The organism is Streptomyces sp. NPDC046985 (assembly GCF_040644415.1).
In the GTDB taxonomy this organism is placed as follows: domain Bacteria; phylum Actinomycetota; class Actinomycetes; order Streptomycetales; family Streptomycetaceae; genus Streptomyces.
Genome location: NZ_JBEYWK010000011.1, coordinates 1 through 57,671 on the forward strand (window position 1 = coordinate 1; position 57,671 = coordinate 57,671).

Annotated in this window: 46 protein-coding genes (1 of these 46 running past the window's edge); 25 read left to right on the top strand and 21 right to left on the bottom strand. The window is 71.5% G+C overall.

The features are described from left to right. Nucleotides 1–1,048 precede the first annotated feature (1,048 nt). The 7 genes from ABZ861_RS16045 to ABZ861_RS16075 all read right to left on the bottom strand — a co-directional run bounded on the left by ABZ861_RS16045 (nt 1,049) and on the right by ABZ861_RS16075 (nt 8,580). The gene (locus ABZ861_RS16045; RefSeq protein ID WP_361629971.1) at nt 1,049–2,767 is read right to left on the bottom strand and encodes an FAD-dependent monooxygenase; all 1,719 of its coding nucleotides are present in this window, start codon (nt 2,765–2,767) and stop codon (nt 1,049–1,051) included. 224 nt (nt 2,768–2,991) lie between these two features. Continuing rightward, on the bottom strand, nt 2,992–4,137 hold the full coding sequence (locus ABZ861_RS16050) for an alpha/beta fold hydrolase (RefSeq protein WP_361629974.1): 1,146 nt from the start codon (nt 4,135–4,137) through the stop codon (nt 2,992–2,994). Between the two features lie 166 nt (nt 4,138–4,303). Then, nucleotides 4,304–5,122, bottom strand: a complete 819-nt coding sequence (locus tag ABZ861_RS16055; protein WP_361629977.1) for an alpha/beta hydrolase — start codon at nt 5,120–5,122, stop codon at nt 4,304–4,306. Between the two features lie 42 nt (nt 5,123–5,164). Then, nucleotides 5,165–6,163, bottom strand: a complete 999-nt coding sequence (locus ABZ861_RS16060) for an MBL fold metallo-hydrolase (RefSeq protein ID WP_361629980.1) — start codon at nt 6,161–6,163, stop codon at nt 5,165–5,167. 38 nt (nt 6,164–6,201) lie between these two features. Next, complete coding sequence (locus ABZ861_RS16065; RefSeq protein ID WP_361629983.1) at nt 6,202–6,819, bottom strand: carboxymuconolactone decarboxylase family protein; 618 nt, start codon at nt 6,817–6,819, stop codon at nt 6,202–6,204. A 34-nt stretch (nt 6,820–6,853) separates the two neighbouring features. Continuing rightward, nucleotides 6,854–7,423, bottom strand: coding sequence for a carboxymuconolactone decarboxylase (locus tag ABZ861_RS16070; protein ID WP_361629986.1), 570 nt, complete (start codon nt 7,421–7,423; stop codon nt 6,854–6,856). 230 nt (nt 7,424–7,653) lie between these two features. After that, nucleotides 7,654–8,580, bottom strand: a complete 927-nt coding sequence (locus ABZ861_RS16075) for an amidohydrolase family protein (protein WP_361629989.1) — start codon at nt 8,578–8,580, stop codon at nt 7,654–7,656. A 349-nt stretch (nt 8,581–8,929) separates the two neighbouring features. Here ABZ861_RS16075 and ABZ861_RS16080 point away from each other — a divergent pair, with 349 nt between their 5' ends. After that, nucleotides 8,930–9,934 (top strand): helix-turn-helix transcriptional regulator, encoded by a 1,005-nt coding sequence (locus ABZ861_RS16080; protein ID WP_361629992.1) that lies wholly within the window; start codon nt 8,930–8,932, stop codon nt 9,932–9,934. A 223-nt stretch (nt 9,935–10,157) separates the two neighbouring features. Then, nucleotides 10,158–10,745 carry an AAA family ATPase gene (locus tag ABZ861_RS16085; protein WP_361629995.1) on the top strand — a complete coding sequence of 196 codons (588 nt, stop codon included), beginning with the start codon at nt 10,158–10,160 and terminating at the stop codon, nt 10,743–10,745. A gap of 67 nt (nt 10,746–10,812) precedes the next feature. Here ABZ861_RS16085 and ABZ861_RS16090 read toward each other — a convergent pair whose 3' ends face one another. Next, entirely contained in the window at nt 10,813–11,580 is a 768-nt protein-coding gene (locus ABZ861_RS16090) for a class I SAM-dependent methyltransferase (protein ID WP_361629998.1), read from the bottom strand. 82 nt (nt 11,581–11,662) lie between these two features. Then, entirely contained in the window at nt 11,663–12,436 is a 774-nt protein-coding gene (locus ABZ861_RS16095) for a helix-turn-helix domain-containing protein (protein WP_361630001.1), read from the bottom strand. A 221-nt stretch (nt 12,437–12,657) separates the two neighbouring features. On the opposite strand from ABZ861_RS16095, the gene ABZ861_RS16100 reads away from it, so the two are divergent. The 3 genes from ABZ861_RS16100 to ABZ861_RS16110 all read left to right on the top strand — a co-directional run bounded on the left by ABZ861_RS16100 (nt 12,658) and on the right by ABZ861_RS16110 (nt 15,139). Then, the gene (locus ABZ861_RS16100; RefSeq protein WP_361630004.1) at nt 12,658–13,323 is read left to right on the top strand and encodes a DUF4097 family beta strand repeat-containing protein; all 666 of its coding nucleotides are present in this window, start codon (nt 12,658–12,660) and stop codon (nt 13,321–13,323) included. Between the two features lie 360 nt (nt 13,324–13,683). After that, nucleotides 13,684–14,526, top strand: a complete 843-nt coding sequence (locus tag ABZ861_RS16105; protein ID WP_361630007.1) for an AfsR/SARP family transcriptional regulator — start codon at nt 13,684–13,686, stop codon at nt 14,524–14,526. Between the two features lie 115 nt (nt 14,527–14,641). After that, entirely contained in the window at nt 14,642–15,139 is a 498-nt protein-coding gene (locus tag ABZ861_RS16110) for an acyl carrier protein (protein ID WP_361630010.1), read from the top strand. A 266-nt stretch (nt 15,140–15,405) separates the two neighbouring features. Here ABZ861_RS16110 and ABZ861_RS16115 read toward each other — a convergent pair whose 3' ends face one another. The 3 genes from ABZ861_RS16115 to ABZ861_RS16125 are packed head-to-tail and all read right to left on the bottom strand — an operon-like array spanning nt 15,406 to nt 17,352. Continuing rightward, nucleotides 15,406–16,197 carry an ABC transporter permease gene (locus ABZ861_RS16115; protein ID WP_361630013.1) on the bottom strand — a complete coding sequence of 264 codons (792 nt, stop codon included), beginning with the start codon at nt 16,195–16,197 and terminating at the stop codon, nt 15,406–15,408. Next, nucleotides 16,194–17,159 (bottom strand): ATP-binding cassette domain-containing protein, encoded by a 966-nt coding sequence (locus ABZ861_RS16120; RefSeq protein ID WP_361630016.1) that lies wholly within the window; start codon nt 17,157–17,159, stop codon nt 16,194–16,196. Before ABZ861_RS16120 ends, ABZ861_RS16115 begins: the two co-directional genes overlap by 4 nt. A gap of 28 nt (nt 17,160–17,187) precedes the next feature. Next, nucleotides 17,188–17,352 (bottom strand): hypothetical protein, encoded by a 165-nt coding sequence (locus ABZ861_RS16125; RefSeq protein WP_361630466.1) that lies wholly within the window; start codon nt 17,350–17,352, stop codon nt 17,188–17,190. A 352-nt stretch (nt 17,353–17,704) separates the two neighbouring features. Here ABZ861_RS16125 and ABZ861_RS16130 point away from each other — a divergent pair, with 352 nt between their 5' ends. Further along, on the top strand, nt 17,705–18,001 hold the full coding sequence (locus ABZ861_RS16130) for a hypothetical protein (RefSeq protein ID WP_361630019.1): 297 nt from the start codon (nt 17,705–17,707) through the stop codon (nt 17,999–18,001). Between the two features lie 255 nt (nt 18,002–18,256). Here ABZ861_RS16130 and ABZ861_RS16135 read toward each other — a convergent pair whose 3' ends face one another. Further along, nucleotides 18,257–18,907 carry a ScbR family autoregulator-binding transcription factor gene (locus ABZ861_RS16135; RefSeq protein WP_361630022.1) on the bottom strand — a complete coding sequence of 217 codons (651 nt, stop codon included), beginning with the start codon at nt 18,905–18,907 and terminating at the stop codon, nt 18,257–18,259. Between the two features lie 750 nt (nt 18,908–19,657). Here ABZ861_RS16135 and ABZ861_RS16140 point away from each other — a divergent pair. After that, complete coding sequence (locus ABZ861_RS16140; protein ID WP_361630025.1) at nt 19,658–20,050, top strand: hypothetical protein; 393 nt, start codon at nt 19,658–19,660, stop codon at nt 20,048–20,050. Between the two features lie 455 nt (nt 20,051–20,505). On the opposite strand, the gene ABZ861_RS16145 is transcribed toward ABZ861_RS16140, so the two are convergent. Beyond that, entirely contained in the window at nt 20,506–20,763 is a 258-nt protein-coding gene (locus ABZ861_RS16145; RefSeq protein ID WP_361630028.1) for a hypothetical protein, read from the bottom strand. 173 nt (nt 20,764–20,936) lie between these two features. On the opposite strand from ABZ861_RS16145, the gene ABZ861_RS16150 reads away from it, so the two are divergent. The 3 genes from ABZ861_RS16150 to ABZ861_RS16160 all read left to right on the top strand — a co-directional run bounded on the left by ABZ861_RS16150 (nt 20,937) and on the right by ABZ861_RS16160 (nt 23,401). After that, the gene (locus tag ABZ861_RS16150; protein ID WP_361630031.1) at nt 20,937–21,422 is read left to right on the top strand and encodes a DUF5990 family protein; all 486 of its coding nucleotides are present in this window, start codon (nt 20,937–20,939) and stop codon (nt 21,420–21,422) included. Between the two features lie 222 nt (nt 21,423–21,644). After that, nucleotides 21,645–22,277, top strand: a complete 633-nt coding sequence (pnuC, locus tag ABZ861_RS16155; protein WP_361630034.1) for a nicotinamide riboside transporter PnuC — start codon at nt 21,645–21,647, stop codon at nt 22,275–22,277. Next, nucleotides 22,274–23,401 (top strand): AAA family ATPase, encoded by a 1,128-nt coding sequence (locus tag ABZ861_RS16160; protein WP_361630037.1) that lies wholly within the window; start codon nt 22,274–22,276, stop codon nt 23,399–23,401. The genes pnuC and ABZ861_RS16160 overlap by 4 nt, the downstream gene beginning before the upstream one ends. 21 nt (nt 23,402–23,422) lie before the next feature. Here ABZ861_RS16160 and ABZ861_RS16165 read toward each other — a convergent pair whose 3' ends face one another. Further along, on the bottom strand, nt 23,423–23,650 hold the full coding sequence (locus ABZ861_RS16165) for a hypothetical protein (RefSeq protein WP_361630040.1): 228 nt from the start codon (nt 23,648–23,650) through the stop codon (nt 23,423–23,425). Between the two features lie 251 nt (nt 23,651–23,901). Here ABZ861_RS16165 and ABZ861_RS16170 point away from each other — a divergent pair, with 251 nt between their 5' ends. The 5 genes from ABZ861_RS16170 (at nt 23,902) to ABZ861_RS16190 (ending at nt 27,494) form a co-directional block, all read left to right on the top strand. Next, nucleotides 23,902–24,153, top strand: a complete 252-nt coding sequence (locus ABZ861_RS16170) for a hypothetical protein (protein ID WP_361630043.1) — start codon at nt 23,902–23,904, stop codon at nt 24,151–24,153. A 74-nt stretch (nt 24,154–24,227) separates the two neighbouring features. Continuing rightward, nucleotides 24,228–25,115, top strand: a complete 888-nt coding sequence (locus ABZ861_RS16175; RefSeq protein WP_361630046.1) for a helix-turn-helix transcriptional regulator — start codon at nt 24,228–24,230, stop codon at nt 25,113–25,115. 215 nt (nt 25,116–25,330) lie between these two features. Beyond that, nucleotides 25,331–25,750 carry a hypothetical protein gene (locus tag ABZ861_RS16180; RefSeq protein WP_361630049.1) on the top strand — a complete coding sequence of 140 codons (420 nt, stop codon included), beginning with the start codon at nt 25,331–25,333 and terminating at the stop codon, nt 25,748–25,750. A gap of 232 nt (nt 25,751–25,982) precedes the next feature. Then, nucleotides 25,983–26,579, top strand: coding sequence for a hypothetical protein (locus tag ABZ861_RS16185; RefSeq protein ID WP_361630052.1), 597 nt, complete (start codon nt 25,983–25,985; stop codon nt 26,577–26,579). 69 nt (nt 26,580–26,648) lie between these two features. Next, the gene (locus ABZ861_RS16190; RefSeq protein WP_361630055.1) at nt 26,649–27,494 is read left to right on the top strand and encodes a class I SAM-dependent methyltransferase; all 846 of its coding nucleotides are present in this window, start codon (nt 26,649–26,651) and stop codon (nt 27,492–27,494) included. A gap of 200 nt (nt 27,495–27,694) precedes the next feature. Here the strand turns inward: ABZ861_RS16190 and ABZ861_RS16195 are convergent, their stop codons facing one another. Then, complete coding sequence (locus tag ABZ861_RS16195; RefSeq protein WP_361630058.1) at nt 27,695–28,171, bottom strand: hypothetical protein; 477 nt, start codon at nt 28,169–28,171, stop codon at nt 27,695–27,697. 119 nt (nt 28,172–28,290) lie between these two features. Here ABZ861_RS16195 and ABZ861_RS16200 point away from each other — a divergent pair, with 119 nt between their 5' ends. The 6 genes from ABZ861_RS16200 (at nt 28,291) to ABZ861_RS16225 (ending at nt 50,771) form a co-directional block, all read left to right on the top strand. After that, nucleotides 28,291–33,540 (top strand): CHAT domain-containing protein, encoded by a 5,250-nt coding sequence (locus ABZ861_RS16200; RefSeq protein ID WP_361630061.1) that lies wholly within the window; start codon nt 28,291–28,293, stop codon nt 33,538–33,540. 649 nt (nt 33,541–34,189) lie between these two features. Continuing rightward, on the top strand, nt 34,190–38,365 hold the full coding sequence (locus ABZ861_RS16205) for an amino acid adenylation domain-containing protein (RefSeq protein ID WP_361630064.1): 4,176 nt from the start codon (nt 34,190–34,192) through the stop codon (nt 38,363–38,365). Beyond that, the gene (locus ABZ861_RS16210; RefSeq protein WP_361630067.1) at nt 38,365–48,033 is read left to right on the top strand and encodes an SDR family NAD(P)-dependent oxidoreductase; all 9,669 of its coding nucleotides are present in this window, start codon (nt 38,365–38,367) and stop codon (nt 48,031–48,033) included. The genes ABZ861_RS16205 and ABZ861_RS16210 overlap by 1 nt, the downstream gene beginning before the upstream one ends. 99 nt (nt 48,034–48,132) lie before the next feature. Then, nucleotides 48,133–49,011 (top strand): TauD/TfdA family dioxygenase, encoded by an 879-nt coding sequence (locus ABZ861_RS16215; protein WP_361630070.1) that lies wholly within the window; start codon nt 48,133–48,135, stop codon nt 49,009–49,011. Nucleotides 49,012–49,311: 300 nt separating this feature from the next. Beyond that, complete coding sequence (locus ABZ861_RS16220; RefSeq protein WP_361630073.1) at nt 49,312–50,133, top strand: hypothetical protein; 822 nt, start codon at nt 49,312–49,314, stop codon at nt 50,131–50,133. 80 nt (nt 50,134–50,213) lie between these two features. After that, a complete protein-coding gene (locus ABZ861_RS16225) occupies nt 50,214–50,771 on the top strand; it encodes a hypothetical protein (protein WP_361630076.1) in 558 nt (185 codons plus the stop codon). Between the two features lie 66 nt (nt 50,772–50,837). On the opposite strand, the gene ABZ861_RS16230 is transcribed toward ABZ861_RS16225, so the two are convergent. Beyond that, nucleotides 50,838–51,536: an SDR family NAD(P)-dependent oxidoreductase gene (locus ABZ861_RS16230; RefSeq protein ID WP_361630079.1), complete on the bottom strand. Its 699-nt coding sequence runs from the start codon at nt 51,534–51,536 to the stop codon at nt 50,838–50,840. Nucleotides 51,537–51,650: 114 nt separating this feature from the next. On the opposite strand from ABZ861_RS16230, the gene ABZ861_RS16235 reads away from it, so the two are divergent. Further along, complete coding sequence (locus tag ABZ861_RS16235; RefSeq protein WP_361630082.1) at nt 51,651–52,517, top strand: helix-turn-helix transcriptional regulator; 867 nt, start codon at nt 51,651–51,653, stop codon at nt 52,515–52,517. Nucleotides 52,518–52,855: 338 nt separating this feature from the next. On the opposite strand, the gene ABZ861_RS16240 is transcribed toward ABZ861_RS16235, so the two are convergent. Continuing rightward, a complete protein-coding gene (locus ABZ861_RS16240; protein ID WP_361630085.1) occupies nt 52,856–53,941 on the bottom strand; it encodes a Gfo/Idh/MocA family oxidoreductase in 1,086 nt (361 codons plus the stop codon). A gap of 309 nt (nt 53,942–54,250) precedes the next feature. Here ABZ861_RS16240 and ABZ861_RS16245 point away from each other — a divergent pair, with 309 nt between their 5' ends. Further along, complete coding sequence (locus ABZ861_RS16245; protein ID WP_361630088.1) at nt 54,251–55,093, top strand: helix-turn-helix transcriptional regulator; 843 nt, start codon at nt 54,251–54,253, stop codon at nt 55,091–55,093. A gap of 135 nt (nt 55,094–55,228) precedes the next feature. Here ABZ861_RS16245 and ABZ861_RS16250 read toward each other — a convergent pair whose 3' ends face one another. Further along, on the bottom strand, nt 55,229–55,795 hold the full coding sequence (locus tag ABZ861_RS16250) for a TetR/AcrR family transcriptional regulator (protein WP_361630091.1): 567 nt from the start codon (nt 55,793–55,795) through the stop codon (nt 55,229–55,231). A gap of 100 nt (nt 55,796–55,895) precedes the next feature. On the opposite strand from ABZ861_RS16250, the gene ABZ861_RS16255 reads away from it, so the two are divergent. Continuing rightward, complete coding sequence (locus tag ABZ861_RS16255) at nt 55,896–56,282, top strand: nuclear transport factor 2 family protein (RefSeq protein ID WP_361630094.1); 387 nt, start codon at nt 55,896–55,898, stop codon at nt 56,280–56,282. 84 nt (nt 56,283–56,366) lie between these two features. Continuing rightward, entirely contained in the window at nt 56,367–56,660 is a 294-nt protein-coding gene (locus ABZ861_RS16260; protein WP_361630097.1) for a hypothetical protein, read from the top strand. A 54-nt stretch (nt 56,661–56,714) separates the two neighbouring features. Here ABZ861_RS16260 and ABZ861_RS16265 read toward each other — a convergent pair whose 3' ends face one another. Further along, the gene (locus ABZ861_RS16265; RefSeq protein WP_361630100.1) at nt 56,715–57,401 is read right to left on the bottom strand and encodes a class I SAM-dependent methyltransferase; all 687 of its coding nucleotides are present in this window, start codon (nt 57,399–57,401) and stop codon (nt 56,715–56,717) included. Between the two features lie 191 nt (nt 57,402–57,592). Beyond that, nucleotides 57,593–57,671, bottom strand: partial view of a LysR family transcriptional regulator gene (locus ABZ861_RS16270; RefSeq protein ID WP_361630103.1) — the final stretch only. It continues 857 nt past the right edge of the window; 79 of the gene's 936 nt are visible here — the last part of the coding sequence; the start codon falls outside the window, past its right edge; its stop codon occupies nt 57,593–57,595.

Consider the following 57,671-nt stretch of genomic DNA (forward strand, 5'->3'; position numbering starts at 1 on the left):
ACCGAGACCACCCAAGCCCCCACCACCGAAACCCCCACCCCCACCCCCACCCACACCACCCGCCACCCCGCACCCACCACCTAAACCCCCACCCAACAACCACAAACCCCCACCGCGGGCCCACACCGCACGGAGCCCCCCACAGCACGGCCCCCCACCCCGCGCGGAACCGGGCCGCCGGACGGAGCCGGGCGCGGGCACCCCCGCACGGAGCCGCCCCGCAAGGCCGCCGGACACGCAGGCGAAGCCGGACAGGCACGCAAGGGCCAGACGGCGAGAGCCAAGCGACAGGACCGAACGGGCGCACAGGACCAAACGGGCGGACGCGCGGAGCCGGGCCGGGCGCGGCGAAGCCGCCGCGACGCACCGCGAGAGGCCGGGCAGGCAGGGCGGGGCGGAGCCGCGAGACCCGGGCGGCGGAGCCGTCCCGCGCGGGCCGAGCGAGCACGCGAGGCAGGACGAGCCGCGAAAAGCCGGCCAGAACCCGACGGCGGGGACCGGGCAGGACAGCGCCGCCGGGGACCGCGCGCCGGGCGGGACCGGGGCGGGACAAGCTGCGGACGGGCCACCCAACCATCGCCGCCGACACGCCACGGCCCCGCCACCCGACCGCCCGCCCCCGCACGGCACGGGGGTCAGGTGCGCGGCCCCCGGAACGAGGGGCGGCCTCGGGGAACAAGGGCCAGGAGAGCGCGGCCCCGAAAACAGCCCCCGGAACTGAGGTCAAAGACCCCGCCCCGAAAGCGACGCCCACGGCCGCGGGCAGGGGCACAGCCCCGCGAAGCGGACCCCGGAACGGGGGTGAGAGACGCGGACCCCGGAAAAGGCCCGGAACAAGGGTCACCTCGAAGGTCAGGGACGCGGCCACGCAAACACCCCCCGGAACGGGGGGTCAGGGACGCAGCCCCGAAAGCGACGCCCACGGTCGCGGGCAGGGGCACAGCCCCGGGAAGCGGCCCCCGGGACAGGGGTCAGAGACGCGGACCCGGAAACGACGCCCGGAACGAGGTCAGGAGCACAGCCCCGAAAGCGGACCCCGGAACAGGGGTCAGGGACGCGCCCCCGGAAGCGGCGTGCGCGACCGCGGCCCGAGGTCCGGGGAAGGCGCCGGCGGGCACGGAACCCGCCGACAGACCCCCCGCCCGACCCCGCCGCACGGACACGGCCCCCGCCCCGCCCCGCACCCCGCCCCGAAAAACGCCCCCAACGCGTCCCTCAACCCCCCGCCGCTCCCAGCGGCCCCCGCGGCCCCGGCACCCTCGGCCCACCCGACATACCCGTCCGGCCGCACCAACACCGCCCCGCACACCCCCACCCCCGCCGCGGCCCCCACCCGCACCACTCGCACCACCCCGCCCCACGGCCGCACCAACTCCTCGTACACCCCGGGAACAGAGCCCTCCGGCACCAGCAGCACCGGTCCGCCCGCCCGCAGCACCCCGATCACATCCGTCCACACGCGGCCCCCACGCCCCCCGACCCGCAACCGCACGTTCCCCAGGAAACTCCCCTCCCCCACGCCCGCCGCGTCCTCCGCACCCGTCGAGCCCGCCGCGCCCGCCCAGCGCTCGTACACCGTGTCCTGCCCGCTCACCATCCCCGCCAGCACCCCGTCCCCGCCCCCCGCCAACACTGCCCCCAACACTCGCGCCACCTCCTCCCCCTCCAGACCCGGCCGCATCAACCCCAACTGCGCCCGCGCACACTCCACCACCCGCCCCGCAGCCGTCCGCCGCTCCCGCTCATACGACTCCAGCAGCCCTGCCCCCGCCTCACCCCGCACCGCCAACGCCAACTTCCAGCCCAGATTGACCGCGTCGAGCACACCCGCGCTCAACCCCTGCCCGCCGATCGGAAAATGGACATGCGCCGCGTCCCCCGCCAGCAACACCCGCCCCGCACGAAACCGCCGCGCCAGCCGCGTGAAGTCGCTGAACCGGCTCAGCCAGCGTGGCTCGGCCAGCCGGATATCGCGCCCGGCGATCCGGGACACCTCCCGCTCCAGCTCCTGCGGCGTCGGCGCCGCCCCCCGCTCGCCGTGCGCGCCCGCACAGTCCAGGGTGCGCAGGTGCAGCGACCCGTCGGCGTCCGGCCTGGCGACGATCCAGCCGCGCGGCGTGCGGTGCCAGCCCGGCGACAGCGCGCCAGGGTCGACCAGCCGCACCTGGCCCGCCAGCGCGGACACCGTCGCCGGCCACACGTCCGAGGCGATGCCCGCCAGCTCCCGCACCACGCTCCGCGCGCCGTCCGCGCCCACCACGTACCGCGCGGTGCAGGACACCGGCCCCGCCGGCCCCTCGGCCGCGACGACGACCGCATCAGGCCCCTCCACGAGCCTCGTCACCGCGTGGCCGCGCAGCACCCGCGCACCCGCAGCCCTCGCCTGCCGCTCGAAGAGCCGCTCCAGCTCCGCCTGAGGGCACTTCAGAATCGGCGCGGGCTCACCCTCGGGCGCCGTGATGACCAGCCCCGGCACCCCGGCGAAATGAAACTCCGCCGTAGACGGACCACCGGTGAAGGACCCCCCGCCGGACCCGTCAGAGGCGCCGCCGGACGAACCTCCTAACCCCCCCGACTCCTCTTCCGGCAACCGCCCCCGCCGTGCCAGGCACTGCACCGCCCGCGCGTGCAGCGTCGTCGCCCTCGGCTGCTCCCAGACGACGTCGCGCGCCTCCAGCACCACCACGTCGACCCCGAACGCCGCCAGCTCCGCCGCCACCAGCAGACCGACCGGACCTCCGCCGACGACCGCCACCTCTGCCCGCATCGCGCTCCCCCCGGCACACGCCGCCCACCCCGGGCCGCCCCGCGGCCGCAGACAATACACCGACCACCCCCAATTCCTTCACAACTCTGCACCACCCCCCTCCAGTCCCTCCATGCCTCTCTCAAGCCCCCTCCAGCCCCCGGAACCGCGCGCACCTCCCCGTCCGCACCCGCGACGGCGAAGCGGACCACGCCCCACCGGCACGACGCCGCCCGCGCTCACCGCTACACAGTGCGAGCGAGCCAATCGAAGGCTTGCTGGTGCCAGAGCGCCAGGGCGCCTTCGTGACAGTGCTCGCCGCCGCCCTCGTTCGCAGGAAAGGAAATGATGTCCTTCGGGCAGGACAAGGCCTCGTAGATTTTTTCTGGCTGCCCTCTGAAGAACATGTCGTTTTCGGCTTCCAGAACGAGGGTCGGGCAGTCGATCTGTTGGGCGATGTTCTCCATTGTGTAGGGTTCGGATGCCTCGATCAGTTCCCGCACGCTTTCCACGCCGAAGGTCCACTGGCCGTTGTCGATGACCCAGCGCGTCTTGGCGTCTACGTCATCAGCACCGCCTGACGCGGCTACGGGAAGCTTTGCGAACACGCTGTGCGCCTCGTAGACGCCGTCATGCAGGATGCATGCCGCGAGTCGGGGCTCGAACGCGGCAGCGCGAGCGGCGAAATAGCCTCCCAGGCTGGTGCCGACGAGGACCATCTGAGTCGCGTCGATCTCCGGGCAGGTGGTCGCGAAATCGACCACGGGCGTGACGACGGCCTCCCAGTCCGGCCTGAAGTGGAGGCCCTGGTCGCGAAGAGCCGTCCCCTGGCCGGGACCGTCGAACGTGAGCACGTGGTAACCGCGCCGCAAGGCGCCGACGGCCAGTCCGAAGTAGTTCTCTTCGAGCGTCGAGTCGAATCCGCCGTGGTAGATGACGGTCGGCCGGACGTCACCGGAGTCGTCGGCCAGGAAGAGATAGCCGGGCAACGTCGTTCCCTCGTAAGGGATGCGCACCGGCCGGGCCGGGACGTCGAGCAGTGCTGCGGCTTGAGCGAAGGTCCCCTGAGAGGCCGATGCCAGGCGTGCCGACTCCGCGTCGTGAGCAGGGTCTTCGCGGCGGTAGAAGTCGGCGGTGCGGTAGTAGTTCGAAGCACGCAGCAGCGCCTCGCGCGCGCTCACCTTGTGTCCGGCGTTCAACGCGGCTTTCCCGATGCCCTCGACGCGTTCAGCGGTTTTGGCCCACTGGGCCGACCATGCGCTCTCGTCGCCCTCCGGGATCCGCAGGCACGTCTCGATGACCTCACCGAGTTCCGCTCCGGCGTATGTGGCATAGCCGGCGGCGCGAAGCGCTTCGAAGGAGAACGACTCGTCGTCGAAAAGGAATTTCATGCGTCTGCTCCATTCCGTGCTCGGATGTCACAACGGTTCCGCTGAAGGCCCTCCGTGCCCGCTCACCGGTTCTCGCTCTCGTACCGTCTGGCGCGGGATCGACATGCGTCCTCAGTCCTCACCGGTAAGGCCCGTGCTCGACGGGATCGCGAGCGCATCAGCCAGATCAGTCATACCGGCGGAGAGGGCTGGCGTGGCACAGACGTCTCAGGACCGGCAGCAGGGCGTCCAAGACGCCGGTCGGCTCTTCGGGGAAGAGCGCGTGGCCGGCGCCCGCGACGATCCTCGTGGTGACCCGTCCGCCGTTCTCTTCGCGCAGTTCCAGCCACTGATCGCGGGGCTTGAAGGGGTCGAACTCCGGTATCACTTCAACGAGCCGCGCCGTCCCCGCGTTCCAGAAGGCGTTCTTCCGCAGGTCGCCCCGGGGCGCCGCGGCGACTTCCATGGCCAGCACGTCGGGATACCAGCCCGCGAGCCAAGGGTGGGGGTCGTGGCCGGGGGCGAAGAAGCCGCGGCGCAGCGCGTCCAGACGGACCGCCTCCGGCGCGGTGACGTCGCCGGCGATGGCGGGCGTCTCTGCGATGTCGGGCGGCGGACGTGAGCCGGACGCGGCGAGCAGCCCCACGGCATGCACCGACTCCGGCCAGGTCGTGGCGACGACGCGTGCGACGATGTTGCCGAAGGCGTGGCCCAGGAGCACGGCCGGCGCGTGGGCCGTCGCTCGCAGCGCGGAGGCGACGTCGGCGCCGAGGTCGGTGAGGGAGACGTCGCTCGTCACACCGGTCGAGCCGGCCGCTCCTCGCGGCTGAGGCCGGATGACGGTGTACCCGTCCGCGGCGACGTGGCCGGCGAAGTCGTCGAAGTCCGCGGTGCCGTCCCGCCCGTAGGAGGGCAGAAGGGCGACGGGCGGCCCCGCTCCCTCGACGAGCACCTCGATCCGTGACTGCTCGTTGGTGACGATCTCGCTGCGTCTGCGGTGGGACATGACGCTTCCTCAGTGTGTCGGGCCGCCGGCCTAGCCGCCTGATCAGGGCAGCTCCGCGGGATCTACGGGGTTCTGGAGCGTGACGCCGTCGGTCTTGACGCGGGGAAGGCGCCCCAGATCGGCGAACGCGTTCTGATCGTGGGCGGGGACGACCACCAGCTCTGGCATCGCTGCCACGACCTGCGCCATCTTGATGATGTGGGTGCGGGTGCCGTTGGCGTCGAAGTCGGCCCATATCTGTGAGACGAGCGGCCGTTCCTCGCGCCTGATCAGCCCTTCCCGCTGCCATACGAGATCTCCGACGAAGGCGTACTTCAGGCCGGTCGCCGTCGTCACGAAGATGACGATGCTGCCCGGTGTGTGACCGGGCGACGGCACGCACACGACGGAGCCGTCGCCGTACACGTCGAGACTGCGGGGAAACCCCAGGTACGGGCCGCCGTCGAAGTCGAAGGGGTCCCACTCGAAGTGGGTCTCGCTGAAAGGAGGACCGAATCTCCCGTGCATGTGGGGGTTCATGTAGCTTTCGAGGTCTCGGCGGGTCACCATGACACGCACGCCGGGAAAGTCGGGAAGCCCGCTCATGTGATCCCAGTGCGCGTGCGTGAGGAGGATCGCGCCCAGCCGGGACATGTCGTAGCCAGCGGCGGCCAGTTGGTCCACCGCCGACCGCCACACGGTGTACTTCGTCAGCTTCTGGAACAGCCTGGGCATCGTGGAGAACTGCTGGTCGATGCCGCGGCCGAACCCGGTGTCCAGGAGAAGATCCCCTTGTGGGTGCTTGACCAGGGCGGCGCCGATGTAGAAGTCACGGTGGTCGAAGCAGGACCCGCCGCGGTACGCGTACAGCGCGTTGCGGTGGTTGACCCCGGTCGGTACGGCGATGACGTCCATGCCGTCGGGAGGATCGGCCTCGGGCAGGGGGAACGCGTCGGGCTGAAGCGACGGAATCGGCACCGGCTTCGGCGCGAATCCCGACCGGACAGCCCTGGCAGCCAGTCCAGCGCCGACGAGCGCGGCTGTGGCGAGTCGTGAAGGCATGGCTTCTCCCTGGAGAGCGGACACACCCCAGCCCCGGCTCACCCGGGGACGGGCACCTCGACGGCGTTGAGGATTCCGCACACGGTCTGGTAGGCGCCGATGAGGAACAGCGCGTCGACGACGCCCTCGGGTCCCATCAGGCTGTGGGCGCGTGTCCAGCACTCGTCGGAAATTCTGCGGTCGCTCGTCAGTTGCCGGGTGAAGTCGAAGGCCGCGTGCTCGGTGTCGCTCAGCCCCTCGGGCGCGCGGCCGTGCGTCAGATCGTCGATCTCCCGCTCCGACAGGCCACTTCTGCGGCCCACGGCGGAATGCGCGTACATCTCGTAGGCGGCCTGCCATGCGGAGCCGACGGTCAGTATCACGATCTGGCGTATGCGGTCGTCGAGGGAGGTGTGCGCGTCCTCACTGCTCTGGAAGGCGAGGAAGCTCTGTGCGAGGTCCGGACTGTAGAGGACGGGGTTGAAGGGGCCTACCGGATGTCCTTCCGCGTCCTTCGCCACGAAGCCCGAGCGTTCGGCCCACACGAGTTCCTTCTGGCTGAGAGCGGAGAACACGCTCCGCTGGGCGGCCGTCATCTTCTCCTCCGAGAGGAGGGGCAGTCGGCCCCCGAGCCCGTAGGGAGCGTCGGCTTCGCCGTGTCGGTGGTCGCCGGTCATCAGATGTCTCCTCCTACCCGGGTGACGTGCTCAGCTACTGGTCGAGTCCTGTCGCGTCCGAGGGGACGTCGTAGGCGGCCAGGGTCATGGAGACGGCGGTGAACCAGCCGACGAGGACCGTGACGTCGACGATGCCGGCGTCGCCGATGAGACCTTTGGCGCGCTTGTAGAGGCCCACAGGGACGATCCTGGGGGCGATCAGGGTGGTGGCGAGTTCGTAGACGAGCTGCTGGCGGTCGTCGTCGAAGGACGTGGGCAGGCCGCCGATGAGCGCTTCCACCTTGCGGCTGTCGAGCCCGCCGGCGTCTTCCCCGATGATCTCGTGCTCGTAAGTGGAGTACGCGGCGTGCCACTTGGCGTTGACGAGGTTGGTGACGATCTCGATCTCCGCCTTGGTGAGCGTCGACTCCGTCTGGTAATACGCCCCGGTGGGGACGATCGTCTTCGACAGGGCGGGGTTGGAGAGCCAGATCTTGTGCGGGCCGGGCACGAGTCCGCGCAGACCCAGTGTGAAGTCGTAGGCGTCCTTCATGTCGTCCGGCATCTGGGCCACCGGCGTCTCGACGTAGCGGCCGAAGGTGCCGAAGTCATCGGGTCCGCTCATCATCGCTCCCCGCGTGAACAGCCGCGCCATCGCTCCTCGCGTGGACGGCCGCGCCCACACCGCGCTAGCGTAAGGCGCGACCGGGGCGGCCGAGTCGACGCACGTATTTTGCTTCCATTCAGCCACGACACGGCAGCCGCCACCACCTCGGAACGCGCAAACCGGTTTCTCCGTATGCGAAAGTCCAAACGTTCCCGCGTACAGATCGGCCGCCGCGGCGGCGAGGTCACTCACGCGCTCTGGAGCCGGGGCAGGATGCGCTCCGCGTTCCCCCTTCGGACGGCGGCCCGTTGGTCTGTGTCGAGGGGATAGGCGTCCAGCATGTCGGCGAACTCCTGCGACGGCGCGAACGGGAAGTCGCTGCCGTAGACGAGATGCGTGGGGTCCGCATAGCTGAGCAGGGACGGCATGGACGTCGGGGACGACGACAAGGCGAGATCGAGGTAGAACCTCTTCATGCCGGTCCGCATGTCCTCCTCGGTGACGTCAGGGCTGAAGCGCCCTGCGATGGCGAAGCGCTCGGACGCGAAGGGAATGAATCCTCCCGCGTGAGCGAGGATGACCGTGACGTTCGTGTACCGCTTCATCACACCGTGGGTGACCATGTGCACGGCTGTGCGCGTGGTTTCGAAGGGAAAGTCGAGCAGCGGACTGGGAAGTTCTTTCAGCATGGGCATCGGAGGCGCTTCCGGGTGTATGAAGACCACCGCGCCACGCCTGTCCAGTTCCTGCCACAGCGGCTCGAACTCCGGGTCTCCGAGATAGCGTCCGTCGATATTGGACAGAATCCCCACGCCATCGGCGCCCAGCTCGTCCAGGGCGAAGGCCACCTCGGCGAGGGCGCCGTCCATGTCCGGCAGGGGCAGCACCGCGAAGAGCCCATAGCGGTCGGGCTTGTCCTTGACCATCTCGGCGGCGTACTCGTTGACCCGCCGGGCCATGGAGCGCGCTTCCGCCCTGTCTCCGAAATTGACGCCGGGAGCGCTCGCGGACAGCAGAGCCGTCTCGATCGCCAGCTCGTCCATGAGCGCGAGGCTGGACGCCCGGCTCCAGTCGGGCGTGGGCCACCCGCCCGCACTCTTGCCGTGCCGCTCGAACGCCTCTCGGTACCAGGAAGGAATGAGGTGATGGTGGATGTCGATGCGTCCAGACGGCATGACTTCCTCTTTTCACGTCCCCTTGCTGCCACCCCGGTAGCGGAACCCATTGCATGACTCGCTACTTGAGCGCAACGTCGAGTAGATCCTCGTTTCAGTGCAACATAGATCTTGTTTCGTCGCTCACGCAGCGGTTCCGGCGCCGAGACGGGGCGACTGCCTTCGGTCGGGCGGCCACCCCGCTGCACATGATCCAGTCACCGCCGGCCAAGGCGATCAAGAAACTGGAGGTTCCCTCCGGCTCGCTCGTCCGGATCGTCGGCTTGCCGCTGTCCTGCCGTTGACGAGATCGACTAATGAGATCGACGAGACAGTCTGTAATCGCAGCGTTAATCTGTGAATACGCCGCATGAGCGGCGCACAGCTCATAAAATGCTTTATCTCTGCACTGAAAGCACGGCGCGCGATGAAGGAACTGCACCTCAAGTCGGAGAACCGGGACGAAGCCCTCGAATATGTACAGAAATTGTTCGACACGCGATTCTCTCCCGTCAGCACGGAGGGTGAGTTTCACTTCGATCACTCGCGTATGGACTGCGAAGGCTGGACTTTGGACGATCTTCAGTTCGAGGGAGGGGGCTTCGCCTCGGAGCCGTACGGCACCGTCACGGTGTGCCGCGTCCGCACCGGCGGCATCGAGATCGCGAGCAGGCAGGTCGAGCGTCAGTACTCCGCCGGCGCCGTGTTCGTCATGGCTGACGCCCATGAGGCGCACACCACCCGCTGGTTCGACTCTTCCTGCACTCTCGTCCGCATCCCGGTCACCCACCTGGAGAAGGTGGCCGAGCGTTGCCACCTCGAAGAACGTGACTTCGCTCTTCTGAGCAGGGAGCCAGTCAGTACGACAGCGGCGCGAAAGTGGCTTGACGTGGTGCGGTTCTCGCAGCGTCTCCATATGGACTACGCGGGATCGGACGTCACGCGCATGGCTTTCGGTGACCTGATCGCGGCTTTGACGCTCGAGACCTTCCCTAATACCGCCGTGCCGGAGTCAGCGGACGTACGCGTCCGGGACGACGCTCCACGCGTCCTGACCCGAGCGCTTGAATTCATGTACCTGAACGCCGACACCCCGATCCACGTGGGCGACGTGGCTCGTTTCTCCTGCGTCTCCCGGCGCACGCTGGAAATGATGTTCCGGGACAACATGAACAGCACACCCGCCGGATATCTGCGGGAATGCCGATTGCGGCGCATTCGTCAGGAGCTTGCCGAGGCTCAACCAGGGGACGGTACGACGGTGACGCGCGTCGCCGGGCGGTACGGATTCAGCAGCATGTCCCGACTGGCAGGCTACTACCACGACACATTCGGCGAACTGCCGCGGGAGACGCTCCGCCGCCAGGAAAGCTGAGTTCGGTCTCCCCCATACCGCCGCACCGACGCGTCACCCCATATTTTACGCGTCGTCATACGCCGCGCCGCCGCGCCACCACGCGCCCAGCGTCATGCCCATTCCGCCCAGCAGGTGGTCGTCTCAGCGCTTTCCCGGTGGCGCCACGACTGCGGAGCACGGAAGTCGATCCGAGGAAGGACCTCTCTTGACCTGAAGGTCGCCGGATGGGGATCATCGGGGGATGAACCGGGTCTTGGTCGTGGGAAGTACAGGCGCGGGCAAGACCACCCTTGCCCGCGCGATCGCCGAGCGTCTTGCGATCCCCTTCCACGAGATGGACGGGCTGGCCATCATCGCTCCCCGATGGCAGGAGAACCCGCGGCTGCTCAAGGACGTGTCGCAGATCAGCTCCGGTTCCTCCTGGATCTTCGACTCCTTCGGTCACCCGCAGGTCCGAGAACTGCTGTGGACCCGGGCCGACACGATCGTCTGGATCGACTACTCCCGGTCGGTGGTCATGCGCCGCGTGCTGCGCCGGTCCCTGGCTCGCACCCTGTTCCGTCGCCGGATCTTCGGCGGCAACAGGGAGACCGTAGGCGCCTGGTTCGGGCCCGACCACCCTGTCTGGTGGGCCTGGTCGCAGTACAGGCGCCGCAGGGCCGACATCGCCAGCCGCTGCGCGAACCCCCGATTCGCCCCGCTCAACGTGATGCGCTTCCACAGCCCCAGAGCGGCAAGGGCCTGGCTCGACACAGTCGTCCGGAGCGGTGACAGTGCGGACGCCGATTCCGCGGCAGTCGTCACCTTCCAGAGTCGAAGCGCTGGCTGAAGCGCCGGAACTCGACGCCGCCCGAACCAGCCTGGGGCCAGCGGGCTGACATGGCGAGGCGTCGTGATCAATCCTCGGAGCGCCGACGCGCGAGATGGACGGTGATGTCGGCGGCCATCTCGACTCTGTCCGGCAGTACCTGCATGACCTGGCTGCGTACCTGCTCTCGCTCCGCGGTCGGCAAGACGAGATAGGCCGAGACGGTGGAGAGATGACCAACGCAGTCACGAGCGCTCATCGTCACGCGCCGTTCGATCACGGACTGCTGAACGCCGGTGAACCACTCAGACCGTTGCAGCTCCGTGCCCGGCCACTGCATCTCGTGATCCGGAGGCGTCCCGTCAGGCGACGGAATCTCGTCACTCTCCAAGATCGGCGCTAGCGCCGCGCGGACAGCCTCCTCCACCGCCGGGTCAGCCAGTCGAAATGGCCCGCCGAACGAGGCGAACACGCCACCCGGTTCCAGCAGCGCCGCCATGCGCGACCACCGGCCCTCCGGGTGCGTCCAATGCAGCGCTGCTGCCGCATAGACCAGGTCGTACCGCTCGCCCGGTCGCAAGTCCTCGAACGCGGCTTGCACCGTTGCGACGCTCGTCGGCACGTGTTTGCGCAGTTCGGCGAGCATGGACCCATCAGGATCGGTCGCGGTGACCATGACCCCTCGTTGAGCGAACAGGCGGGTTGCCTTGCCTGTTCCAGCGCCGATCTCGAGGGCGGTCCGAACCGGGTGGCCCGCGTACGCCCTCACCATGTCGAACAGCTCCACGGGATACCCCGGCCGGAACCGTTCGTACGCTTCCGCCACCGCCCCGAAACTCAGCGCGCGACCAGGCATGCCCAGCATCCTGACACGAGCGGCCCCTGCGGTGCTCCATCTTTTCTGGGCCCGGACATCAGCAGATGTCTCATGAGACGCGTCAAAGTCCGCTGCTCTCTGGTTCCTCCATCGGTGCGGCCGTCTCCTCCGTGGGCGTCCCGGGCACGGTGGAGAGGACCTCGCGGGCCTGTTCCGCGGCGCGGGCGAGGCTTTCGGCGACGAAGTCGAGGAAGCGGGCGACGTTCTCCAGGCGGACGGCGGCCGGGGTGCCGGGGCCGAGGACGCCGACGCCCTCCCGTGCGACCTGCACCTGCTGGACGAGGGCTTGGACGCTGGCGGTCATCGACTGGTACCAGAGGTCGCCGTCGACGGCGTAGCGCTCGCGGCGGCGTTCGTCGCGCTCGCGGCGCACGAGGGTCTGGCTCTCCAGGAATGCGATCGACTTCGAGACGGTGGCGGGGCTGACCTGAAGGCGCTGGGCGAGTTCGGCGGCGGTCAGGCTGCCGGCGTCGGTCATCAGCAGGGCGACCATCACCCGCGACATCATCTTGGGCAGGCCCGACTGCATCATGACGGTGGTGAACTGCTCCTCGTACGCACGCACCGCCTCGGGGTCGCGCCCGTGCGCCTGCGCCTGCGGGTCCGTCCGCGAGAGGCGGGGCGCGGGGGACCTGCGCCGGTGGGCGCGCTGCTCTGTGGCGCGGTGGGCCAGGTCCGCGCGGTACCCGGCGGCCCCGCCGTTGCGCATCACCTCGCGGGTGACCGTCGAGGTCGGCCGGTCCAGTCCCCGGGCGATCTCCGCGTAGGCGAGGCCGTCGGCTAGCCCTAGCGCGATCTGTTGACGGTCCTTATGGGTGAGCCTGCCTCCCGGCATCGCGGTCTCCTTCGCGGTCGACGCACCGCCAGCATAGCGTTCATCCGCAATTCATTGCAACGGAGGCGAGGTGCTAGTTGTGTTGAGTCTTTAGATCAACGCAACGACTTGACGTCTCTCACTGGGTCAATATCGCCTATTCGCAACGACTGTGTCACCGTGAGCCAGAACGCAACGTAGCATTTCCACTGAGAGAAACAGCGAGCCGTAAGGAGAGTCCGATGCAGAAGTTCGACACTCCTGCGCCGATCACCGCCATCGTCAGCCTCCCCGCGGGGCGCGTGCAGATGATCGCCGCCGACCGGGTCGACACCATGGTCGAGATCCTGCCCGCGAACGCGCTGAAAGGCCGTGACGTGAAGGCGGCGGAGCAGGTCAAGGCGGCCTACGCCGACGGGGTGCTGCGGATCGACGGCCCGACGACGAGGAACCGGCTCATCGGCTCCAGCGGCGCCGTCGAGGTGACCGTCCGGCTGCCCGCCGGCTCCTGCGTCGAGTCGAAGGCGGGCGCCGCCGCGTTCCGGGGCGTCGGACGGCTCGGTGACGTGGTCGTCGAGGGCGGTTACCGCTCGGTCAAGCTCGACGAGACCGCCAGTGCCCGCCTCAGCGCCCACGACGGCGACATCGAGGTCGGCCGCCTGGGCGGTCCCGCGGAGATCACCACCCAGCGGGGTCACATCCGCATCTCCGAGGCCACGGGCGGCACGGTCACCCTGAGCACCCAGCGCGGCGACATCTCCGTCGGCGCCGCCCGCGGCGTCTCAGCATCCCTGGACGCCGGCACCTCGTACGGCCGCGTCCACAACGAGCTGAGGAACGACGGCGTCACCGCCCTCGCCGTTCACGCCACCACCTCCTACGGCGACATCACCGCCCGCAGTCTCTGACACCGCGGATCGCCCTCTCTCCTAGAAACCGCACGAGCGGTTTGTTAGAGTGACCCCGGGCGTATCTGCGTCGCACTCGCCGGTCGCCCCTCGTCGACTGTTCCGTAGCGGAGGGGCTTGTTCGCCGCGCGGCCCACTCGCCGAGTCCTTCCCCGCCCAGGCCGTCCCGAGGGGCTTAAGCGATCCGGCGACCAGGTGAAATCTCCCTCGTTCTCTTCAGGAAACCCCAGTTCAACAGCGGTTTCTGAGGGAACATCAGATACCCTCTTGGTTTTAAACGGCGCGGTCGGTTTTCTATTGACAAACCGCAGGCCCTGTTTTTAACTGAAGCAGGTCTCATCCACGGACAGGGGAGTACGCGTGGACATCCAAGTACTGGGCGCACTGGCGGTGCGGGAGCGCGGAGTCTCCGTCACGCCGACGGCCCCCAAGCCACGACAGGTGTTGGCGCTGCTGGCGCTCCATGCCGATCAGGTCGTCCCGGTGTCGGCGCTGACAGAGGAACTGTGGGGGGACGCGCCGCCGCGCAGCGCCCGGACCACCTTGCAGACCTACGTGCTCCAGCTCCGGTCCCTCATCGCGACCGCCCTGGAACGGGGCGCGACCGATGGAGAGGAGGCCCCGGCCGGACGGCGCAGCGCCAAGGACGTGCTCGTGACGCTGCCGGGCGGCTACCTGCTCGACAGCGGCGGCGGCGCCAGCGACATCCGCGAGTTCGACCGGCTCGCGGGCGTGGGGTACCGGGCGATGGACTCGGGGGACTTCCCGGGCGCGGCCCGGCTGCTGCGCGAAGCGCTCTCCCTGTGGACCGGACCGGCCTTCGCGGACGTGCACGGCGGCATCCAACTGGACATGGAGACCCGGCGGCTGGACGAGACCCGGCTGTGCGCGCTCGACCAGCGCATCGAGGCCGACCTGCGGATCGGGAGACACCGCGAACTGCTCGCCGAACTGACGGTGCTGGCCAGCCGGTACCGCACTCATGAGGCCCTGCACGGCCAGTTCATGCTGGCGCTGCACCGCTCGGGCCGTCGCAGCGAGGCCCTCGACGTCTACCAGCGCCTGCGCACCACCCTCGTGCGCGAACTCGGGCTCGAACCGTCGGCCGCCCTGCGCCGCCTTCAGCGCTCGATCCTGATGGCCGCCCCCGAGACCGCGGCGCCCGCGGAGACGAACAGCGAGCGACTCGTACGCGTGGGCTGAGACGGCCGTGCGCCGAACCGCGGCACCGTGCACCAGGCGACCGCCCAAGGCCCGACCGGTGTTCTCGCACAGCACCGCGTGACCGTGTGCCATCGACTGCTTGGAGGACCCCGCGATGACGAACGACTACCCCGCCGACGTACTGACGGACCTCGTCGCCATGCTCGGCGACGCCCTGCGGATCGGTCCCGAGAAGATCGACCCCGGGCAGACCTTCCGGTCCACGGGTCTCGACTCCCTGCTGTTCGTGGAGTTCGTGGCCGCCGTCAACGCCCGGTACGGGCTGCACGTGCCGGCGACCGACCTGCATGACTTCCCGACGCCGGAGTCCTTCGCCCGGGAGGTCGCGCGGGCGACGAGCGGCGCGGCCACCGCGCCCGTCCCCGCTCCGGCGCCCGTCCCCGCTCCGGCGCCCATACCGGCTCCTGGGCCCATACCGGCGTACACGCCCGCCCCGACGCCGGTCGCCGTCCTTCCCGCACCCGGAGCGGCCGGGGTCGCCCCCGCCGTATGGCAGCTCCCGGACGACGATCTCGACGTCCTGCTGGACGCGGTCCGCGACGACCGGCTCACCGTGCACGAGGCGCTGCTGCTGCTCGCCGGACGCGGCTGAAGCCGCCCCCGCCCCGGGACGTAGCGCGTCCCGATGGACGACACCGGCGGCGCCGAGGCCGGCGGCTGCGCGTTGCTCGCGGCCCGGACGTGGCGGAGCGGGCGGCCCTCCCGATGCCCGTGGCGGCCAGTCCGCCTCGCGGCCGGCCCGGTGAGCCGGGCACGACTTCCTCCCGTACGCGGACGGGGCGGCGTACGCCGACGGGGTGTCGGGTACGCCGCCCTGCGCCGGACGGGCCGCGGAGGCGGTTCACGGCGCCGTGGCGGTCACTTCGGGTCGCTGTCGAACTTCGAGGTGGCCCAGAAGTAGCCGAGCACGGTGAGGCCGAGGCACCAGGCGACGGCGAGCCATCCGTTGTGGCCGATCTCGGTGCCGAGGAGGAGTCCGCGCAGGGTCTCGATCGCGGGGGTGAAGGGCTGGTATTCCGCGATGGGCCGGAACCAGCCCGGCATGGAGTCGGTGGGGGTGAAGGCGCTGGAGATGAGCGGCAGGAGGATCAGCGGGGTGGCGTTGTTGCTGGCGGCCTCGGCGTTCGGGCTGACCAGGCCGATGCCGACCGCGATCCAGGTGAGCGCCAGGGCGAAGAGGACGAGGAGCCCGAATGCGGCCAGCCAGTCCAGGGCGGTGGCGCCGGTGGAGCGGAAGCCGATGGCGAGGGCGACGACGCCGACGAGGACGACGCTGGCGACCGACTGCAGGACGCTGCCGATGACGTGTCCGACGATCACGGAGCCGCGGTGGATCGCCATCGTGCGGAAGCGGGCGATGATGCCTTCGCTCATGTCGTTGGAGACGGACACCGCCGTCCCGATCACGGTGCTGCCGATGGTCATCAGAAGCAGGCCGGGGACCAGGTAGGCGAGGTACGCGGAGCGGTCGGGGACGCCGCCGTTGACGCCCGCGCTCATGGCGTCGCCGAAGATGTAGACGAAGAGCAGGAGCAGCATGATCGGGGTGAGCAGCAGGTTCAGGGTGAGCGAGGGGTAGCGCCGGGCGTGCAGGAGGTTGCGGCGCAGCATGGTGGTCGAGTCGCGCACGGCGAGGGACAGGGAGCTCATCGGACGGCCTCCTCGGCCTGGTCGTTCTTCTGGGCGGGGACGCCTGTGCCGGTGAGGGCGAAGAAGACGTCGTCGAGGTCGGGGGTGTGCGCGGTCAGCTCGTCGGCGTGGACGCCGGCCGAGTCGAGGCGGTCGAGGACGGCGCGCAGGTCGCGCTGGGCGCCGTCGCTGGGGATCTGCAGGGCCAGCGCCTCGTCGTCGCGAGTGACCTCGCCCAGAACGGAGGCCGCGAAGCGGTAGGCGGCCGGGTCGGTGAAGCGGAGGCGGACGTGGCCGCCGGGGATCAGCCGCTTCAGCTCCTCGGGGGCGCCCTCGGCGGCGATCTTCCCGTCGTTCAGGACGGCGATGCGGTGGGCGAGTTGGTCGGCCTCCTCCAGGTACTGAGTAGTGAGGAAGACGGTGACGCCGCCGGTGACGAGTCGGCGGATGATCTGCCACATGGTGTGCCGGGAGCGGGGGTCGAGGCCGGTGGTGGGCTCGTCGAGGAAGATGATCCGGGGGGCGCCGACCAGGGTCATGGCGATGTCCAGGCGGCGCTTCATCCCGCCGGAGTAGGTGGAGGCCGGCTTCTTCGCCGCCTCCAACAGGTCGAAGCGCTCCAGGAGTTCGGCCGTCACGCGCCGTCCCTCGGCCTTGGGCAGGTGGTGCAGGTCGGCCATCAGGAGCATGTTCTCCTCACCGGTGATCAGCCCGTCCACGGCGGAGAACTGACCGGTGACGCCGATCGCGGCGCGCACCGCCTGCGGGTCGGCGGCCAGGTCGTGACCGGCGACGCGGATCTGCCCGGCGTCGGCGGTGATCAGGGTGGAGAGGATCTTCACAGCGGTGGTCTTGCCGGCGCCGTTCGGCCCGAGCAGCGCGAACACGGTGCCGGTGGGGACGGTCAGGTCGACGCCGTCGAGGACGGTCTTGTCGCCGTAGGACTTGCGCAACCCGTGCGCGGCGATCGCCAGGTCGGTCATGAGGGGTGCTCCTTCGGGTGCGGCGGGGTCAGAGGCTGCGGACCCCGCGGGCGGCGCCGATCGACAGCGCGCCGGCCTCGGTGCGCAGGACGACCGTGCCGTGCGTGGCCTCGGTGATGCGGATGTCGCCCTTCTGGGTGCTCTCGTTTTCGGCGTTGTTTCTGATATCGCAAACGCTACGTTGCCTTTTCATATCTAGCAACGCACATGTTGCCCAAGTTCGATGTATTGCCTGCTCAGAGCCTAAAAATGTTGCAACGAACTAGAATCTAACGCAACGTTAGTCGATTTTTTCGTTGCAACGATTTGAGAGTGAACGCTATGTCTCGAACCGGGCGGTCCGCACTCCCGCGGAACACGTCGGCCGACGCCGATCCGGTCGGCGGCGAGGGCGTCCGGTGGGGCAAGGGCACCCCGTCATGCGCACACCCGAGTGGTTCCGGACGTGTTCCCGCGCGGGACCCGAGGCGGACTTGAGCGCGGCGGCCGAACATAGAGCGTGCGGCACCGGCCGTTGCCGGTGCTTCCGTGTCGAAAGGGCCCGCATGAGCACTGTCGAGGAACGCCCGCTGCCGACCGATCCCACCCCCGCCTCCCCCTCCCCCGCCATACGCGTCGCTCCCTCCGTCCGCGTCGACCCCGCACGGGAGCGTCCCGCGCAGCCGGCGGGCCGTCAGACCCCGCTGGCACCGGTCGCCGCTGCGACCTCGACGGCCCTGTCGATGGCCTCGGTCCGGATCTCCAGGGGTGAGCCCACGGCGAGGGAGGTGGCCGCATTGGCCCTGCTCCTGACGGCCCGGCTGCGCCCGCCGTTCCGCGCCTCGGACACCCGGGCTTCGTAACGACCTGGGCGGACCTCCAGGGGAGGTGCACGCCCCTGCACCGCACACCCGTGTCCGCGGACGTCTCTGCTCGCCTGCGCGGGCCAGCAGCGACGGGAGCCGACGTACGTATGTCCGTCGTGTCCCAGGGACGGGACGCAACGTCTTCGCGTGCGCTCACGACTTCCGCGTCTTCGGCGGGGCACCGGGCGAGGCTCAGGCCGAGAAGACCCCCAAGCCGATGGACCTGACCGAGGCGGCCGGAGCCCCGCCCGCTCAGCGCGGCGGCGTCGTTCGGGATCCGCTCCGCGTGTCGCGTGCGGACAGGTCCGACCCGCCCGCCGCCGCCATGGGCACCCTCGCGGCCGTCAGCCGGGGCAGCATCAGGTTCCAGAAGCGCGTGACCGTCTCGCCTTGGAGCCACGACCTGTCGCGTCCGCCGAGCACCTCGAAGCCCACGGTCGCCGCCACGACGGCCTCGGCGGCCCCGCGCGCCGACACCCCGTCGGCGAGCAGCGACTCCTGCTCCGCCCGGTCCAGCGCGCCTTCGATCCAGCGCTGCCAGTGGCGGCGCAGATCGTTGCCGCCGTCCGGCCCGTCGTCCAGGGCGAACCCGGCTCGTAGGACGATGTCGGAGTCGAGCCGTTCCATCAGGCCGTGCGTGGCGTCGACCACGGCCTGGAGGGCGTGGGCGGCCTCCTCCGCCCCCTCGGTCACGCGCGTCACGACGGCCGCGGCTTCCTGCTGGACAGCCTCGGCCAGTGCGCTCTTGGTCGCGAAGTGGAAGTGCAGGGCCCCGTTGCTGACGCCCGCCCGCAGGCTGACCGTGGAGATCGAGGCACGAGCGAACCCCTGCTCGGCGAACACCTCGGCAGCCGCGCGAATCAGCGCCTGCCGGGTACGGGCCGCTCGCTCCTGCTTGACCATCACGTGCCTCCTGGCGCGTCGGGGCGGCGGGTCACCGACGACCACCGTCACGTCCGTCGCTCATCGCTTACTGGGGTGGGCTGCCGCGCCCACGGGAAGGCGGCCGGCGGGGTCGACGGCGGCGCGGACGCCGGTCGGCGTCCGGGGCCGGTCGGTCCCGAGAGGCCCTGGAGCAGGCGCCGTCGTCATGTCAGCCCTTCCTGATGCAATGCCGAGGAGGTCCGCCCCGGGCCGTACGGCACATATTAACAAACCGCACATGCGGTTTACAGGCGGTCTACGTCGATGCCGCTAAGCGACGCCGATCGCCGGGTGCCGTACGGGCGTGCGCCGACTTCTCGCACCGCAAGTTCCGGTGCCGTCGGCCCGACCATTCCCGCCTGGGACAACGCTCCTGGCCCTCCGGCCGGTCGATCTCCCTCTTCTTCCCGGCACCGGGAACACGCTTGGCCGAGCTGCTTGAGAATCACTGAAGGACCGCTGGAGACCGATCGCACCCGCACCCACGGCGGCCCACTGAACAGGCCCGAAACCGCGCGACGGAAACCGGATTCGGCCATGGGGGCGTTCGCGCGCTCACGGAGACGGAGCCGCTCATTCTGCAAAAATCAAACCTGATGGTATGTAGCTGCATAGCCCGAGGGAAAAGTCGTCCACGTTCAGCACACGGCTACCGCCGCCGAGGCCATGCGCGAGGACGCAGGGGAACGTCATCTAACGCGTCAGCGTCGTGGTAGTCATGCTCACCGATTGGAGCGCACGGACGACGACTACTTTACCGGGGCCGCCCAGTGGCCGCGCGGGCACAGCTTCCTCACCGCGTGGAGAATGGAGATGGAGTTCGAGGTGCGGCCCGCGCACCTACGCGTCGAGAGCACGCTCGCCTCGCTCAGCATCGAGGTCGCCTGCGACGACATCAAGCGGCGCGGCGCCAACCTGGCAGGGTTGCGGTTTTCTCTCGCAGGCAGTGACGGCGCGACGGGCCAGCAGCCGGTCGGCCATGCCGAGGACGCCGTGGAAGGCTTCGTTGTCGAGCTGGCCGGGATGCGGGCGGGTAGTTCGAGCAGTGCCCATCCGGTTCGGGCGGGGTCCGGTGAACCGGGCAGTTCGCAGATGAGGGTGGTGTCGGGCGAATCGCTATAGCCTGGACCGCTTCCGTCAGCCGCCCAGTGTCAAGACACCTGCTGTCGCGGCTGACGCGTTCCTTCTCCGTGGTCGCAACATGGCCGAGTGGCGAGCCTCAGCGTCTCCCCAGTGCTGAAATCCGCCATTCGCCCCGACTGGCTTATGCCTCCGCTGCATGAGGAAGCGTCACACGGTTTTCACAAAATGGGGGCCGCTGAGGCGCGATCCCGTTGCAAGTCCCCTGCACAGGGCGCGTCTGCCAGGCCGACTGCAATAGGGCGAGGCCCCCATCCGTGCACGCATCCAAGCAAGTCAGAGGCCGTCTTGCCGTGCCGATCCGCACGGCGATGACACGAGCTTTTGTCACTCATGACACAGGAAGTCGACAGAGAACGCCAGCGCCTTCTTCCACTTCAGGCCGGGTCTCCCGCTGACACCTCAGTGACGATCGGCGACTGACGATCTCATGCAGCCTACTGTTGGGGGTGACCGCCGTCGCCTTCGACCACAAGCCGGTCGGCCCCGGGCTCTCCGGCCCGCTCGGCGATGGTCACGTCGATCTGGCCGTCACCGGTGGTGTCGAACTGGTAGAGGTCGGCCTTCCCGTCGCCCGTGGTGTCGGTCATCCAGACATCGGGCTTGCCGTCGCCGTTGGTGTCAGCGCTGAGGACGACGTGGTGCTCGTCCCCTTGGGTTCCGATCACTTCTTCGGTGCTCTCGCTTGTCTCCATGGCAGCCGGATGCCCTCGGCGGATGAGTCGAAACGAGCCTCCCGACGGTCGTCCAGTGTCTCAGTGCCTGTCTGGAGGGGGCGCCCGGCTGACGAGAGTGAGGCGGAACTCTTCAGGCAGGGCCCGCCCCGGCAATGACTGCGGGCAGGCGCCGTTCCCTGGATGATGGGCGCATGCTGATTCGAGTCGAGGGATCGAATCTGCCCGGACGGGAGTGCGGGCAGGCGGCGGGGGCGTCCGGACATCACAACGTCCATGTCGCGGTGCAGCGGCGCGGCCGGCCGGCCGAGTTGCTGGGTCTGTATCCGGGGAACGCGTCATCGACGCGGTGGGAGCTAGAGGTCACTTCCACCCCGTATGAGGGGGGTTGGGATGTACGCGGCCCGTACGTGCAGGGGCGGCCAGGCGCACGGTTCGTCTACCTGTCGTGGGGGACGGTTGACGATCGCGAGACGTTCGCGATGTTCCGACGGGCGAAGCTGATGTTCGACGGCATCGGCCCCGAGGTTCTCATGGCGGCCGTGAAGAACGGCCTGCTCGTAGGGAGGCTGGGGCTGACGGACACACGTGGACATGCGTTGTGCGGGGCTGTCCGGCCGCCGCTGATCGAGTGGTCGCCTGGCGGACGCATGCCCGACCACCGCGCCCCGCGCGTCTGAGACGCGGGCAGCCAGAAGTACAGCGCTTGGCTGCCCCCTGCAACAACCGCCCATAGTTCGTGTCATGCTGACGGAGCGTGAGCGCACTCGCCCGTTCGGCGTTCCGCTCAGCATCGAAGCTCACCACCCTGCGAGGGCGTTCATGGACGCCAAGCGCCCTTCCCGACTTTACGTCTCCCCGACGATTAGTGATCGTCGGGGAGACGAAAATTGGGAGGGGTCATGAACCCAGTGCAGGCATTGCAGCAGCCGCTGTTCACCGTATTGCAGACACCCGTCAGTTGGACGGAGGTGCTCGGCTTCGGGAGCGGGGCGCTGTGCGTGTGGCTCGTGGCCCGGCAGCATCTGGCCAACTGGCCCATCGGCATCGCGAACAACGTTCTCTTCATCGTGCTCTTCGTGGACGCCGGCCTGTACGCCGACGCCGGCCTGCAAGTCGTCTTCATCGCCCTGGCCTGCTTCGGCTGGTGGACCTGGGTACGAGGCGGCGGCGCCCGGCGCGACAGCCTCCCGGTACGGCGCACCACCCGTACCGAATGGAGCTGGCTCCTCGCCTCCGGCGCCGTCGGCTTCGCCGCACTGGCCCTGCTGCTCAGCCGTGTCACCGACTCCACCGTCCCCGGCTGGGACGCGCTCACCACCGTCCTGTCGCTGACAGCGACCTACGGGCAGTGCCGGAAGCTGGTCGAGTCGTGGTGGATCTGGATCGCCGCCGACCTGGTCTACGTCCCCCTCTACGCGTACAAGGAGCTGTACCTGACCTCCCTGCTGTACGTCGGCTTCCTCGCTCTGTGCGTGGCCGGCCTGCGCAGTTGGCTCGGGGCGGCGGCGCCGCGGGTGGTGACGGCCGCGTGAGCAGGTACCGGCACGGGCTGGTGCTCGGCAAGTTCTATCCGCCGCACGCCGGCCACCACCACCTCGTCCGGACCGCCGCCGCGGCCTGCGAGCGGCTCACGGTCCTGGTCTGCGCCTCATCGGTGGAGTCCGTCCCGCTGGCGGACCGCGTCGCCTGGATGCGGGCCGAGCACCCGGAGGCGGAGGTGGAGGTGGTCGGCGCGGTGGACGACGTCCCCGTCGACCTGACCGACCCGGAGGTGTGGGAGGCGCACATCGCGATCTTCCGAGCCGCCGTACCGGACCCGGTCGACGCGGTGTTCAGCTCGGAGGCGTACGGGGAGGAGCTAGGCCGCCGGATGGGCGCCGCCGCGGTGTGCGTGGACCCGGACCGCACCGCCTTCCCCGTCTCCGGCACGGCGGTGCGCAAGGACCCGGTCGGCTGCTGGCCGTACCTCGCCCCCGCGGTACGGGGCGCACTGGCGCGCCGCGTCGTGGTGTTGGGCGCCGAGTCGACGGGCACCACCACCCTCGCGCGGGCACTGACGGAGCATTACCGGCAGCGCGGCGGGATCTGGGCGCAGACGCAGTGCGTGGCGGAGTACGGCAGGGAATTCAGCGAACGGAAGCTGGCGGCGCTGGGTCCGGGAGCGCACTGGTCCCAAGTTTCCTTTGCCTCCGAGGAGTTCCCGGTGATCGCCGCAGAGCAGCAGACGCGGGAGGACCGGGCGGCGCAGAAGGGCTCTCCGGTGCTGTTCTGCGACACGGACGCCTTCGCCACGACCGTCTGGCACGAGCGTTACCTCGGCGCCGCAAGTCCTGCGGTGGCGCAAATCGCTGCCCGCGGTCTCCGGCATCTGTGGCTGCTGACGGACCACCGGGACGTGCCCTTCGAGGATGACGGCCTGCGTGACGGTGAGGAACTCCGCCCCTGGATGACGGACCGCTTCGCCGCCGAACTGACCCGCACGGGCCGCCGCTTCCTGACCCTGCACGGCTCGCCGCACGAACGCCTCGCGAAGGCGGTCACGGCGGTGGACGAGCTACTGGAGGAGGGCTGGAACCTGGCGGACCCGCTGCCGGAGCGGCGCACCCGCACCACGGTCGCCCCTTCCCGGCCCGGATCACTGGCCCGGATCAACTGAGACTCCCAGCGACCAGACCTCTCAACTGATCTGGTCGTCGCAGGTCACAGCGCCGCCGCGAGGCCATATCGCGGCGTCGGCGTCCATCCCCATCGCCCAGCGCCGGACGACACGGCGGCCGTTGCGGGCGCGGCGGGTCTCGCCGCCCGGTCCACACGCCGTGACCTTGCCGGCGGCGGCCGTGTCCAGCGCGCGGTCGTAGTCGGCGAACCACGGCGAGCCAAGCGCATCGAGTGAGTCGAGCCGCATCGGGAACGACGACGCCGAACGCGTCAGCCGCAGCGACTGGCCGGGCCGCGCTCATGTCCGGGCCGGTGTCCGGATCGGCGGCGCCGGATTCTGCGGCGCGCGTATGACGTGCCCAGTTCAGGTCGCAAATTTTCGCACAGCACGCTCAGGCGGCGTTTCGCATCCGCAAGTATCCGCAAGTCGCTATGCACTACCGTCCGCGATCACTCACCCTCAAAGGGTCAACTAATCCCCCCGCGTGGAGGTAATCCGTGGCGCTGCGCCTGCTGTGCAAGGACCCTGAGAGCCCGAACAATGGGTCGCCTACACTCTATTACGATGACGAATCGGACACCTATCTCCTACAGTCCTGGAAGGTGGCCGATCCGTCCCGGCTGACGTCGATCAAGGTTCCGGAGCACGAGACGGTGGTGGAGGTCCCCGCCCGGCTGCTGATGCTGTTCCCGCCGCGAGACAGCATGCCGCACGTATCCGCAAACCCGAGCGAGCGCACATCCCCGTAAAACATCGCACTTAAGGGTGATTCACGCATTCGTGCGGTTAGAGGTTGCCTGCCCGAACCCTGCACACTGTCCGCATGCCAACCTCTTCCAGCATCCGCGAAGCGCGCCGCGGTCTCGGCTCGCAATTACGCGCCCTCCGACTCCAGCATGGACTGACTGCCCGTGAACTGGCGCGCCGGTGCGGCTGGCACGAGTCGAAATGCAGCCGTATCGAGAACGGACATGCGGCGGCTTCCCCGACGGACATCGTGGCCTGGGCGCGCGCCTGCGGAGACGAGAGCGCCGCGGAGGAGCTGGTTCTCACCGCCCGCGGCATCGACGCCATGTACATCGAGTGGCGGGTCATGGAGAAGGCCGGCCTGCGCCACGCCCAGGAAAGCGTGCTCCCTCTGTGGGAGAAGACCCGGGTGTTCAGGGCCTACGCGCAGAACCTGATCCCCGGCCCGTTGCAGACCCGCGCTTACACCACGGCCGTGCTGACCGGCATCCGCGAGCGCCGGGGCCTCGCCGACGACGTGCAGGCCGCGGTCGTCACCCGCATGGACAAGCAGAGAGTCCTGACCGAAAGGGGCAAGCGCTTCGCCATCGTGTTGGAGGAGTCCGTGCTCTACCGGCGGATCGGACCGCACGAGGTCATGGTCGAACAGCTCAGCCGCCTGCTGGAGGCCAGCGTCCTGGACTCGGTGGAGCTGGGCATCATCCCGACCAACGCCGACCGCCGCACCATGCCCCCGGTCGAGGACTTCTGGATGTTCGACGACCGGCAGGTCAACGTCGAGCTGGTCTCCGCGTTCCTCACGGTGACACAGGCCGGCGAAGTCCGCCGGTACTCCGAGGACTTCACCCGCCTGACGGCGCTCGCCCACCGCGGCGGACCGGCGCTCACCCTCATCGCCGCCGCCGTCGCCACCTACGCCCGGTCCTCCGGCGTTTCGGAGAGAGCGGGACCCCACACCGACTGACGCATCGGAGAACAGGATTGCCTACCCGCTGGACACCGCCGCGCTGCTCCCGACCCGCCTTCCCGGAACAGCGGGAACGGATGTACGACAAAGAGCGCCCGGCCGCCACCATAGCCGTCCTGGGCATGGCAGCCCTGTGCGCCATCGGCTTAGCCGCCGCCGGAACGTACTCCGGTCCTCCCCGTCGGCCGCATCACGCTTCCGGCGCTGACGACATGTCCCGCTTTCTCGCCACGCTGAAGCGCTACCGGCCCACGACCGAAACCGCGATACGCACCGGAGCTTCCCAGACAGGCATACCCGCCACGATCCGCCTCGACCCGCCCGACCCGGGCGAGCAGTACCGCGTGGCCTTCCAATGCCTCGGCGCTGGACAGGCCACCACCCTCGCCGTCGAGACCGACGGCAGCCGGCGCCGCTACCCCCTGCACTCCTGCGGCACGAGAGCCGGCATCGCCTCCGTCGCCGCGGGCAGCGCCACCGTCATCGTGATCGAACCCACCGACTCACGCAGCCGGATACTGTGGGCGCTCACCCAGTCCCGGCAACCGCCCTCGCCGGCGCCCCACACCCCAGAACCGCAACAGAGCGGGCGCAGTGGTGCGTTGGCGGTGCGCGGCCAGGGTGCAGCGTAGGCAGGGCGCCGTCAGCCGTCGCCCCCAGGGGCAGCTCTGCCCGAAGTCGAACAGGGCCCGCTCATCGCGCCATATTTGCCGCATCGTTGGCCTTGCCGCGCGTGACCAGGTCTGCGGTGGCTGGTGGGTTCCCCTTTACGGAGGTCATCTACGCGAAGCGCTGCGCGCGTTCGAGCGGCCTGGCAGCATGCGGTCACTACTAGCCTGTCGGCGGCCGAGAGGAAAATGCCGGATGACCTGGACGACGCCCGAGTTCGGTCCCTCCCACGCAGGCTATGTGGGCGCCGTGCTGGCCGACGGAAGCGAGCCGGAGACCGCCTGCATCGACCTCGGCAGCGGCTCGAACTTCCAGACGACCAACGAGTGGTGGGCCTACACCGGTCGGCTGAACCGACCGAAGGCGGCGGCGGTCCGGGCCGCCTGCGCCTGCGGCTGGCGCGGCGCCGCGGTCCCCCTCGACTGGGACCGTCTTGAGGGCGGCTACCTCGACGACGATCCGTTCCATGACGAGTGGTCCCTCCACATCGAGGCCGTCGCCGGACAGACCGTGCCGCTTCCGCGTGACCTGGACGAGCTGCTGATCCTGCTGGAGGAGCAACTCGACCGCCTCGCCCTGGACGCACCGCCGGCCGCCATCAAGGCGGCGGACGTCCTCGACCGTCTCGGCCGCCGGATCGGACAGCGCGCCGCACGCACGCTGGACGACGACCTCGTGCAGAGGGAAGCACTCGGGACCGCCCTGGGGATCAGCCCGGAGGCGGCCCGGTCACGCATCGCCCACTACCGCCTCAGCCCCTACGCGAGGGATGCGGATCAGCTCGACTGGTAGACCTGTGGATCAGCGTGCAGGCGCCGTCCAGCAAGGGTGATGCGCTGCATGGTCCTCTAGGCTGGCGCAGTGACTGATGAGCGGGCACGGCCGTCAGGAGTGTGGGCCACGGCGGTGGGAGTCGCCAGGGTGCGGGCGCTGGAGACCCAGCGGGAGAACGCGCTGTTCCGCGACCCACTGGCACACGCCTTCGCCGCCGCAGGGGGCCTGTGGCCCTCCTCGTCGCCGCTGCCCGATGACGAGGGCGCGCGCCGCCGCCTGCTGGGCGTGTCGTTCTCCATCGTCATCAGGACGAAGTTCCTCGACGACCTGTTGCAGCAGGCGTCCGCGTCCGGGGTCCGGCAGGTCGTGCTGCTCGGCGCAGGCATGGACAGCCGGGCCTTCCGGATGGAATGGCCCGAGGGCGACCGGCTGTTCGAGGTCGACACCGCCGCGCCACTGGACTTCAAGGCATCGGTGCTGCGCCAGGAGCGGGCCGTCGCGCGCTGCGAGCGGATCACCGTCGCGGTGGATCTGCGGGAGGACTGGCCAGGCGCGCTGGCCGCCGCAGGGCACGACCCGGCGTCGCCGACCGTGTGGATCGCCGAAGGACTGCTGATCTATCTGCCCGAGGACGCGGTGGAACTCCTGTTGGCCCGGATAAGCGCGCAGTCGGCGCCAGGCAGTCGGATGGGGCTGACGTTGGGCTCGCGCGGCGTGATCGAGCGCTTCGGCGCGGACGCCGTGCCGGGATCGGCGGCGTCCCTGTGGGTCTCGGAGATGCCCGACGACCCGGTGGGCTGGCTGGCCGGACACGGCTGGGAGGCCGAAAGCCACACCCTGCGCGAACGCGCCGCCGCCTACGGCCGCCCGATCAGCACCCCGCCGCAGCGTGAGGAGCGGCCCGGCGGACTGATCTCGGCGGTCCGCCGGTAGCGCGCCTCCCGGTTCCCGGCCTGGACGCTCATGTCACCCCGCTGAAATGCGCATCGGCGTACGGCAGTCGGGCCCTGGCACAGCACGTCAACAGATGCTGGCCCTCTGCGGGCAGGGTGCACGAGTCACAGGGGCGACCTCGCAGAACGCCGCCGTAAGTGCCGTGCACCCGGAGGGAAGAGCAGCAGCGGCCAGTCCGCTCAGGGCTCCACGCGCTGTACGTCTGCGACGGAGCCCACCGGGTCGAGGGTGACCCGCACGCGCCGCCCGTCGGGCAGATCCACCGTCACGGACCAGCCGTCGGGCTCACGCGTAACGGCCTCCACGTCAGCCCGGTCCCCGGTGGGGTAGCCGGCGGAATCGGCGGCCCGCAGCGCACGTGTGGTGGCGGCCTCGGCGGACGGAAGCGGTTCGCCGCGGTGGGACGCCCGCCACCGGTCGATGAACCGACGCGTCGCCAGCAGGCCCTCCCAGGCGGCCGCGCCGAGGACGCCGTCCGCCATCGCGTGAGCCAGGTTCAGCAGGTCGTGTACGGCCTCTGGCGCTCCCAAGTCGGCCGCACCGGCCCGCTCGTAGGCCGTCATGCGCAGCTCGTCGACGACGTCCGAGTCCGGCAGCTCTTCGCTGTTCCGGGCGAACAGCACTACTGCGTTGTCACCGGGGATCATTTCGATCACGTGGGCCAAAGGCGCCGTCCCCGGCGTCTCGCATACCGTTTTTTCCGCCATTTCCCGATGTCCCCTCCGTGAGAGGGCTTTGAGCGTACCGTGATGCTTTGCGTGCCGGGGGGATGTCCATGAAGTCGCAGGTGAAGGCGTTGCTGAGGCCGCGACGGGACGCGCGGACCGTCTTCGTCGAACCGTGGCCGTACTGGGGTGTGAACGCCGTACGTCACTGGGGACTCGACGTGGGCGTGCTGGCCCTCGCCGCGGCGGCCGGCGTGTGGTGGTCCCGGGGGCCGGGCGGCGTCGATCTGCGCCTGACCGACAACGACTCGGCCGACAGCTTCCAGCGCACGCTCCTCGCCCACGATGTGTCGCGCTACTACCCGACGCTGGTAGGGCTGATCCTGTGCCTGATCCTGCTGCGTACGGGACGTGGCGACCGTGGCTCGAAGAACTCCCGTCTGACCGGGGCGATTTACCGGTCCCTCACCGTCGGCACGTTGATGCTGGAGGCTCTGTTCCCGCTGATCGACGCGTACTTCGTGCCGGGAAGTCTCGTCCAGCGGTTCGCGCCCTGTGCCGCGGGCGCGGCACTGGCCTGCGTCGCGCGGTGGGTCGTCTACGGGAGCATCGGCGGTCAGGCCGCGACCGAGGGCGGGTTCCGGCCGCCGCGCTCGACCTGGTGGCGGCCGAGGACCCGGCGCCTGGTGCGGCGCACTGTGTACGTCGACCTCGGTACGCAGGACGCCGCCGAGCGGGCCGCGGCCGCCTTCGCCGCCGCGGCCGCGGAGTTCGGGAGGCGGGGCAGCCGCGCCGGAGTGGCCTGGTGCGTCGCCGCCGAGGTCGACTACCACCTGCACATCAGCGCCCTGGACCGGGCCGAGGAACTTTTGGAGCAGGTGAGCGGCGGCGCCGTGGCGGCGGCGGCCGGCCGTGATGGGCGGCTGGCCGCAGAACCTGCTGTAGCGGCGGCTCACGCCTTCTTCCTCCAGGCTGTCGGTGACGTCGTCGGGGCGCGTCAGCGTCTCGACGAGGCCGTCGACGCCTTACGTGCGAAGGGGCGGCGGGTACCTGCCCGTCTCGCCGCCCAGCGTGCCGCCGCGCACGCCCTCGGACCGGGCGGGACGGGCGTCGATGAGACGGGCTGGGCACAGTTGGCCCGCCTGGTGTGGTTCCGGCAGCCCTCGCTCGTGCTGCGGCATGTCCTGGTCCGCGCCCGTCGGCTGTCCGACCGGGACCCGGACGACGCGCTGGTGCTGGCCACGCGGATGATCTGGCTGGCCGAGGTGCTGCCCGAGCGCGCCTTCTTCTCGGATCTCAGCAGCCATGAAGCCTCCCTCCTGCTGCGGACCCGGGCCGAGTTCTGCGAACTCGCCGGTGAGCTGAACGCCAGGCTGCACAGGACCGGAGACGCCGCCCACTGGTACCTGGTCGCCGCCCGCCTGTACCAGTCCCGGCGCTATCGCGCACCCGAAGCAGTGGCGCTGGTCCGCGCCGCCCTCGCCGCCCTGGCCGGCGCTGACCCGGCCGACGGCCGTGAGTCCGATCATCTCGACCTGCTCCTTCGCGGACTGCGCATGCTGGAGTACGACCGGGGTCTGCTGAGGGAGCGGCGCAATCGCTCCACCATCGCGGGGGACCGGGACCGCCTCTACGCCGACGTCTTCGCTTCTCTGGCCCGCGAGGTACGCCGCGAACGCCGGCGAGCCGCGGAGATCGCGCTGTGGTTGATGGAGTCGCTGCACCGCAGCGCGACCGCGGCCACCGTCCGCCGCGGCCTGGACGCCGCGACCAATCCGGCGCTTCAGGATCTGCGACGGCGCTACGAAGAGGCGGAGCTGGCGGCCGCCCAGGCTCTCGCGCCGACGGGCTCGGAACAGAACGACCGGCCCACCGACGAGGAGGCCGCCGCCCAGGATCGGTGGGCACGCCTGCGCGCCGACGTCAGCGCCGAGTTCTCCCGGCAACTGGCAGAGGCGCTGGCGCCCGACCCGGTGAACCTGGGGGACATCGGCGAGCGCCTGGGAGGGCGCCTCGCTCTGTACTACCGCTGCGAGCGCACCGCCGATGCCTGGTGCGTCACCTGCGTCGCACTGCTGCCCGACGGCCCACACCTCACGCGCCGTGTACTGCCCTTGCCCGCGGTCGACGACCCCTCCGCCTCCTTCCGCCTGCACCCCGCGCTGCTGCTGGACACGCTGCACCGCGGCGGTCACGACGCCGTGGCGCGAGTCCACCGCACAGCCGTCCTCAGCGCGCGGGTCTGGCAGGAACTCTCCGAGGCACTTCTGCCGGGCGCCCTCCAGCGGGAACTGGAGCGGTCGGCCGATGCGGCGGACCCGCCGGTCGTCGTGATCGTGCCGGACGGTCCCCTGTCGGCCGTCCCGTTCGCCGGGCTGCCGCTCGCGGCTGGCGTGCCGCTCATCGAACGGGCGGTGCCCGTGTGGACGCCCAGCCTCGACATGCTCGCCGACGAGGCAACGCCCTCCGGTGAAGTAGACGAGGCAAAGCCCTCCGGTGAAGTGAGGGAACCCGCGCGGATCCTCGCCAACATCGGACAGCCGGGTTTCGCCGACGCCTTCGCCCGCGCGCTGGACTCCCTGCCCGGCCGCCCGTACGTCCGACACACCGCGGGCCGCGAGGATTTCGTCGACGGCCTGCCCATGCTCTCCCGCGACGACGTGGCCGTCGTGTTCCATCACGGCCTCCCGGCCGGCAGCAGCCTCGGCCAGCACGTCCGGATGAACGACGAGCGGATCCTCTCGGCGACCACGGCGTGGAGCCTTCGCTGGCCGCGCCATGTCATCCTCGGCTCGTGCTGGTCGAGCAGCGTGACCGTGGCGACCGGCGAGGAACCGCTTGCCATGGCCACGGCCTGCCTTCTGGGCGGGGCGGGCGACGTGCTGGGAGCACAGGCGCCGGCGTACACGCGGGAAGCCGGGCGGCTGCTGGCGGAGACCACCGTCGTCACCGCCCACGGCATGCACCCGGCGGTCGCGCTGCGTTCGGCCGTGCGGGCGCTGCGCGCGGCCGGCCAGGCGTGGCCGCCCCCGGCGAACTGGGCGAACCTGGCGGTCTGGACGACGCAGCCGCCCCCCGCTCCGAGCGGTGCGCGGGCGAACCCGCGAGCCTGGCGTACGGCGTGGAATCTCGCGCAGAGCCGTGCCGGCGGCCTTTTCTCCCTTCACAGGACGCCCTCGGTCGAGGATCTGCTGAGCCCGATACCCGACTACGACCCGAACCGGGAGGGGACGTTCAAGACCTCGACGTCGATGCGGCGCGTGCTGAGGCAGGCCAGGGACGCCTACGGCGATGTGCCTTTCACCACGACGGAGTTCCTCACCGCGATGCTGGCCGCCGACGCCGAAGGCTGGGCGGCCTTCCTCGCCGGCGCCGGCCTGGTCGGCCGACCACCGCACGACACCGGGGAGTCGACGATCCGCGGCAACACCGTGACGTGGCGCGACGGGGAGAGCTTCGCGTTCAACGAGCCGCTGAGCGTGGCCTGGGATCTCGCCAAGCGGCTCGCGGACTACCGTGGCGACTCTGAGATTCAGCCCGCTCACGTGGTCTACGGCCTCATCGCCGACCAGGAGAGCGCCGCCGCCCGCTGGCTGGCGAGCGGACGGACCGGATCCGCGGCAGGATTGCGGGACTTGCTCGCTCGGTTGATCATGCCGTCCTTTCTTCCCGACCCGGCGACGCTCCCGCCCCGGCCACAGCGGCGTCCCGCCTCGCCGACGCCCGTGCCGGTCGGGCTGCTGCGCGGCCACGACCGGCTCGTCGTGGACGAGAGCCTCCTCGCCGTCGTAGAAGCAGCTTCGGCCGAACGCGACGGCGCGGTGGTGACCACCACCGCGTTCCTGCGCGCGGCCGTCCGCGACGACCCCGACGTACAGGCCCACTTCGGCATCGCGGTCGGAGCCCCCGGTCAGGAGAAGGGCAGTCGGACGCCCGCCCGGCGCGGAGGACGCGGCCTGGCACTCACCCCGGACCGCGTCGTGACCGTCAGCCCCCGGATGGCCCTCGCCTACGAAACGGCTCAGAGCCTGTGCTTCCGACTCGGCCACAAGCGCGTCACCACCGCCCATGTCGCCGCCGCCGTCCTGGCCGTCGAGGGCAGCGGCGGGGCGCAATGGGCGCGCACCCGGTCGGCCGCCCCGGCCACCGCCTCGTTCACCGCCGCCGTGTCCGCCCTGTTCTTCGGCGCCGAGGTCGAGTACCCCCTGCGAAAGACACGCGAGGAAGACGTCGTGTTCGGGCCCGTACGCGACGCGGTGCTGCTCGCGGGGATGGTCGCGGCGGCCGTCCTGGGCTGGTGCGCGAAACGCGGCGGGCGGCTGGTGCTCGGCTTCGCCCTGCTGGCCGCGATAGCCGTCACCGCCTCCCTGCACTCGGCGTACACGGCCCCGCCCAATGACCGCACCCTCATGGTCGCCGCCGACACCGTCACCGCCGAGCTGTGGACGTCCGACAGCGCCAGATACCCCGCGGTGCTGCTCAGCCCCCTGTCCGCTCTGTACTCCACGCCGGCCGTCCTGGGCAAGGCCAACATGCTCAAGGCCACGCTGTGGCCGAAGACGCCTCACGCGCTCGACGACTGGTATGCCTTCGCCGTGCCCGTTCCGGAACACGGCCCGCGCGACGGCGCCGCCCGGTTGACCTACAAAGGCCGTTCCGTACCGGCGCTCGTCCACTGCGCAGGAGCGATGGGGAACGTCTTCTGCGTCGCCGAAGCACGCCTCACCGGCCATGCGGCGCCGGGTGGGTTCCGCTGGTTCTTCACCAGCCTCTCTTTCCACGGCGCCGACCCGGCCTCGGTGCTGCTTCTGACACGGACCGGCGAAGCCGTCCGGGTCGACGCCGGCTCTCTCCGCCCGGTGCGCATGCACCGCGGCGACGTATCCGCCGACGTGCTGGTCGTCCGCAACGACGCGGGCCGCCCCTTGGACGGGCTGACCCCAGTGGTCAACGTCGGACACAGCCACCAGCTTCCGTTCCTCGGCCTCGCCGAGCCGGCAGGAGCGGGGCAGCCGACCAAGGTCATCTCACCGGATCTGCTCAACCTCTACGCGGGCGGCGTCGCGGACACCCGTGCGGGCTCCGTGCCCGGCGCCGTGGCCTCCGCCGGGCTGAACTTCCCCGGCGCCGACGGAAGCGACCCTCTCGCCGTCCTGCCGGTCCCCGGAGGGCCGGCCGACCTCGCTGGAATCCGCCTCGGAGACAGTGTCGTCGACGTCGCCGGCACGTCGGTCGGCAGCGTCCGGAGCGTCCAGGCCGCGGTCCGCGCCCACCGTCCCGGCGACCGCGTGCGGATCACGGTACGCAGGGCGGACCGCCTGCTGACGATGACGGTGGCACTCGGTTATCTGCACGCGTGAACGAACTCCCGACAGTGCTTTTCACGCCTCGAATAATCACCCCGGAGAAGTTCCTTTCGCGCGCCGAATCGCCGTGCCGGAAGCAGTAATGCGTGATTCCCTGGAACGACTCGATCGGCACCCCACGCGGTGCCTTCGTAGGCGCGTCGTTCCGTGGTCGCCTCACCTCCAAGTCGCATCCCGCCTGACCTCAACTGCCGTCAGAAGTAATAGAAGTAACACTGCATCAGGTTTGGGTTTCGGATCGTCAGCGTTGACCCGATTTACTACGACGCCTGCACGGTTGAACCGTCTCACACGTGTTGTGTGCATTACTCGTAAGTAACCGGAAATCCGCCATTGACATGCTCGGGGCGTTCGCAGAAGATCGCTTATCGACGGCAGCGAGTCCAGGCGACGCACCGTGATCCACCCCACAACTCCGAAGGCTCGACGAAAACGCTTTTCTCCCCGATTTCTTTTCTTGCGCGCGGCCTCCCGGCGGACTGGAATCGACCGGTGCGGGCGGCGCATTTCCCTGGACTCCTGTACGACGGGCCTCCGCCCCGCGCGCCGGGCGGAACGCCCCGGCGCTCTCCCTTCGCTCCCGGCGACGGATCCTCGTCCCCCCCTCTTGTGCACAGGCGCTCGAAAGGTCAGGTACCACGCGGTGCAGCACCACTCCCCCACCGTTCCCGCCGCCCCTGTCCCACCGGTCCCGGACCGGCACGCCGATGACACCGGGCGGGCTGTACAGGTGCATCCGGCCTCCTTCGCGCAGCAGCGGCTGTGGTTCCTCTCGCAACTGCCCGGCGGGTCGTCCGCGTACAACGAGACGGTCTGCCACTTGCTCAGCGGCCCGCTCCGGACCGACATCCTCGCCGAGGCGTTAACCGCGATGACAGCTCGTCATGAGGCGTTGCGTACAAGGCTGGTGGAGACCGACGGGGCGGTGTGGCAACACGTCGACCCGCCGGGTTCCGGGTACGCGCTGTCCGTCGAGGACCTCACCGGCGCGGACGACCCCGACGCACGCCTGGCGGCCGTACAGGTCGAGGAGGCGGAAGCGCCGTTCGACCTGGCGGCCGGTCCGCTGGCCCGTGGCCGCCTCGTCCTGCTGGGTCCGGACCGGCACGCACTGCTGCTGACGTTCCACCACGCCGTCTACGACGGACGGTCCATGGACGTCATGATGCGCGAACTCGGTGCCATATACGAGGCGTTGCTGCACGGCGACGACCCCGGTCTGCCGCTGGTGACCGGGCAGTACACGGACTATGTGCGCAAGCAGCGCGAGGCCGCGCTGGACGGCGGCCTCGCGGAGCAGGAGGCGTACTGGCAGCAGGCGCTCGACGGCGCTCCCCCGGTGCTCGACCTCCCCACGGACCGCCCCCGTCCGCCCGAGCAGAGCTTCGCGGGCGGACGCGTCGGCTTCGCCCTGGACACCGGGACCACCGCCGCTCTGCGCGCGCTGGCCCGCAAGCACGGCGCGACCCTCTTCGTGACCCTGCTGACCGGTTGGGCCGTGCTGTTGTCGCGCCTCAGCGGCAGCTCTGACATCGTCATCGGCGGCCCGGTGGCCAACCGGCGCGGACCGGCCGGCGCGGGTCTCATCGGCTTCCTCGTCAACTCGCTGCCGCTGCGCGTCGACCTGTCCGGCTCGCCCACGGCGGCGGAGGCCCTGGTCCGCACGAAGGCGGTGGTCCGCTCGGGTCTCGCCCACCAGGACCTGCCGTTCGAGCGCATCGTGGAACTGGTCAACCCGCCCCGTACGGCGGCCTGTTCGCCTCTCTTCCAGACGATGCTGGCGTGGTCGCCGGAGCGCGGCGGTCTGCTCCGGCTGCCCGGTGTCCGGGCCGAACCGCTGCCGATCGACCACTCCCCCGCCAAGTTCGACCTCGCCCTGTCGCTCGCGGACACGGACCAGGGACTCGTCGGGCACCTCGACTACGCGACGGCGCTGTTCGACGACGTCACCGCCCGCCGCTGGGCGGACCATCTGGCCCGACTGCTCGCCGACATGGCACGCCACCCCGAGCGCGACGTCGCCGCGCTGGAGCTGATGGGGGAGGCGGAGCAGCGCGAGCTGGTCGCGGACTGGGACGCGGCGACCGTACGCCGCCGGCCGGACTCCGCGCCCCGGCCCTCCACCGGCACCGGAAGCGACACCGATACCGACACCGACACGGGAAGCGGCACCGGCGCCCACCCCGGCAGCGGCATCGACCCCGGCACCGACGACACCGCCACCGCCGTCACGGACCCCGCGTCCGCCCCCGTGCCCTTCCGGACGGCGTCCGGGATCGCGGAGCTGTTCGAGGCGCAGGTCCGGGCGCGGCCCGCGCAGCGGGCGGTGGTCTGCGGGGACCGGTCGCTGGACTACGCGTCGCTGGACCGGCGTGCCAACCGTCTCGCCCACGCCCTCGCCGCACGCTCCGTTCGCCCCGGTGACGTCGTCGGACTGCATCTGGGCCGGAGCGTCGATCTGGCCGTCGGCGTCCTCGGCGTGCTCAAGGCGGGCGCCGCCTACCTGCCGTTGGACCCGGCGCTGCCCGTGGAGCGGCTGGCCGGCATGGCCGAGGACGCGGACTGTCCGCTGGTGCTCAGTGACCAGGATCTCGCCGGGCGCCCGGACCGGTGGCGGGAGCTGGGCGCGGTGGAGGCCGAGGGCGGCGCCGGCGAGCGGGCGCCGGTCACCGACCGCTCGCCGGACTCCCTCGCCTATGTGATCTTCACGTCCGGGTCCACGGGACGGCCCAAGGGCGTGGCCGTCGAGCACGGCAGCGTGCTGAACCTGTTCGACGTCTGGCAGTCCCGCATGGGGGCGCCCGCGGGGGAGGTCGGCTCGGCATGGTCCAGCATCGGCTTCGACGCCTCGGTGCACGAGCTGCTGCTGCCGCTGACCACGGGCGGCGAGCTGCACATCGTCCCGGAGGAGCTGCGCGGGGACCCGGCGGAGGTGCTGGACTTCCTGCGCGAGCACGCCGTCGAGCAGGTCTTCCTGCCGCCGGCGTACGTGCGGTGGATCGACGAGGCTCCCGCCGAGCGGCTGCGCGGGCTGCGGGTGCGGACGCTGCTGACCGGCGTGGAGTCGCTGACCGAGGCGGCGCTGTACCGGATGACCCGACTGCTGCCGGGGCTGCGGATCTGCTTCGGCTACGGCCCGACCGAGGCCACCCTGTACAGCACGGCGTACTACGACCCGCGGCCCGTGGACCGTCCGTGCCCCATCGGGCGCCCGCTGCCCGGCACCCGGCTGTATGTGCTGGACGCCCGGATGCGGCCGGTGCCGCCCGGCGTGGTCGGGGAGGTGTACTTGGGCGGCGCGGGGCTCGCGCGGGGTTATCTGGGCCGCCCCGAGCTGACCGAGGAGCGTTTCCCGCCGGACCCGTTCGTCGCGGGTGAGCGGGTCTACCGCACCGGCGACCTGGCCCGCAGGCTGCCCGACGGGCAGGCCCACTACGTGGGGCGCGGCGACGACCAGGTCAAGCTGCGCGGGTTCCGGATCGAGCCGGGCGAGGTGGAGGCGGCGCTCGTCGCGCTGCCCGAGGTCCGGGAGGCGGTCGTCCTGGCCGACCGGGACGCCGCCGGACAGCAGCGGCTGGTGGCCGGCATCGGGCGGGGCGACGCCCCGGCACGGGACGCCCACGGCTGGCGGACGGCGCTGGCCCGGCGGCTGCCGGACTACATGATCCCGGCCGTCTTCGTGGAGCTGCCCGAACTCCCGCTCAACCGCAGCGGCAAGCCCGACCGGGCCGAACTGCTGCGCCTGGCGCGGGAACTGGGCTCCGACCAGGTCAACACGGCCACGCCGAGGGACCACGTGGAGCACGCGCTGTACCGGATATGGCGGGAGATCCTTCCGCATCCGGCGATCGGCGTCACTGACAATTTCTTCGACGTCGGGGGCACGTCGCTGTCAGCGATCAAGGTTGCGCACGCCGTCGCCGAGACGTTCGGGCGGCGGGTCCCGGTGGCCGAGATCATGCTGCGTCCCACGATCGAGGCCCTGGGCGGGCTGCTGCGGGAGGGCGGCGCCGACCGGGCGCCCGGCAGCGTGGTGGAGTTCCGCGCCGGACCGGGCGCGCGGGTGGTGTGCGTGCATCCGGCGGGCGGTACCGCGTTCTGCTACCTGCCGCTGGCCGCGCACCTGCCGGAGACGGCCGGGGTGTACGGCGTGCAGTCGCCGGGCGTGAACCCCGGTGAGGAGCTGCTGCCCACGGTCACCGCCATGGCCGAGGAGTACCTGCGGCTGCTGGGCCCCCTGGACGGCGGCCCGGTGGTCCTGACCGGCCTGTCGTACGGCGGTCTGGTCGCCCACGAGATGGGGCGGCTGCTGGCTGAGGCGGGGCGGACGGACGTGAGCGTCGTGCTGCTCGACACCCAGGCCACCGACGACGAGGCCGCCCGCGCGGGGATCACCGCCGTGGACATGGCCGAGTTCCGAGACAAACTCGTGAGGTTCAACGGGATGTATCCCGGCATCGACGACGCTCAGGTGGAGCGGTACTTCCGCATCTACAACCACAACCGTCTCACCGCCCGTGCGCACGTGCCCGCGGCCTCCGCGGTCCGGGTCGTGCTGGCGGAGGCCGTGCCGGGAGGCACGGACACCGAACTCAACGCGGAGGCGCGGGCCTTCTGGGCGTCCCGCGCGCGGGGCGACTTCCGGGTGGAGACGCTGGAGTGCGACCACTGGGAGGTCCTGGAGATCGCGGGCGCCGTCCGGGTGGCGGACATCCTCGCGGCCGAACTGGCCCATCACGAAGGCCCGTCGGGCACAGCGGACGCGGTTGCGCCGCGTCCGGCGTCCGCCGCCGTCACGCTTCCGGCGGAGGCGCTGTGATGGCGGACGCGACTCCCCCGGTCCCGGCCGGGAAAGCGGCGCACGCCTCGCTGGCGGGGGCCGTGCTCGCCCAGGCGCGCCGGACGCCCGAGGCGCCGGCCGTCGAGGACGGGGACACGGTCCTCGACTACGCCGGGCTCGTCCGGAGCGCGTCGCGGGTAGCGGAGCGGTTGCGCGCGCGGGGCGTGGGTCCCGGCGCGTCGGTCGCCGTCCGCCTGCCGCGTTCCTGGCAGTTGGTGAGCGTGATGCTCGGCGTCCGGCTGGCCGGCGCGGTCGTCGTGCCGCTGGACCGGCTGAGTCCGGCCGAGCGGCAGCGGCACATCCTCAAGGACTCCGGGGCGCTCGCCGTCGTGCACGACGGCCCGGACCTGCCGCCCTCGCCGGACCACGTGACGACACTGGCCGTGGAACGACTCGTCTCCGATGAAGGTGAGTTCGCCGAGCCTCTCGAAGCCCCCGCACCGGGACGCAACGGCTTCGTGTTCTACACCTCCGGCAGCACCGGGCAGCCCAAGGGCGTCGAGGTGACCGACGCCGGGGTGCTGCGGCTGGCCGCACCGGGGTACATCCGGCTGGCGCCGGGCCGCCGCTTCGGCTGCCTGTCCAACCCCGCGTTCGACGCGCTCAGTTTCGAGGTGTGGACGCCTCTGCTGACCGGCGGCACGTGCGTCGTCCTCGGCGAACGCGCGGCGGGCGACCCGGCCCTGCTCGCCGCCGAGTTGCGCGCACGCCGCGTCGACACGCTGTTCGTGACGGTGGCGTTGTTCAACGCCGTGGTGGACGCGGTGCCCGACTGCTTCTCGGCCGCCGATCAGGTGCTCGTCGGCGGCGAACAGCTCGACGCGCGCACGATCCGCCGCTGGTACGCGGACAACTCCGGCTCGCGCACCGTCCTGCACAACGTCTACGGCCCCACCGAGGCGACCACGTTCGCGCTGATCCATCCGGTCCCCCGGGCCTTCGACGGCGACGTCGTGCCCGTCGGCGCCCCTCTGCCCGGTACCGGGGTGCGGCTGCGCACCGAGGACGGCGACCGTCCGGCGCGGCCCGGCGAGGTGGCCGAACTCCACCTGTCCGGGCCCGCGTTGGCACTCGGCTACCGCAACCTCCCGGAGGAGACCGGACGGCGGTTCATCAGTGCGGAGCCGGGGACACGCGACGGCGACGAGGGCGCCGTGCGCTGGTACCGGACCGGCGACCTGGTCCGGCAGGACGCCGACGGCCTGATCGCCTACGTCGGCCGGGCCGACCGGCAGGTCAAGGTGCGGGGCTTCCGCATCGAGTGCGGCGAGGTGGAGCGCCGTGCGGCGGCTCATCCGGCGGTGCGCCGGGCGTTCGTGTGCACCCGGCGCACCGAGGCGGCCGGCAACGAACTGCTGGCCTTCCTCGTGCTGGGCGACCCGCTCGGCCACGACGCCTGGGAACGCCACCTGTCGGCCGCCCTGCCCGCCTACATGCGCCCGCACCACACGTTCCTCGTGGACCGGCTGCCGCTGAACGCCAACGGCAAGGTGGACCGGGACGCACTGCTGGCCGGCGCCCACACGCCCTGGCGCGGCGACCAGGGCGACGACCGGGACGGCGCCGACGGCCTCGCCGCGGACGCGACGGTGCGGCGCGTGCTGGAGCTGGCCGAGGAAGTGCTCGGCGCCGAGGGGCTGCGGCCCCGTGACCGCTGGATCTCCAGCGGCGGCGACTCGCTGAAGGGGCTGCGGCTCCGCTTCGAGCTGATGCGCCGCTTCGGCGCGGATCTGCCGCAGGAACTGCTGCTTCAAGCCGACTTCGCCGCACTCGCCGACGCGCTGCGCGCTCCGGAGGCGACGGCGGGCGGCCATCCGCCGGTCCCCGGTGCGGCCGGGCCGAGCGCACCGGCCACCAGCGAGCAGGAGCGCCTGTGGCTGCTGGCCCGGAAGGACCCGAACGACCGTTCCTACGATGTCCCGCTCGCCTTCCGGATCGAGGGCGCCGTCGACCGGGCGGCCCTGCGCGGGGCGTTGCGCCGTCTGGTGGAGCGGCACCCTGCGCTGCGGACCCGGTTCACGCCGACCCCGCAGGGCCTGACCCAGACGGTGGCCGAGCCGTACGACCCGTGGGCGCCGGCCGGTCTGGAGGACGGCGAGAGTCCCGAGGCGGCGGCCGAACGGTTCTGCGCGCCCGCGTTCGATCTGGACGGCGGCCGGCTGTTGCGGGCGGGCTGGCTGCCGCTCGCGGACGGCGGCCTGCTCGTGCTGCACCTGCACCACATCGCCGTCGACGGCTGGTCGCTCGGCGTCCTGTTCCGCGACCTCACCGAGGACTACGCCGCCCTGCTGGCGGGGCGGCCCACGGCGGAGCCGCCGCACCGGCCGGGCATGACGGAGTTCGCGCACTGGCAGCGGGCGTGGCACGGCGAGCCCGCGTACGCGAGCCGCCGGGAGCGGCTGCTCGCCCGTTACCGGGCGGCCGGGGAGGCGTCGCCGCCGCTGGAGGCGGCCGACGGCCCCGCGCCGCGCACGGCACGGCTCGCGCGCACCTCGCTGGACCGGGCGCGAAGCCGCGCGGTGGACCGGCTCGCGGCCCGGCTCGGGCTGACCCGGTTCCAGGTGCTGGTGTCCGCGTTCGCCTGGGCCGTGTACGGCGTGACGGGGCAGACCCGGCCGCTGATCGCCACCCCGGTGGCCAACCGGTCCCGGCCGGAGTTCGACGCGACGGTCGGCATGTTCGCCAACACCGTGCTGCTGCCCCTCGCGCTGGACGGCCAGGAGCCGTTGCGGGTGCTGCTGGAGCGGCACGCGGGTCTCGCCCGGTCGGTGCTGAACGAGCAGGAGGTGGCGCTGAACCATGTGCTGACCGACCGGGGCCTGCCGGACCGCACCCCCTTGTTCGACTTCCTGTTCGTGCTGGAGAACACCGACTTCTCGGCGCTGCGGCTGCCCGGCTGCACGGTCACCGCCGAGCACCTCGCGCCGCTCGGCGCCAAATGCGCCCTGACCCTGTCGGTGGTGGAGCACGACGGCGGTCTCGACTGCCTGTGGGAGCACCGCGACGACTTCGGCGCCGACCGGGCCGAAGCGGCGGGCCGCCTGTTCCGCGAGGCGCTCGACCATCTGACCGAGGAGTCCGGGGCCGCGCTGCGCGCGCTGGTGGAACCGTACCGGCGGACGCTGCCTGATCCGGGCCGCGGAGCGCCGCGCACACCCGGTCCCGCCACGGTCGCCGACGGCTTCGCCCGGCAGGTGCGCCGTACCCCGGACGCTCCGGCCGTCGCGTCCGGGCCGGTGACGCTCACCTACGCGGAGCTGGACGCACGGGCGGCGGCCCTCGCCGGGGAGCTGCGCGGGCACCTGCCCGCCGACCCGGCGACGCCCGCCGCCGCGGCCCTGTACCTGGCGCCGTCGGTGGAGCACGTGGTGGCCGTGCTGGCGGCCGCGCGGCTCAACCTGACCGTCGTCCCGCTGGACCCGTCGTACCCGGCGCCGCTGCTCCGGCACGTCCTGGACCAGGCCGATCCGGTCTGCGTGCTGCTGACGCCCGACCGCGCCGACGCGCTGGACGCGCTCGCGCCGCCCGGTCTGCCGCGGCGCCTCGTCGTGGCGGACGCGGTCCCGGACCCGGCCGCGCCCCCGGCGCCCGCCGAGGCCCCGCACCAGGGGCTGCGCCCGCTGTACACCCTGTTCACGTCCGGCTCGACGGGGACGCCGAAGGGCGTGCGGGTGTCCGACCGGACGCTGTGCGACCTGCTGGCGTGGCAGGGCGCGGACGGCGGCCTGGGCGGGGCGGCGGTCACGCAGCAGTTCTCCATGCTGTCGTTCGACGTCTCCTTCCAGGAGATCTTCTCCACCCTGTGCTCGGGCGGCCTGCTGCGGCTGGTGCGGCCGGAGTGGCGGCAGGACATGCCCGCGCTGCTGCGGGAGTTGGAGGCCGGGGGCGCGGAGCGGATCTTCCTGCCGTACGTGGCGCTCCAGTTGCTCGCGGAGCACGGCGTGCGCACCGGGATCTTTCCGTCGCGGCTGCGCGAAGTGGTCACGGCGGGCGAGCAGTTGGTGTGCACCGACGCGATCCGCCGCTGGTTCGCGGGGCTGGACGGCGCCCGGCTGTTCAACCACTACGGTCCGACGGAGACCCACGTCGTCTCGGCGCTGTGCCTGGAGGGCGACCCGTACGACTGGCCCCTGCGGCCCGCCATCGGGCGCCCGGTGGCGGGTGCGCTGCTGCGGGTCGTCGACGACGGCGGGCTGCCGGTTCCGCCCGGTGTGACGGGGCGGCTGCTGATCGGCGGTTCGATGGCCACGCGCTGCTACCTGGGCGACGCGGAACTCAACCGGACCCGGTTCGTGGACGATCCGGAGCTGGGCCTGTTCTACCGCAGCGGGGACCTGGCCCGCTTCGACGCGGACGGCCTGCTGCACTACGCGGGGCGCGAGGACGGCCAGATCAAACTGAGCGGGCGGCGGCTGGAGCTGGGCCAGGTGGAGGCCGCCCTGCTGGAGTTCCCCGGCGTGTCGAACGCGGTGGTCGCCGCGTCGGACGGCGGCCTGGTGGCATGCCTCCAGACACAGGACGGCGCCGATCCCGACCCGGCGGAGCTGGACCGTCATCTGGCCGGGCTGCTCCCGTCGTTCGTCCGGATCTCCCGGTTCCGGCGGCTGGCCGCACTGCCCCGGACGCCCAGCGGCAAGCTGGACCGCCGCGCGGCGCCGACCGCTCCCGGCCACGACCTGCGCGCGGCGTCCGCCGCGTGGACCGGGTCGGCTCTGGAGCGGCGGCTGGCCGCGCTGTTCGAGGAGGCGACCGGCCGGAAAGTGGGCGTCGACCAGCGGTTCTTCGACGCGGGCGCCACCAGCCTCGACCTGATGCGCTTCCATCTGCGCTGCGTCGGGGAGGGGGATCTGCCGTTCGGCGTCCCGGACCTGTTCGAGCGGGTCACGGTCCGCGCCCTCGCCCGGCTCGTGGCGGACCGCGCACCGGACGGACACGACGACACGCCCGCCGGGGCCGAGGCGACCAGCGGGACTCAGAGGCCCGCCGGGACTGGGCGATCCACCGGAACTGAGCAATCCGTCAGGACCGGGCCGTCCGTGGGAACTGAGCCATCCATCAGGACCGGCCCGTCCGTGGGAACTGAGCGATCCGTCAGGACCGGCCCGTCCGTGGGAACTGAGCCATCCGTCAGGACTGGGCCGTCCGTGGGAACTGAGCGGCCCGTCGGGACCGGCAGGGCGCCCGCGCCGGGCGGGGCCGTCGTCCCGGTCGGCACGACCGCCGCCGACGAGCCGATCGCCGTGGTGGGCATGGCGGTCCGGCTGCCCGGCGCCGCCGATCTGGCCGCCTTCTGGGAGCTGGTCGTCTCCGGCGGCCGGGGCATCGAGCACTTCGCGGCGGACGACGGCCGGGTGGGCGCCCGCAGCCAGCTCGCGGGGATGCTCGCCTTCGACGCGGGCCGGTTCACGATCAGCCCGCAGGAAGCACGGCTGATGGACCCCCAGCAGCGTCACCTGCTCATGGCGTCGGCGGAGGCGCTGGCGCACGCCGGCATCGGCGATCCGGGTGCGGGCCGCGTCGGGATCGTGGCCGCCTGCGGCGAGAACACCTACGGCCGGGCCATGCTGCGCGACGCGGACCCGGCGGCGCTGCCGGACGCGTTCCGGATGGCCCTGCACCAGGAGAAGGACTTCCTCGCCACCAAGGCCGCCTACCACCTCGGGCTCACCGGCCCGGCGTTCTCCGTGCAGTCGGCGTGCTCCAGCTCCCTGGTCGGCGTGCACGTCGCGGCCGGGCTGCTGCGCCAAGGCGACGCCGACGTGATGCTCGCGGGCGGCGTCCTCGTCGACCCGGACCTGACCGGCGGCTACACCTACCGTCCGCAGCACATCTTCTCCCCGGACGGACACTGCCGGCCGTTCAGCGCGGACGCGGGCGGCACGGTCGGCGCGAGCGGGGCGGGCGTCGTCGTGCTGAAGACGCTCGCCGCCGCCCGCCGCGACGGGGACGCCGTCTACGCCGTCGTCACCGGCACGGGCCTGAACAACGACGGCGCGGACAAGCTGGGGTACAGCGCGCCGTCGCTGGCCGGGCAGCGGGCCGCGCTGCGCACCGCGCTGGCCCGCAGCGGACGGCGCGCGGCCGAGGTCGGGTACGTGGAGGCGCACGGCACCGGCACCCGGCTGGGCGACCCGGTGGAGGCCGCCGCGCTGCGGCAGGCGTACGAGGCGCCCGCCGGGACGCGGCTCGCCCTGTCGTCCGTCAAGAGCCAGCTCGGGCATCTCGGCGCGGCGGCGGGCGTCGTCGGCCTGGTGCGCGCGGTGCTCGCCGTGCACCACGGGACGGTCCCGCCGACGGTGGACTTCGACCGGCTGAACCCCCAGATCGAGGAGGGCGCGTTCCGCGTCCCCACCGCGGCCGAGCCGTGGCCGCACGCGGGGCCGCGGGTGGCGGCGGTGAGCAGCTTCGGCATCGGCGGCACCAACGCGCATCTGGTCCTGGAGGGCCCGGACGACGCCCCGGCGCCCGCCGCCGTTCCGGAGCCCGGCGCGGCGGACGGCGCGTCCGGCGCCGTGGGGTGCCTGGTGCTGTCGGCCGCGTCACCGGCCGCGCTGCGGGCGGACGCGGCCCGCATCGCGGGGTATCTCGAAGCCCGCCCGGACGGGTTCGCGCGGGTGGTGCGCCATCTCCAGGCGGGCCGCCCGGCGCTGGCCCACCGGGCGGCGGAGGTCTGCCCCGACGCGCCGTCCGCCGTCGCCTGGCTGCGGACCCTCGCGGCGCGGGCGCCGCACGCCGCGCACGCTCCGCTCCCGGCGGCGGACCTGCCGGAGCCGCGTCCCGAGGCCGTCGCGGCGGCGGGCCGCACCGCGCGGGAACTGGCCGAGGCGTGGACGGCCGGGCAGGACGTGCGCTGGCCGGCCGGTCCGGCGCAGGCGCCCTGGGACTTCCCGCCGCCCGCCTTCGACCTGACGGAGTACGACTTCCCGCGCGCCCCGGCGCCGGTCGCGGGCGCGGACGACGCCGACGGCGACCCTGAGCGCACCGGCAGCACCGGTCGCACCGACAGCACCGACAGCACCGACAGCACAGACACGAGCCGTGCGGCGGACGGCCCGGAGCGGCTGCCCGCCGCCCGCTGGCTGCACCAGCCGCAGTGGGTGCGCACGCGCCGGGCCCGTACCGGCGGCGCGGCCGACGGCCGCACGGCCGTGCTGGTCACCGCGCCGGGCGACGACCCGGACGCGTGGCGCGCGCTGGAACGCGGGTACGCCCGCGTGGTGCGGGTGCGGACGGGCGGCGAGTTCGCGCGCTTGGCGGACGGATACCGCGTCGACCCGTGCGATCCCGCGCACCTCGCGGCCGTCCTGGCGGACGTCGCTGTCGCCGGTCAGCCGGTCTGCGACTGGCTGCACGCCCTCCCGCTGGCGATCACCGGGGAGGTCGGCGAGACTTCGCTCGACACCGCGCGCTGGGCGTGTCTGGACACCGTCGCGGCGCTGTGCCGTGCGCTGGCGGACGTCCCGGAGGCGGCGCGGCCCGCGGTGTGGCTGCTCTCGCAGCAGGCGCAGGCGGTCACGGGCGCCGTGCGCCGTCCGGAGGCGGGTCTGCTCGCGGGAGCGGGCGAGGTCCCGCGTCAGGAGCTGGGGCTGCCGACGCCCCGCTGGGTCGACCTGCCGAGCGCCGACCCGGCCCGGTGGGCGGACCGGCTGCCCGCGCTCACAGCCGACGGCGGGTCCGACGGGCCGGTGGCGCTGCGCGAGGGGTTCTGGTGGCGGCGCGAACTGCGGCCGGTCGCCGCGCCGCCCGCCGGGGCGGCGGACGGTCCGCCCTTGGGGACCGGCACCCACCTGATCCTGGGCGGCACCGGAGGCATCGGTGCGACGCTGGCCGCCCGGCTGCTGCGCGATCCGGGCAACCGGGTGGTGCTGCTGGCGCGCCGGGCGGTGCTGCCGGACGCCCTGGCGCCGTGGGCTGACCGCGTCGCCCTGGTGGCGGCGGACCTCGCCGACGAGGACCTCGACGGGATCGCGGCCCGCCTCGCACCCCGTCTGGAGGGGCTGTCCGGTGTCGTGCACGCGGCCGGTACGGCGGTCGGTTCGCTGCTGGTGCGGCGGGACGCCGAAGCGGCCTGGAGGTCGGTCGCGGCGAAGCTGCGGGGCGCCCTGCTGGCCGAGCGGCTGGCCGGACGGCACGGGGCCGGGCACGTCGTGCTCTGCTCGTCGATGGCGAGCGTGTTCGGCGGGGTCGGACAATTCGACTACGCGGCGGCCAACGGGCTGCTGGACGCCTTCGCCCAGTACCGGCCGTCAGAGGACGACGGACCGGCGGTTCGCTGTGTCATCGGCTGGGACGCCTGGCGGGAGGTCGGCATGGCGCAGGGCGCGCTCGGCCGGGACGCCCGTCACCAGGAGCACCTGACGGTCGCGCTGACCCCCGAGGAGGGGGTGAGGGTGTTCGAGGACGCCCTCGATCTCCAGCTCCCGCACCTGCTGGTGAGCACCACTTCCCTGGAGGGGGCCCGGCGCTTCTACGAACCGGACCGGGCGGCGCCGTATGGCTCCGGGCGGCGCCCGGCCGGCCTGGCACCCGCCGGGACGCCGGTGGAGCCGGTGGACTCTGCGCCGGGGGCGCGGAAGGACCCGGCGGCCGAGGTCGCGGCGTACGTGCGCGACCTGCTCGGTGTCCCGGAACTGGACCCCGGCGCCTCGCTGTACGACCTCGGCGCGGACTCGCTGACCCTGCTGGAACTCGTGGACGAGGTGAAGGCACGGCACGGCGTCGACCTCGACCTGTCCCGGCTGAGCCACCGGGTCAGCCTCACCGAGATCCTGGACCACCTCGGCACGGCCCTTCACGGCGGCCGGGGCGGGACGGCCGCCGTGGAGGTGGAGGTGTGGCAGCGCGGCTCCGGCTCCGGCTCCGACGTGCTGTGTCTGGTCCACCCGGTCGGCGGTGACATCCAGGCCTACCGTCCGCTGGTGTCGGCGCTGGACGCCCGGCTGACGGTGTGTCTGATCGCCGACCCGGCGCTGCGCGATCCAGGCGGTCCGGTGCGGACGGTGGAGGACCGCGCGCGGGACTACCTGGCCGCGCTGCGCACCGAGTTCCCGCACCCCGGGCTCAGGCTGAGCCTGGGCGGCTGGTCGTTCGGCGCGTGGGCGGCCCTGTCCATGGCGTCCCTCGCGGAGCGGGACGGCCGCCCGGTGCACGGCCTCTACCTGCTGGACCCGCCGCCGCCCGGGAGCGGGGCGCGGGCCGCCGCCTACGACGACCGGGAGGTGGACGCGGTCTTCGCCAGGGAGCTGAGCGGCGACCACGCCCGTGACCTGGGCGCACGCGGCCGGGACTACGCCGAGCGGCTGGCCCGGTGCTGCCGGGCCAATCTGGCCGCGATGGCGGAGCACCGGCTGCCCCGGCTGACCGGCACCGAGTCGGTGGTGTGGCTCGCGGAGCGCACGGCGGCGGACGTGACACCGCTCGCCCCGGAACCGGCCACCGCGGCCGACTGGGAGCCCCACCTGGCGGCGCCGGCATGGGTGGTGCGGGTCGACGCGGACCACTACGCGCTGGTCGCCCCGCCGCACGCCGACGCGGTGGCCGCCGCGATCGGCGAGCACGTCTTCCGGCCCGATCCGCCCGGCCGCCCGGCGGACCGCCGGGAGCCCGGCGCGCCGGGACGGCCGGAGTCCGTCCCGCGCTCCGGCTGAACACGGCGCCCCGCAAGGCCGCATGTCCCCGCCGGGCGCCCGGTCACCTCCGTGGCCGCCCGGCACTCTCCATCCGACCCGATCAACCGGAGGACCTCCATGGAGGAGTACGCACTACAGGCCGTCGAGCGCCTGACCACCCGCCCCGCCGAGCCGTACGAGACGCTGTCCGTCGACCCGGTCACCCCGCTGCTGGGCGCCGAGGTGTCGGGCGTCGACCTGTCGCAGGAGCTGACCCCGCAGCAGGAGAAGGAGATCAAGCACGCGTTCCTGACCCATCACGTGCTGGTCTTCCGCGACCAGGACATCACGCCCGAGCAGCACAAGCGCTTCGCCGCGCTGTTCGGGGAGCTGCACCCGGTGTCCCTGCCCGTCGAGGGCTCCGACCCGCACATCCTGGAGATCCGGGCGGACAAGGACTCGCGGATGGTGGCCGGCGACGGCTGGCACGCCGACGGCACGGCCGATCCCGAGCCGTCGCTGGGCTCCATGCTGCACATCACGACGGTCCCGGAGGGCGGCAGCGGCGGCGACACCATGTTCGCCAACATGCACCTCGCCTACGAGATGCTCTCCCCCACGCTGCGCTCCTTCCTGGACGGGCTGACGGCGGTGCACGACGGCGCCCTGCCGTGGCGGGCGGCGGGCCAGAACCCGCCGCCGGAGTACGACGTCCCGCGCAACGAGCACCCGGTCGTGCCCCGGCACCCGGAGACCGGCCGGAAGCTGCTGTTCGTCAACGGCCCCTACACGTCGCACATCCCGCTGTTGTCCAAGGCGGAGAGCGACGCGCTGCTGGCGATGCTCTACGGGCACATCGCGAACACGCCCCTGCTGCACTGCCGGGTGCGCTGGCAGCCGGGGACCCTGGTGTTCTGGGACAACCGCTGTGTGCAGCACCACGCGGTGTGGGACTACTTCCCGCTCACCCGGCACGGCCGCCGGGTGGCAATCGAGGGCACCCGCCCGCAGTCCTGAACGCCGGGACGCGGCCCCCGCGACGCGAGGGGAAAGCGCCCCCTGGGGCGCTGACACGGTGATCGCGGGGGAATCGTCACGCGGGCACACGGGTGGCTGCGGTCTCGGCATGGCGCGAGTCCGGGCGTCCGCGACCTGACAGAGCATCACCGCATCGCTGTCCCCTCCCCTACTATGTCGGCTGTGGCGGTGAGGAGACGACTGAGGATACGCAGGCCGCTTCCGCGGGCGCGGCGGTCCGTGCCCCAGCCGCCGCGGGGGCGCGGTGCGGCGGGATGGGTCACGTCCACAAGAGTATGGGTGGGCACCGTCGTTCTCGGGGTTCTGGCGACCCTGCTCACTAGCTGGCTGCTGAAGGCGCCAGGGCAGGTGTTCGACACGGACGCGGTCGAAGACGGGTTGCGGTCCGGGCCGGACTCCTCGGTTTCGGCAGAGGTCGTGCGTATGGACGACGAGGGCCTCAGCGCGATCACGAGGGACGAGTTCCGGCCGAACGCCGCGCAGGAGCAGATGCTGGAGCGTCGAGGTTCGGTGAATACCGCGGCTTTCGGTCGCCTGATGCGGGCGTATCACGCGGTGAGCCCCGAAGTGGTCACCGTCCGGGCGACGGTGACCGGTCGCCGCAACCAGAAGATCGACATCGAGGACATCCGTCCGCTGATCACAGCCCGTACGGCTCCGCTGTCGGGCAGCTACCTGAACGTACCGCCACAGGGCGCCCCTTCTACGCTGAACATGTTGTTCGACATGGACCGCCCCTTCCCGATCGCCAGGAACGTCGACGTCGATGCCTTTTGCGCAGACGGAGGGCAGCAGAAGGCTCTCGGGCCGCCGTTCTTCGGGCAGCGCACGATCACTCTTCAGGACAAGGAGCAGCAAGTGCTGCTCATCCGGGCCATCACCACAGAGCACTACGTGGCGTTCCGGCTCGAAGTCGACTACATGCTCGGCAACGAGAAGAAGAAGGCCGTGATCGACGACCACGGCAAGCCGTTCGAGGTGAGTGCCTTGAACCTCACGCCCGACGGGAAACTCGGTTACCACAGCGTGTACGAACTGCAGAGTGACTTCTCCTTGCGTCGGGTGAAGCGCTGGGGCGCTGCGACGGGCATCGGGTGCTGAGCCGCAGGGACGGAAGCAGTGGACGGGGCAGGTGGTCGTCGCTCCTGCTTCTGCTGCTTCTGCTGCCTATCGCCGCTGTCTTGTCGTGGTGGCGACCGTGGCACGGCAACGGCGCGGTCGCCGGGCCGCCGGCCGCCTCGCGTACTCCAGCCGCCTCGCACACTCCAGCGCCCTCGCGTACTCCAGCCGCCTCGCACACTCCAGCGCCCTCGCGTACTCCAGCCGCCACGGCGTACTGCCCGCCGGCTGATCTCGCTGGACTGGACGGCGGATCGGCGGCTTTCTGGCGTAAGCGAGTCGAACCGGTTCACCGAGCCGCCTGCGCCGGGGACTTCGCCGGGCTGGCTCGTCTGCTGGGCGGCGGCCACGTCAAGGACTTCGCCACCGAGGAGTGCAACGGCTGCACGTCGTCCCAGATCGTCACGATGTGGCGTGAGGAGTACGGCTGGGACTCCGCCGCCCTGGCCCGCCTCCTGGAGACTGCGCCCTCGGCGGATCAGGGCGGTTTGACCTATACACGTGGCGACCTGGCTGCGATCTTCGATCGCGGCACACACGAACTCCCCGCCATGTGGTCAGGCTTCTACGTGCAGTGCCACGAGCACCCTGAGTGCGTCATGCTGCGGACGACCGGCTGACTGCGCCTGACCCGGCGATTTCCTTCTGAAGCAGTCGACTGGCGGCGACTGTCGCGCCGGTCGCGGTCAGGACCAGGCGATCTCGCCGTCGCGGGAGAGGAAGCGTCCGGTGCCGGCGCCGGGCGCCTCGGTGGCGAGGGCGACGATCGCGTCCGTGCCCTCCGTGACGGTCTGGGAGCCGCGGTGAGCGTTGAGGTCGGTCGCGGTGTAGCCGGGGTCGGCGGCGTTGACGCGGATGCCCTTGAGCCCCTTGGCGTACTGCGTGGTCATCATCGTCAGCGCTGCCTTCGAGGCGGTGTACAGCGGCGCCACGACGTGCGACTCGGGCCGAGCGGGGTCGTGGGTGAAGGCGAGGGAGCCCATGCCGCTGCTGACGTTGACGATCACAGGGTCGTCCGAGCGGCGCAGCAGCGGCAAGAAGGCTGTGGTGACGCGGACGACACCGATGACATTGACGTCGAGGACGGCGTGGGCGTCGGCGGCGGTGAGGTCGCTGGGATCGCCGGCGGGGCCGAGCACACCCGCGTTGTTGATCAGGACGTCGATCCTGCCTTCGTGTGCGGCGACGTTCGCGGCCGCGGCGGCCACGGACGCGTCGTCGGTCACGTCGATGGGGACGTAGCGTGCGCCGAGCGTGGCGGCGGCCTCCTCTCCCTGCTCACGGTCGCGGGCTCCGATGAGCACGGTGTGGCCGTGCTCGATCAGGCGGCGGGCGGTCTCGCGGCCGAGACCCTTGTTGGCTCCGGTGATGAAGGTGATTGTCATGGGTTCGATACTGCTCCGAAGGAGGGCGGCGGAACAGGAACGCTTCCACCGTAGGAAACCCAGTACCACCCTCGGGCCCCCGTGCACGATCGGGGATGCAGGAGGATGGAGAGCATGCCAGCGACACCCGGAAACGGACTGGGCGTGATGATCCGCACGTGGCGGGACCGGCTGCCCCCGTCGGCCGCAGGGCTGCCGGCGGCCCGAGGGCGCCGGGCGGCCGGGCTGCGACGCGAAGAACTCGCCGACCTGGCCGGAGTGTCGGTCGACTACATCGTGCGCCTGGAACAGGGCCGGGCCACGACGCCCTCAGCGTCGGTGGTGGCCTCCCTGGCGCGAGCCCTGCACCTGTCCAGCGCCGAGCGGGACCACCTGTACCGGCTGGCCCAGCTCGTACCGCCGGTGGACGGCACGATCAACGACCACCTTCCGCCCGGCGTGCAACGGGTGCTCGCTCGCCTCGGGGACGTGGCGGTCGCCGTGTTCGCGGCGGACTGGCAACTGGTCTGGTGGAACCGCGGGTGGGCGGCCCTGCTGGGCGATCCCTCCGCCTTGCCGTCGCGGCTGCGCAACTTCGCCCGCTCCAGGTTCCCGGTGGACTCCGGCGCCGCCCGCCTCGCGCTGTGGCCGGTGACCGAGGCGGACCGCGACGCCACTGACGCCGCTGTCGTGTCCGATCTGCGCCGCGCCACCGGCCGCTTCCCTCGGGACAGCCGCCTGGCCGCGCTGATCCGCGAGCTGAGCGCGGGCAACAGCAGGTTCGCCGCGCTGTGGGCGACCGGTGAGGTGGCCGCGCACCGCGAGGACCACAAGACGATCGACCACCCGTCAGTGGGCCCGATCAAGGTGGACTGCGACGTCCTGGTCGACGGCGACTGCGAACTCAAGATCGTCGTCATGACCGCCGTGCCCGGCAGCGAGGACGAGACGAAACTCCGGCTCACCGCCATCGCCGACCCGGCGGTGACCGCGCACCGCTGACCTGCCTGAAGCGCGGGCGCGGGGAGCAGTCGTCGGGGGTGGTCGGTGCGTGGGACACGTGTTCCCGGGTGCCGGGTGCGCGACGGCTGCCGGCACGGGGACCGACGGCGCCGGGCCGGCCGCCGGAGAGCGCTGAGCCACCGCCCACGCCCAGAGACGACGGCCATGATCCGGTCGACCGGTCCCACCGCGGGCCCCAGCGGCGGCACCGGGGCGGCCCTGGGCGGGACGCTCGCCGTCGTAGGAAACGACCCGCCTTCACGGCACGACCGGCTCGTCGACCTCGCCTTCGGGCTCCGTGGCTACGGCACGAACGGCGAGGTGGTGGAGGACCGCGTCTATGCGCGAGGAAGTGTCTGGCGCGTCCCGGACTGTGCGGCACGGGCGACGGCGGCGATCAGGCGCGCATTGTGCAGTGCGTGGGCGAAGCCGGGTGTGTCGCGGCGTGCGGTCTCCAGGTCACGAGCCATGCTCGCGTACACCTCCGCCACGTTCACGGCCGGGTCGGCAGGGCCTCCGCCGACCACAAGGGCGTCCGGGGCGTCGAACGGGGCGCTCGACGTCAGGGTCAGGTCGCCGCCCTGGACCCCGTACATCGTGCCGCCCGTCAGCCTGAGCCAGCCCTCGCTGCCGCATACCTCGAACACGAAATCCGCGTCGTCGGCGGGAACCCCGCCGACGACACTGGCGTTGAATATCGCGCCGGACGCCGTCCTGCCGAGGACGTCGGCATGGTCCGGCACCTCGCGTGCGGTGGTCGTACCGGTGTCCATGACGGTGACGACCGGCCAGAGGGTGTCGGCGCGGGCGTCGACCTCGGTGATGTCACCGAGCACGCTCTCCACGATGTCGAGGGTGTGGCCCGCGGTGATCGTCAGAAGGTTGGCGCCGGAGTCGGCCTTGTCGAAATAGACGTACGGGGACACGGTGACGCCGCCGAAGCCCAGGGAGGTGGAGACGACCCGGGCCCGGAGGGGCTCGCCGATCCGGCCGTCCGCGATGATGTCCCTCGCCCGACGCACGGAAGGGTTCAGCCTGCCCTGCAAGCCGATGGCGGTCGTCCGCGATGCGGCGGTCGAGGCAAGCTCCTCCGTCTCCTCGACCGAGACACCGAGAGGCGCCTCGCTGTAGACCGCCTTGCCCGCGGAGAGCGCGGCGAGGACCAGTTCGCGGTGGGCGGGCACCTTGACGGCGACGGTGACGACGTCGATCGTCTCGTCGCGCATCATGTCCACCGGGTCGGCGAACCACTTCTGCGCACCGAACGCCGCCGCCGCGGCGCGAGCGCTCTCCTCGTGCCGCGTGGCGACCGCGACCAGCTCCGCATGAGGATGGCTTCGCAGCGCCGGGATGTGCGACACCTGGGCCCAGCTCGCCTTCGTGTCGGCGCCGACGATTCCGATACGGATTTTCCTGTGGGGCATCAGTCAGTCCTCTGGTACGGGTTCTCGATGTGCGGTCGGGGTGGTCGGAGTCCGGGATGTGCGGTTGCGAGACGCCGACGCCGTCTGCGTAGGGCTCGGCATCGCAAGGGCGCACGGCGCCGCAGCACAGCCGTACGCGCTGCTCCTCGTCCGGCGTGTCCGAGGTGACGATGAGCCGGGGAGGGGGAGGAGTCGCCACTCCTTCTTACGCCGGCTTCCTCGCAGAGAACCAGGTCACAGCGAACCTGGTCACAGCATGACCACCCAAGGCCCGGATGGCGTGGAGGGCGCCGTGTATATCCTGGAAAAATGCCACGTGATCGAGCCGCGCTCGGGGCGTTCCTGCGTTCCCGCCGGGACCGGCTGTCCCCCTCGCAAGTCGGCCTCAAAGTCGCTCCCGGACCTCGGCGTGTGCCGGGACTGCGGCGCGAGGAACTGGCCGTGCTCGCCGGGCTGAGCGCGGACTACTACAGCAGGCTCGAACAGGGGCGTCAGGCCAACGTCTCGACGGGCGTGCTCGACGCGCTGGCCCGAGCGCTGCGCCTCGACGAAGTCGAGCACGCGCATCTGCGCGATCTGGCCGACCCTGCCGCTCGTCACTGCGGCGGCGACCCCGACGCCGCGCAGAGTCCGGCGCCCGGACTGATACGAGTGCTGCGCACCCTGGACCACGTGCCGGTACTCCTGCTCGGTCACCGAGGCAGGGTCCTCGCCCGCAACGCCCTGCTCGCGGAGGTCCTCGGGCGGCCACTGGAGCCGGGATCCTCGTTCATCAGGTACATGTTCCAAGATCCCGTCGCTCGTGAGCGCATCGCCAACTGGTCCCACTTCGCCGCGGCCACCGTCGGCATGCTGCGTCGTGAGACGGCCCGCCGGCCGTACGACGACCGGCTGGCGCGCCTCGTGAACGAGCTGCGCACCGCAGACCGTGACGTCGCCCGCTGGTGGGACGACCACGCCGTCGTGGATTTCCGCTCGACGAGCAAGCGCATCGAGCACCCGGTGGCCGGTCCGATGCTCTTCGACATCGAGCACGTCGTCGCGCCGGACGAGCCGGAACAGCATCTCGTGATCTACACGGCGGACCCCGACTCCCCCACCGCCCGCGTCCTGCCGATGCTGGCGAGCTGGAGCGGCGCGCATCGGGCTTGACGGGCCCCGGCGCACCGCGTCTCCGTCTCCGTCGCGGCACCGGCGGCGTGCTGGGCAGCCTCAGCGCGGCGACGCCGCCCAGTGCCGACAGTGCCCTGCCAGGGCGAGGGGCCGGTCGGAGGGCGAGAATTCGAGCTAGCTCTCCCCGAGGAGCCCCGCGACCAGGCCGCGCGCGTACGCCTCGTCCGTGTCGGGGATCGAGAAGACCACCCGGAAGTAGAGCGGCGCGACGATCCGGTCCAGAACCTGCTCCAGGGGCGGGGGCACGGCGCCGCGCTCCCGGGCCGCTTCGAGGACGGGGCTGAAGCGCTCGCTGACCCTGCGCAGACACTCACGCAATCCGCTGTGCCGCTCATCGACGTCGGGCGCGACCTCGGCGCGGAAGAACGCGATGCCGCCGGGCCGGGAGAGTTCCGTCAGCGTCCAGCACGCCTGGCTCTCCAGGTCGGTGCGCAGGTCGCCGACGAGCGGGGGCGCGCCGGTCTCACGGCGGCGCTCGGCGACGTCGACCAAGAGCGCGGCGAGTGTGCCCCAACGCCGGTAGAGCGTGCTGGGGTTGACCTCCGCGCGCTGGGCCACGGCGGAGAGAGTCACTTGGTCGGCACCGCGCTCGCCCACCAGATCGACCACCGCGCTGTGCACGGCGTCACGGACGCGGCTGCTGCGGCCGCCGGGCCGCTTCGTTGGTGCGTCAGCGTTCACCCCTCCACTTTAAAGCAAGAGCTTGCGCCTTAGCGATCGGCGTGCGTACAGTCGAGCTAAAGCAAAAGTTGCCGCTTTAGCGCTGACCGAAGGGAAACCCATGTCCACCGACGAAGCCGCCCTCGCTCTCGGGCACAGCTTCCACCAGGGCCTCGCCTCCCGCGACTGGGACGGCCTCCGGGACCTGCTGCACGACGACGCCACCTGGACCCTGCCCGGCGACAACACCGTCTCCGGCACGGCCGACGGCGCCGACGCGGTGGTGGAGCGCGCTCGTCAGATCGCCTCGTACGGCCTCGACTTCGAGCTGCTGCACCTCCTGGTCAGCAGGGAGAACATGGCGCTCTCCCTGCACAACACCGCGCGCCGGGGAGACGCCGTCCTGGACGAATACCTGGCCACGGTCTGCCGCCTGCGCGACGGAAAGATCGCCAGCATCGAGACCTATCTCTCTGACGTGCCCGGAATGAACGCCTTCTTCGTCTGACGTCCTGATCCATCAGTTTCCCAGGGCCTCCAGGGCGGGTGCGAGTCCGTATCTGCGCTCGCAGTGGACCTGCACGCAATGGTCGTGATCACCGTCGCGGTCGGAGATCTCGAACTGCCGGGTGAGGTCCAGCGTGAACACGGGAGGACCGTCGAAGGCGTAGGTCCCGTACTGGAACAGAAGACTGTCAGCGTCGGGTGTGTCCGGGACGTCGAACAGCCGTCGGCCGAATCGGAGGAAGGCAAGCCAGAGGTCTTCCGTGACCAGACGAAAGAACAGCTCCAGGCTGCCGTCGGATGGCGCCACGACGGCGCCACCCACGTCCGCGTCGCCGTCATCGTCGCCGCCTTCGCCCTGACAGCCGCCGCCCTCGCCTGAAGCCCACGAGCCGAGACCGCTCAGGACTCGACTCGGCAGCGTGCGGCCACAGCACTAGCGCAGGCGGCGCGCGCGCAGTACCACGTCGTCGGTGTGGTGGGCGCCCGCGCCGCCCGGGGGCGCCGTACGCGGTCGTTGCTCGTCCGCCTCCACCTCCCAGTCGTCGGTGAGGAGCGCGGCGACCATGGAGGGCCATACGTAGTCGGCCGGATCGAAGTCGCCGTGCTCGACCTGGTGGGCGTCCATCCCGGCATGGTGGACGAGCAGCAGGACGCCGCCGGGCGCGACCGCCGCGATCAGCGCGCGCTCGGCCGCCGCGTCCTCAGTGCGCGGCAGGGCCGGGTACTGCGCGGAGACCAAGTCGAAGACGCCCGGCGCCAGCGGGGCCTCCGTCAGCCCGGCGTGCACCCAGCGCACGGCGACGCCGGCCGCCCGCGCGTGCGCGGCGGCTCGCTTCAGCGCCACGCCGGAGACGTCGAGCGCGGTCACGTCCCAGCCGCCGCGCGCCAGCCAGATGGCGTCCGCGCCTTCGCCGCAGCCGACGTCGAGCACCCGCCCGGGAGTGAGCCCGGCGACCTCGTCCACGAGAGCGCCGTTGGGCTCGCCGCTCCATAGCTGCTGCCGTTCGGCGTACCTGCCGTCCCACTCGGCCCGCGCGGCGGGATCCCCGGCGTAGACCCCGGCGGGCGAGGGGGCGTCGGGTGCGGTCGGTTCGCCTGCGATGTCGATGTCGTCGCTCATGGCCCCACGGTGCACCGGTGCGTGCCGGGAGGGCCATCGCTGTTGCCGGATCGGCAAAAAGCCGGGTCGGAAAAGGGGTGTGGGACGCGTAGTAATGGGCGTGGGGATGCGTAGGGATCAGGAGGCATCGCCGGAGCGGTGGAAGCGGCGGCTCACACCCGGCCTTGCGACCATCTACGGCGCGGCGGGGTTCAGCGCGGGATCGTCCAGGCCGGCGTCCAGGTCCCGGCGGTGTCGTGGCCGGTCGCTGTGGCGGCGAGGTGGGCGCGG

What these genes read in the sequence shown, in the direction of transcription:
- ABZ861_RS16215 (WP_361630070.1), top strand. Translation starts at nt 48,133, where the DNA reads ATGGAGGAGTACGCACTACAGGCCGTCGAGCGCCTGACCACCCGCCCC.
- ABZ861_RS16255 (WP_361630094.1), top strand. Translation starts at nt 55,896, where the DNA reads ATGTCCACCGACGAAGCCGCCCTCGCTCTCGGGCACAGCTTCCACCAG.
- ABZ861_RS16130 (WP_361630019.1), top strand. Translation starts at nt 17,705, where the DNA reads ATGAGCACTGTCGAGGAACGCCCGCTGCCGACCGATCCCACCCCCGCC.
- ABZ861_RS16175 (WP_361630046.1), top strand. Translation starts at nt 24,228, where the DNA reads ATGCCAACCTCTTCCAGCATCCGCGAAGCGCGCCGCGGTCTCGGCTCG.
- pnuC (WP_361630034.1), top strand. Translation starts at nt 21,645, where the DNA reads ATGAACCCAGTGCAGGCATTGCAGCAGCCGCTGTTCACCGTATTGCAG.
- ABZ861_RS16090 (WP_361629998.1), bottom strand. Translation starts at nt 11,580, where the DNA reads ATGCCTGGTCGCGCGCTGAGTTTCGGGGCGGTGGCGGAAGCGTACGAA.
- ABZ861_RS16075 (WP_361629989.1), bottom strand. Translation starts at nt 8,580, where the DNA reads ATGCCGTCTGGACGCATCGACATCCACCATCACCTCATTCCTTCCTGG.
- ABZ861_RS16045 (WP_361629971.1), bottom strand. Translation starts at nt 2,767, where the DNA reads ATGCGGGCAGAGGTGGCGGTCGTCGGCGGAGGTCCGGTCGGTCTGCTG.
- ABZ861_RS16050 (WP_361629974.1), bottom strand. Translation starts at nt 4,137, where the DNA reads ATGAAATTCCTTTTCGACGACGAGTCGTTCTCCTTCGAAGCGCTTCGC.
- ABZ861_RS16135 (WP_361630022.1), bottom strand. Translation starts at nt 18,907, where the DNA reads ATGGTCAAGCAGGAGCGAGCGGCCCGTACCCGGCAGGCGCTGATTCGC.
- ABZ861_RS16065 (WP_361629983.1), bottom strand. Translation starts at nt 6,819, where the DNA reads ATGACCGGCGACCACCGACACGGCGAAGCCGACGCTCCCTACGGGCTC.
- ABZ861_RS16165 (WP_361630040.1), bottom strand. Translation starts at nt 23,650, where the DNA reads ATGCGGCTCGACTCACTCGATGCGCTTGGCTCGCCGTGGTTCGCCGAC.
- ABZ861_RS16230 (WP_361630079.1), bottom strand. Translation starts at nt 51,536, where the DNA reads ATGACAATCACCTTCATCACCGGAGCCAACAAGGGTCTCGGCCGCGAG.
- ABZ861_RS16110 (WP_361630010.1), top strand. Translation starts at nt 14,642, where the DNA reads ATGACGAACGACTACCCCGCCGACGTACTGACGGACCTCGTCGCCATG.
- ABZ861_RS16095 (WP_361630001.1), bottom strand. Translation starts at nt 12,436, where the DNA reads ATGCCGGGAGGCAGGCTCACCCATAAGGACCGTCAACAGATCGCGCTA.
- ABZ861_RS16055 (WP_361629977.1), bottom strand. Translation starts at nt 5,122, where the DNA reads ATGTCCCACCGCAGACGCAGCGAGATCGTCACCAACGAGCAGTCACGG.
- ABZ861_RS16070 (WP_361629986.1), bottom strand. Translation starts at nt 7,423, where the DNA reads ATGAGCGGACCCGATGACTTCGGCACCTTCGGCCGCTACGTCGAGACG.
- ABZ861_RS16210 (WP_361630067.1), top strand. Translation starts at nt 38,365, where the DNA reads ATGGCGGACGCGACTCCCCCGGTCCCGGCCGGGAAAGCGGCGCACGCC.
- ABZ861_RS16200 (WP_361630061.1), top strand. Translation starts at nt 28,291, where the DNA reads ATGAAGTCGCAGGTGAAGGCGTTGCTGAGGCCGCGACGGGACGCGCGG.
- ABZ861_RS16145 (WP_361630028.1), bottom strand. Translation starts at nt 20,763, where the DNA reads ATGGAGACAAGCGAGAGCACCGAAGAAGTGATCGGAACCCAAGGGGAC.
- ABZ861_RS16150 (WP_361630031.1), top strand. Translation starts at nt 20,937, where the DNA reads ATGCTGATTCGAGTCGAGGGATCGAATCTGCCCGGACGGGAGTGCGGG.
- ABZ861_RS16060 (WP_361629980.1), bottom strand. Translation starts at nt 6,163, where the DNA reads ATGCCTTCACGACTCGCCACAGCCGCGCTCGTCGGCGCTGGACTGGCT.
- ABZ861_RS16080 (WP_361629992.1), top strand. Translation starts at nt 8,930, where the DNA reads ATGAGCGGCGCACAGCTCATAAAATGCTTTATCTCTGCACTGAAAGCA.
- ABZ861_RS16085 (WP_361629995.1), top strand. Translation starts at nt 10,158, where the DNA reads ATGAACCGGGTCTTGGTCGTGGGAAGTACAGGCGCGGGCAAGACCACC.
- ABZ861_RS16245 (WP_361630088.1), top strand. Translation starts at nt 54,251, where the DNA reads ATGCCACGTGATCGAGCCGCGCTCGGGGCGTTCCTGCGTTCCCGCCGG.
- ABZ861_RS16265 (WP_361630100.1), bottom strand. Translation starts at nt 57,401, where the DNA reads ATGAGCGACGACATCGACATCGCAGGCGAACCGACCGCACCCGACGCC.
- ABZ861_RS16120 (WP_361630016.1), bottom strand. Translation starts at nt 17,159, where the DNA reads ATGACCGACCTGGCGATCGCCGCGCACGGGTTGCGCAAGTCCTACGGC.
- ABZ861_RS16235 (WP_361630082.1), top strand. Translation starts at nt 51,651, where the DNA reads ATGCCAGCGACACCCGGAAACGGACTGGGCGTGATGATCCGCACGTGG.
- ABZ861_RS16100 (WP_361630004.1), top strand. Translation starts at nt 12,658, where the DNA reads ATGCAGAAGTTCGACACTCCTGCGCCGATCACCGCCATCGTCAGCCTC.
- ABZ861_RS16240 (WP_361630085.1), bottom strand. Translation starts at nt 53,941, where the DNA reads ATGCCCCACAGGAAAATCCGTATCGGAATCGTCGGCGCCGACACGAAG.
- ABZ861_RS16125 (WP_361630466.1), bottom strand. Translation starts at nt 17,352, where the DNA reads ATGAAAAGGCAACGTAGCGTTTGCGATATCAGAAACAACGCCGAAAAC.
- ABZ861_RS16115 (WP_361630013.1), bottom strand. Translation starts at nt 16,197, where the DNA reads ATGAGCTCCCTGTCCCTCGCCGTGCGCGACTCGACCACCATGCTGCGC.
- ABZ861_RS16185 (WP_361630052.1), top strand. Translation starts at nt 25,983, where the DNA reads ATGACCTGGACGACGCCCGAGTTCGGTCCCTCCCACGCAGGCTATGTG.
- ABZ861_RS16180 (WP_361630049.1), top strand. Translation starts at nt 25,331, where the DNA reads ATGTCCCGCTTTCTCGCCACGCTGAAGCGCTACCGGCCCACGACCGAA.